The following is a 57,671-nucleotide window of genomic DNA, read 5'->3' as shown; positions in this document are numbered from 1 at the left end:
GTTCAGTTTGGTACGGTCGGAGCAGGAGTCCATCTCGTCGAAGAGGGCATAGACTTCCGGCGTGTAGAATTTTCGGGCTTTATCGAGTGAGTCGCGCCTGTCAAAAATGGGTTGCATGCGTTCATGGCCATAGGAGCGGAGCCGTTGGTACTCATCGTTGAGTTTGCCCCCTTCGACACGAAATGTGTCATCACCTTTGATAGTGAGCACGAGACGCCCCGGCTCGGCGAAGAAATCTTTGATGTATGCGCGGCCGTTTATCCACTCGTCGTTGAAACAGAGCCCGTAGGCCGTGCAGGTGTCGGTTCGTAACCGATAGGAGAACTTCCCGTTGCGCACGGGAATGACGATGTTTCCTTTTGATGCGTATCGGTTGAACACCTCTTCGGGGCTATTGAGCAAGATGGCCGTGCTTTGGGGGCGGCCGGTGACCGTCCCTTCGATGAGGCATTCGATTTTGGCCGGTTTCTTTCGAGGAGAGAGGCTGATGCCGAGGAGTTGCCACTCTTCGCTTTCGATGAAGTCGATTTGTTCTTCGTCGTCGGCCAATGGTTCGAAAAACAGGGAGACGGCGGTGAGTCCTGTCGAATCGGATTGGATTTTCTTCCCTGTCTCGACGCCTTCGGTTCGGGTGAGGGCATATTTCCGTTCCCCTTTCGAGCTTTGCAAATGCGTCTCGGGCGATAGGGAGAATCGACCTCCCGGCAGGCAGCATACGGTTAGGTCGAGGCGCGTTGCCTCGGGGGTGCACACGATGCGTTCGAGGACCAGATTATTTGTGGAGAGATTGTGGGTTATCTCGGGCTGTTCGAGGGTCAGACAGCGGTTGCAGGCTGTTGCCAGCAAACACAGTAATAGAAGCAGACAGGTCTTTTTCATGGGGTTTGTAAGTAGAGGTTTTTTCTCTCTTAGTCGCAAAAGTAAGGAAAAGGTTACAGTTTCCCCGCTTTATTTTTTGCGTTGGTTTGGAGTTTTTGTCATTTCCCGGCTTTTTGCCATGCGGGAGGATTCCCCGTCAAGCGGGGAATGACAAGGACAGCGGGAAAATGCAAAGAACAGCGGGGGAGTGGTGGAGCAGCGAGCAAAAGCAAAAGACCGTAACCTCCCCGTCGTTTCGGGTGTCGGCTCGGAATCCGGCGTGAATCGTCGCCCCTGTCTCCGGACGGGAATCCCGGAAAAAATTTTCGTGTGTTTATGCCGCGTCGAGGTTGAGAATCTCTTGGAGAATCTCCATGCCGCATTTTACCGAGTCGACCTGAGCCACGACCATCGACCGTTTTCCCTTTATCTCGCGCAGCTGGCAGCGGCGGGGATACTTTTGCAGGTAGGTCAGTATCTTGCCGAAGGCCGGCGACTGGAAATACCGTGTGTGCTCGTCCGAGACGAAATGCAGAATCATCTTGCCCTGTTTCAGCACCACCTTTTCCATGCCCAGTTGCTTGGCCATGCGGCGCAGGCTCACCACGCGTATCAGTTCTTCGCCCTCGTGCGGTATGCGGCCGAAGCGGTCGCGCAGCCGTTCGGCAAACGCCTGAATGTCGCTCTCCTTCTCCATGTTGTCGAGTTCCTGGTAGAGCGAGATGCGTTCCGAGGCGCCGGGAATGTAGTCGTTGGGGAAGAGCAGTTCGAGATCCGACTCGATTTGGCAGTCGGCCGAGTAGCTCTCCGGTTCGTCGTCGGTCGAGGCATAGAGGTCGCCAAACTCGTCTTCTTTCAGTTCCTGCACCGCTTCGCGCAGGATTTTCTGGTAGGTTTCGTAGCCGAGGTCGGCGATGAATCCGCTCTGTTCGGCGCCCAGCAGGTTGCCCGCTCCGCGTATGTCGAGGTCTTGCATGGCGATGTGTATGCCGCTGCCCAGTTCCGAGAAACTCTCGATGGCCTGCAAGCGGCGTCGCGCGTCGACCGTAAGTTCGCGCAGGGGAGGGGTGAGCAGGTAGCAGAAAGCCTTTTTGTTGCTGCGACCCACGCGGCCGCGCAACTGGTGCAGCTCGCTCAGGCCGAAGTTCTGGGCGTTGTTGATGATGATGGTGTTGGTGTTGGGCATGTCGATGCCCGACTCGATGATGGTCGTGGCGATGAGCACGTCATACTCGTAGTCGGCAAAGCCCAAGATGGCCCGTTCGAGCTCCTCGGGGTTCATCTGCCCGTGGCCGATGACGGTGCGGGCACCCGGTGCGAGTTTGTGAATGAGCCGTTCGAGGTCGTAGAGTTGCGGTATGCGGTTGTTCACGACGAAAACCTGTCCGCCGCGGCTCAACTCGAAGTTGACCGCTTCGCGTATGATGTCTTCGTTGAAGGCGTGCACCTCGGTCTGTATCGGGTAGCGGTTGGGGGGCGGCGTGGTGATGGCCGAGAGGTCTCGGGCTCCCATGAGCGAGAATTGCAGCGTGCGGGGGATAGGGGTGGCCGACATGGTGAGGGTGTCGACATTGACGCGCATCTGTTTGAGTTTCTCTTTCACGGCGACGCCGAATTTCTGTTCCTCGTCGATGATGAGCAGCCCGAGGTCTTTGAATTTCACGTCTTTCCCGATGAGGCGGTGCGTGCCGATGACGATGTTGATGCTGCCGTCGGCGATGCCTTTGATGGTCTCTTTGATTTGTGCCGAGGTGCGGGCGCGGCTCAGGTACGACACTTTCACGGGGAAATCTTTGAGCCGCTCGCTGAATGTCTTGAAATGCTGGAAGGCCAGCACCGTCGTGGGTACCAGCACTGCCACCTGCTTGTTGTCGCAGGCGGCCTTGAAGGCGGCGCGTATGGCGATTTCGGTCTTGCCGAAGCCCACGTCGCCGCAGATGAGGCGGTCCATGGGGCGGTCGCGTTCCATGTCGGCTTTCACTTCGGCCGTCGATTTCAGTTGGTCGGGCGTGTCTTCATAGATAAACGAGGCTTCGAGCTCGTGTTGCATGAAGGTGTCGGGCGAGAAAGCAAAGCCCTTTTCGTTGCATCGTTGGGCATAGAGCTTGATGAGGTCGCGGGCGATGTCTTTCATCTTGCTCTTGGTCTTCTCCTTCATGCGCTCCCAGGCGCCCGACCCCAGTTTGCTGATGCGGGGCGGTTCACCCTCCTTGGCCCGGTATTTGGCCAGTTTGTGCAGGGCGTGTATGTTGACGAAGAGAATGTCGTCGTTCTGATAGATGAGCTTGATGACCTCTTGCATGGTGCCGTTGAGCTCGGCACGGAACAGCCCGCCGAACTTGCCCACGCCGTGGTCGATGTGCACGATGTAGTCGCCTACCTCGAACTGGCGCAGCTCTTTGAGCGACAGCGCCAGTTTGCCCGAGCGGGCCTTCTCGCTGCGCAGCCGGTATTTGTGGAATCGATCGAAGAGCTGGTGGTCGGTAAAGAAGCAGAGGTGCAATTCGTTGTCGATGAATCCCTCGTGCAGGGTTTTGTTGACGGCGGTGAAGGCGATGTCTTCGCCTTTGTCCTCGAAAATGTTGGCGATGCGTTGTGTCTGTTTCTCGCTGTCGCTCAGGATATAGAGCGAGTAGCCCTCGTGCAGCAGCGAAGAGAACGATTCGCTCACGAGGTCGAAATTCTTGTGGTAGATGGGTTGCGGCGAGCAGTTCAGCGCCAGGGTCGCACCCGTCTCTCCGTGGAACGGCTTGTTGCCGTAGTCGATGCGTTTGAAGTCGAGCACGCCGCGGGCAAACTCGTCGACGTCGATAAGTTTCTCGCGGGCATGCAGGTCGCCCTCCTCGGTGATGAGCAGCTGCTGCGAGATGGTGTCGGTGGCGATGCTGTGCATGCGTTCGAGCACCCAGGCCAGGTCTTTCACCGCGAGCATCGTATGCGGGTCGATGAATTGCAGCAGCGAGATGCCCGACTCGGAACCCTTTTGCAGGTCGGGAATGATGGAAATCTCCTCGACGGGCTCTTGCGAAAGTTGCGTGTCGATGTTGAACGCCCGTATGCTCTCTATTTCATCGCCGAAAGTGTCGATGCGGAAGGGCAGGTCGGAGGAGAACGAATAGACGTCGACAATGCTGCCTCTGACGGCAAACTGCCCCGGCTCGTAGACATAGTCGACGCGTTCGAATCCGTAGCCCGAGAGAATGTCGGCCACATCGGTCAGGTTGCACTTCTCGCCCTTGGCCAGCCGCAGGGTGTTGCGGTGCAGCTCTTCGTTCGAGGCCACCTTTTCGCAAAGCGCATCGGGGTAGGTCACCACGATGAGCGGTTCGGCGGCCTGTTGCAGGCGGTTGATGGTGTCGGTGCGGAGAATGTCGGCGGCCGGGTCGACCTGCCCGTATTTCAACGCCCGCTTGTAGCCCGAGGGGAAAAACAGCACCCGCTCGTCGCCCCGTATCTGGGTGAAGTCGTTGTAGAGATAACCGGCCTCTTCGGCGTCGTTGGCGATGAAAAGCGTCGTGACGCCGCACTCGGGAAGCCCCGAAAGCAGCAACGCCGCCGCCGAGCCTTGCAGCCCCGAGACATGCAGCCGGGAGAGAGTGCCGTCCTTGACAAAACGCTTCAAGGCTTCGCCGCGAGCCGTTGTCAAGAACAGATTTTGTAACGAATGGAGTTCGACCATGATTCTGAAATGTTGTCGCAAAAATACATTTTTTACCTCAAAATGCAGGAGACTGGAATGTAAAAACAAAATTCCGACGGAAATTCCCGCGTCCGTTTTGCCGTTCCCCTATCCTCCTGCTCGCACGCCTTCGGAGCCTCCGCGGTTGGCAAAAATGAACGTTTCGTCCCCAAAACCGGGTCGCATTCCGATATTTTATACCGAGGAAGTTTTGCAATCTCCCTATTTCGTTTAACTTTGTAGCCACTTACCAACGCCTCAAATTTATGAGTGAAGTCCAGAAAAAAGCCGACGGGGTGGTTATCATTCCGACCTATAACGAAAAAGAAAATGTAGAGAATATCATACGCGCGGTGATGACGTTGCCGCATGTGTTCGATGTGTTGATTATCGACGACGGTTCGCCCGACGGTACCGCCGACATCGTCAAGCGGTTGCAGGCCGACGAGTTTGCCGGCCGTCTGCACATGATCGAGCGGCGGGGAAAACTCGGCCTCGGCACGGCCTACATCACCGGCTTCAAATGGACCATCGAGCAGAAGTATGACTACATCTTCGAGATGGACGCCGATTTCTCCCACAACCCCAACGACCTGTTGCGTCTCTACGACGCCTGTGCCAACGGGGGAGCCGACATGTCCATCGGTTCGCGTTACATTACTGGCGTCAACGTGGTCAACTGGCCCATGGGGCGCGTCATCATGTCATACTACGCCTCGAAATATGTGCGCATCGTCACCGGACTCAAAATCGCCGACACCACGGCCGGTTTTGTCTGCTACCGTCGCGAGGTGCTCGAAACGATAGAACTCGACCGTATCCACTTCAAAGGATATGCCTTCCAGATCGAGATGAAGTTTACCGCCTACAAGTGCGGATTCAAGATAACCGAAGTGCCCATCATCTTCATCAACCGCGAACTCGGCGTGAGCAAGATGAGCGGCGGCATCTTCGGCGAAGCGGTCTTCGGTGTCCTGCGGCTCAAATTTTGGAGCTGGTTCAGGAAATATCCCCAGAAAAGCAAACAATAACCCGTTGAGGCACCCATGAAAAGTCTCTTGATAAAAAATGCCCTGCTCATCAACGAGGGCAAAAGCCAGTTGGCTTCGGTGCTGGTGGTCGGTGATACCATCTCGACCGTCTATACCGACGATTCTTATGCCGACATCGAAGGCCATGTCGACCGCGTCATCGATGCCACCGGCAAGTGGCTCCTGCCGGGTGTTATCGACGACCAGGTGCATTTCAGGGAGCCCGGCCTTACCCACAAGGCCGACATCAATACCGAGTCGATGGCCGCTGTGGCCGGGGGCGTCACCTCCTTCATGGAGATGCCCAACACCAAGCCTCCGACGATTACGCGTGACGCGCTCGACTGGAAGTTCGCCCGTGCGGCACAGACTTCATTGGCCAACTATTCGTTCTACATCGGTGCGACCAACGAAAACATCGAAGAGGTGCTTCGTGCCGACTATCGCCGGGTGTGCGGCGTGAAAGTGTTTATGGGCTCGTCGACCGGGAATATGCTGGTCGATAATGCCGACGCGCTGTCCCGCATCTTCTCCGAGGCACCCGCGCTCATTGCCGTGCATTGCGAAAAAGAAGAAATCATCAAGGCCAACAAACAGAAGTACATCGAAGAGTTCGGCGAAAACCTGCCGGTGACCTTTCACCCGCTGATACGCAGTGCCGAAGCCTGTTATGCCTCCTCGTCGCAGGCCGTAGAATTGGCGCAACGTTACAATGCCCGATTGCATTTGCTCCATCTCTCCACGGCCAAGGAGTTGACCCTCCTGAGTGACGGCCCCATTGAGGAAAAACGCATCACCGGCGAGGTGTGCGTGCATCACCTCTTTTTCGACGACCGCGACTATGCCGAGTATGGGAACCTTATCAAGTGGAACCCGGCCATCAAGACGGCGGCCGACCGCGAAGCACTCATGCAGGCCACTGTCTCGGGGCGCATCGATGTCGTGGCCACCGACCACGCTCCGCACCTCTTGGCCGAGAAGGAGGGGTCGTGCCTCGAAGCCGCCTCGGGCGGCCCCCTGGTGCAACACTCCTTGCAAGTGATGCTCGAAAAATCGTTGCAGGGCGTGATTCCCGTCGAGACCGTTGTCGAACGCATGTGCCATGCTCCGGCCAAGTTGTTCGGAATCGAACGCCGCGGATTTATCCGTCCCGGATATTATGCCGATATGGTGCTGGTCGACCCGCAACAGCCTTATACCGTCACTCCCGAGAACGTGTTGACCAAGTGCTGCTGGTCGCCCTTTATGAACCATACGTTCCCGGTGACCATCGACACCACGTTTGTCAATGGCATCATAGCCTATCAGAACGGGCAGGTCGAGCCTTCCTGCCGGGGTAAAGAGTTGCGTTTCACTCCTCGTTCGTAAAAATATCGGATTCACTATACAGCCGAGGCGGTGATGGAACAACCATTACCGCCTCGGCTTGTTTGTGGCCCGGTTTATTGAAAGATGATTGAGAAATAGATGTAGTCGCTCACCCCTTCGATGTCTTTCCATTTTATCGGGTGCAATTTCATGTCTCGCAATTTACAGAATTTCTGTGCGTCGTAACTTTTACCCTCAATGACTATCGGTTCTATGATACCCGAGGTATAGGCGATAAAAGGTATCTCTTGCCAAGTGGTGTAAGGTTCTTCGCTAAGGGTCTCCATGAAGATGCCACCAGATGCGAATTCCATGCTTTTGGAGATGTCGTAGGCACTGTTGTCAGTGACTATTTTCACGCTGTCGGGAGTTACAGGATAGGAGAGGAAGTCGATGGTTATGATGGAGTCGTTTATCGACGACCAGTAGAATCGTTCGGGCAGGACATCTTTTTGTGTCGTGATGTGCCCGTCCCGGCAGACGTTTTGAAAAACCCTGTACCGTGTTTTCCCGGAGAAATCTCCCGACAGGGTCACTCGCATATAATGACAGTTTTGTGCCTTGGCGTATAGTTTCCACACAGGGTCGTCACTATCAGAGTATTGAATGTTGACCACGTTTTGAGCCGAAAGGACTGAGGTGGCAAACAGGAAAAGCAGTAAAAGCGTTTTTTTCATGGCAGCGAAGTCGGATAGGAAAACGGCACCGTTCCGAAATCATTCGGGACGGTGCCGTCGGTGAAAGATTGAAAAACTTATTTCTTCTCGATTTTCTCTTGTACGATGGCGTCGACCACGGCAACGGTGGTGAGGTTGACGATGTCGCGCGGCGAGCTCTCGATGTCGGTGAAGTGAATCGGCTTGTTCAAGCCCATCTGTATCGGGCCGATGGAGTTGCCGATGCCCATTTCGAGCAGCAGCTTGTAGGCCGAGTTGGCCGAGCTGAGGTTGGGGAAGATGAGCGTGTTGACATCTTTGCCGGCCAGTCGGCTGAACGGGAAGGTGCGGTCGCGCAACTCCTTGTTCAGGGCAAAGTGCACCTGCATCTCGCCGTCGATGGCCAAGTCGGGATATTCGCGTTGCATGGCGGCAACCGCTTCGTGCACGAGAGCCGGGCTGCCCACTTTGTCGGCACCGAAGTTGGAGTAGGAGAGCATGGCGATTTTGGGCTCTTGGGCAAAGAATTTGAGGGTTTCGTTGGCGAGCTTGGCAATATCGATGAGTGTCTCGGTATTGGGGTGACGGTTGATGAGCGTGTCGGCCAGGAAGAAGGTGCCTTTGGGGGTCGTGATGATGTGCATGGCACCGAAGTGGGTGTGGCCCTCGCGAATGCCGATGACATCTTTGGCAATCTGTATCGTTTCGGTATATTTGGTATAGGTACCGGTGATGAAGGCGTCGGCATCGCCGCATTCGACCATCATCATGCCGAAGTAGTTGCGGTCATACATCTTCTCGTTGGCTTCGTCGGGGGTGATGCCTTCACGGTGACGTTTTTCCGACAATATTTTGGCATAGTGCCGGCGGCGGTGAGCTTCGGCTTCACTACGCAGGCTGACGATTTCGATGCCGTCGAGGCTCAGTCCCAAATCCTTGGCGAGGTTCCTGATGTAGTCGGCGTTACCCAGGAGGATAGGGTGGCATACGCCTTCCTGGTATGCCGTGACGGCGGCGGTGAGCATGTTCACATGGTTGGCCTCGGCAAATACCACGCGTTTGGGGTTTTGCTTGGCCATGTCGGTGAAGTTGCGCAACATCTTGTTGTCGTAGCCCATGAGGGCTTCGAGCTTGGTTTGATAAGCCGTCCAGTTGTCGATGGTCTTGCGGGCCACGCCCGATTTGATGGCGGCTTGTGCCACAGCCGGAGCCACGGTGGTGAGCAGGCGCGGGTCGAGGGCTTTGGGTATGATGTATTCAGGGCCGAAGCTGATGCTTTCGACGCCGTATGCGGCGTTCACCACGTCGGGTACTCGTTTTTTGGCCAAGGAGGCGATGGCATAGACGGCGGCCAGTTTCATCTCTTCGTTGATGCAGGTGGCCCGCACGTCGAGTGCGCCGCGGAAGATGTAGGGGAATCCCAGCACGTTGTTGATTTGGTTGGGATAGTCCGAACGGCCGGTAGCAAAAATCAGGTCGGGACGCGAAGCCTTGGCCTTTTCATACGAGATTTCGGGATTGGGGTTGGCCAATGCGAAGACGATGGGGCGGTCGTTCATCGACTGCACCATCTCGGGGCTCAATACATCGGCACGGGAGAGTCCCAAGAACACATCGGCGCCTTTCATGGCCTCGGCCAGTGTGCTGATGTCGCGGTGGGTGACAAATTGTTTTTTCGACTCGTTGAGGTCGGTGCGTTTGTCGTTGATGACCCCTTTGCTGTCGACCATCACCACGTTTTCGGGTTTCACGCCGAGCATGATGTAGAGCTTGGTGCAGGAGATGGCCGATGCGCCGGCTCCGTTCACGACGATGCGCACGTCTTCGATTTTCTTGCCTTGGATTTCGAGGGCGTTGAGCAGTCCGGCGCCGGAGATGATGGCCGTTCCGTGCTGGTCGTCATGCATGACGGGAATGTCGAGCTCGGCTTTCAGCCGGTTTTCGATTTCGAAGCACTCGGGAGCCTTGATGTCTTCGAGGTTGATGCCGCCGAAGGTGGGGGCGATGGCCTTCACGGCCTGAATGAATTTCTCGGGGTCTTTCTCGTTGACTTCGATGTCGAACACGTCGATGCCGGCAAAAATCTTGAACAGTAGTCCTTTGCCTTCCATTACGGGTTTGCCGGCCAAGGCTCCTATGTCGCCAAGTCCCAGCACGGCCGTACCATTGGAGATGACCGCAACAAGGTTGCCTTTCGAGGTGTATTCATACGCTGTCTGGGCATCTTTTTCGATTTCGAGACACGGCTCGGCTACACCCGGAGAATAGGCGAGCGAGAGGTCCATTTGGGTACTGTAAGGTTTGGTGGGGATTACTTCTATTTTCCCCGGGCGACCTTCGCTGTGGTAGCGCAAGGCGGCTTCTTTCGTAACTTTTGCCATATATGTTTATATAAAGATTTAAACAGTAAAAACGGCCTGCTTTTGAGTCAGGCCAAATTTCAGCTCTACAAATATAGGAATTTATATGGAAAAGTAGCATCATAAAATGTGATTTTTAAACAAAATTATATTGAAACAAGGCGTATGCCGATAAATTGTCTGTTTTATGGCTTGTTTTGTGTTGCATTGTCATGGTTGGGTGCTTTGCGATTGTTGATTCGACACGGTTTGCCGGGAAAGCCCTCCACAACGGAGTTTACATGAATTAACAGTGTATATGCACAAATCCAAGAAAACTTTTCCCTTTCATTGAGTTTTCTTATATCTTTGTGCTCCAATATCTATATTTTACAATGACCAGCGATCTGAAACAACGAGTAATAGAAACCTCATTTGCCCTCTTCCTCCGCCATGGCATCAAATCCATAACGATGGATTATATCGCTTCACAGGTGGGTATTTCAAAACGAACTTTGTATGAACTCTTTAAAGACAAAGACCAACTTTTGCTCGAATGCCTTACATGGAATCGTAGGGAGATAGAAAAAATGTCGTTGGAGGTTGCCCAGAAAGTCGACAATGCCTTGGTGTTTTTGCTCGAAGTCTTTATGATACAATGGAAACGCATGCGCAATGTAAATCGCAACTATTTTTCCGACCTGAAACGTTATCACCCCCAGGTGTCGCGCATGTTCGATGATGAGCGGGCTTCCCAAACCGAAAGTATGCGCCACATTCTCGAACAAGGCCAGGCCGAAGGGGTCATTCTCAAAGAGTGCCGTTGTGACATTGTGGCACAACTCCTCTCGACAAAATTCGATATTCTTTTCAGCCTCGACGAGATATGCACCGTGGAGTTTACCTTCATGGAAGCGTTTGAGATGATTTTCAAAACCTTTATACGCGGCATTGCCACCGAGAAGGGGTTGGAAATCATCAATCGTTATTTTGCCGAAGCCGACATGAATTGATGTCATGCCACACTCTCTTGCCAAAGGGCTTTCCTTTGAGAATGACAATCGTAGAAGGTTGACCCTTGTTGGAGAATATGGTTCCCGCGATAAAAAACAGATTATACATTGAAACTGTCCTCTGAGAATATGGGTGGAAGAATCTCTTGAAAAGAGTCGCTGCGCATAATCTTGCAAAACATACATAAAGTAACCAAACCTGAATTCTGAAATGAAAAAGAAGAATTGTATGGCGTTTGCTTTTGTGTCGATGTTTTTAGGCATCGCTACGGGAGTCGCAGCCGGGCCGACCGACTCCATCACGTTGTCGCTCGACCAGTCTATCGCCATCGCCCTCAGTGAAAACCCGACGATTGTCGTCTCCGACATGGAAATAAAACGCACCGACTACGCCCGTCGTGAGACTTTGGGAGGATTGCTGCCCACGGTCGATTATTCGGGCTCTTATTCCCGTACGTTGAAAAAGCAGGTTATGTATATGGATATTCCCGGCATGGACGACGGTCTCGAAGTGGGTCTCGATAATTCCTGGTCGACCGGTTTCTCTCTTTCATTGCCGATTATAGCACCCTCTCTTTGGAAGAGCCTCAAATTGTCGGCCGTGCAGCTCGAACAATCGGTCGAGAGCGCCCGTTCGTCGCGTCTTTCGATGGTCGATCAGGTGAAGAAAGCCTATTATGCCATACTCATGGCACAAGACTCTTACGATGTCTTGCAGCAAAGCTACGCCAATGCTCGTGCCAATGCCGATACCTATCGGCACAAATTTGAGCAGGGTACGGCATCGGAATACGATGTGTTGCGAGCCGATGTGGCAGTCCGCAACCTCGAACCTTCGCTGTTGCAGGCCGAGAATGCTTTGCGTCTCGCCAAACTCAATCTCAAAGTGCTTTTGGGTATCGATGCCGAGCTGCGCATCGGTCTTGCCACCCGCCTTTCCGATTATGAAGAAGACATGTATGCCGATATGTTGCAACCCGATACGTCATTGGCGGCAAACACCAGTTTGCGCCAACTCGACTTGCAGAGCGCTTATCTGAAACAGGCTCTGAAAACCCAGCACATGTCGTGGGCACCCACACTGGCCTTTGTCGGTTCCTATACCTGGTCTTCGATGAGCAATGGCGGCATGTTCGATGATTTCCGTTGGACCCCCTATTCTTACGTCGGCCTTTCGTTGTCGATTCCCATTTTCAGTGGCGGAACCCGGTACTACAAAGGCAAGCAGGCTCGTGTCGCCTACAACGAGATGCAGTATCAACGCATCAACCTCGAACGCAATCTGCGTATGCAGCTGACAGCGGCCATGGACAATATCAAGGCGTCAATCAAGCAGGTCGCATCGAGCAAAGAGGGCGTGCGGCAAGCAGAGAAAGCCTACGAGATTATGCAAAAGAAGTTTGAAGTCGGAGCCGCCACCATCATCGAACTCGACGATGCCAACTTGGCTTTGGCCACGTCGCGGCTCTCTTATTTCCAGGCCATACACGATTATCTCACGGCACAGTCCGACCTCGAACAGATTTCAGGAAATGTCGATTTCGACCGTTATAAACTCGATGAAGAAAAATAAAAAATACCTTATATATGGAATGTTTTAGAAGAAATGCCGCGATTTGTGTCATGGCGCTTTCGGTACTCACGGCTTGTACCGAAGAAAAGAAACAGACGACGGCTGTCGAAGAAAAGCCTCAGGTGCGACTCGAAACCGTAAATGTGCAACCGGTCGAGCAAACGCAGGAATTTACCGCCACGGTCGATGCCGATGTGGTCAATAACATATCTCCGTCGGTCGTTTTACGCATCGATAAAATTCTGGTGGAGGTCGGCGACCAGGTAAAAGCCGGGCAGTTGCTGGCCGAGATGGACCGTTCGAGCCTCGTGCAGTCCAAAACGCAACTCGACAATATCCAGCTCGAATATGACCGCCAACTGGCCCTCTATGAGGTGGGAGGCACATCGAAACAGCTCCTCGATGCCCAGCAAACCCAACTCGATGTGGCACGCACCGCTTATGAGAACCTCAAAGAAAACACCCAGCTCATCAGCCCCATCGACGGTATTGTGACGGCTCGCAACTACGACAACGGCGACATGTATTCCGCGGGAACCCCCCTCCTTACCGTGCAGAACATTGTCCCCGTGAAACTGATGATACACGTTTCGGAAGGTTTCTATACCCAAGTCAAAGAAGGTATGCCGGTGACGATACGTCTCGATGTCTATAAAGACGAAAAATTTACCGGGAAAGTAAGCCTTGTATATCCCACCATCGATGCCGCTACGCGCACCTTCCCGGTAGAGATACAACTGGACAATAAAGACATGCGGGTGCGTCCCGGCATGTTTGCCCGTGTGAACATCAACTTCGGAACCGAGCGCCGTGTCGTTTTACCCGATTTGGCTGTCGTGAGGCAGACCGGCTCGGGCGACCGTTATGTCTACGTCTATAACGACGGGAAGGTCGATTTCGTCAAAGTCGAATTGGGACGTCGCACCGATTCCCGCTATGAGGTCCTTTCGGGAGTTCCCGACGGGGCCCGTGTTGTCGTCGCAGGACAATCGCGTCTCTACAACGGGGCAGAGGTCACGGTTGTAGAGTAAATAACAAGTCGTCTTACCTCTTCAAAAAAACAACAATATGAGTCTCTATTCCACCGCGGTCAAGAAACCCATTACGACGGCCCTCTGTTTTGTCGCAGTCGTGGTGATAGGTCTTTTCTCGTTGACCCGCCTCTCCATCGACTTGTTGCCGAATATCGAGACCAACACGATCATGGTGCTTACCTCATATCCCGGTGCCAGTGCCGCCGATATTGAGACCAACGTCACCAAAATCATGGAGAACACGCTCAACACCGTGAGCGACCTCAAAGACATCTCTTCGCAATCGAAAGAAAACCTCTCGATTGTCACGCTCGAATTTGAGTATGGTACCGACATCGACGTGGCTACCAACGATGTGCGTGACAAAATCGACATGATACGCTCCACGTTGCCCGACAATGCCGGTACGCCGGTGCTCTTTAAGTTCGGTACCGAGGATATTCCTATTGTCATACTCTCTGTTACCGCCGAGGAGAGCATGCCCGGTCTCTACAAGATTCTCGATGACAAGGTGGCCAATCCGCTGAAACGTATCTCGGGAGTCGGTGCCGTTTCCATCTCGGGTGCACCCGAGCGTGAAATCCAGGTCTATTGCGACCCGAATAAACTCGAAGCCTATAATCTGTCGGTCGAGACCATCTCGTCGATTATCGCCAGTGAGAACCTCAATACGCCCGGCGGTAGTTTCGACATCGGTTCCAATACCTATTCGTTGCGTGTGCAAGGAGAGTTCTCCGACCCTCACCAGCTCAACGACATCGTTGTGGGCACCTACAACGGCAGCTCGGTCTATCTGCGCGACGTGGCCCGGGTGGTCGACTCGGTCAAGGAGCGTGAGCAAGAAGCCTACAACAACGGCAAGCAGGGCGGTATGATTGTGATACAGAAGCAGTCGGGGGCCAACTCGGTAAACATTGCCAACGAGGTGCTCGAGAAATTGCCTGTCATACAGTCGACGCTTCCTTCCGACGTCAAACTCGGTATCATCATCAATACCTCTACCAACATCGAGAATACCATCAGCAGCCTTGTCGAAACGGTGCTGGTGACCTTCGTCATTGTGATGCTCGTCGTGCTGTTCTTCCTCGGCCGCTGGCGCGCCACCTTCATCATCATCATCACGATACCTATTTCGCTCATTGCCTCGTTCTGTTACCTGTTGGTGTCGGGAAATACCCTCAACATCATATCGCTCAGTTCGTTGAGTATTGCCATCGGTATGGTGGTCGATGATGCCATCGTGGTGCTCGAAAACGTGACCAACCACATCGAACGGGGAAGTGCACCCAAACAGGCCGCCGTGCATGGTACCAACGAGGTGGCCATCTCGGTTATCGCGTCGACACTCACCATGTTGGCCGTGTTCCTGCCATTGACCTTGATTACCGGTATGGCGGGTGTCCTCTTCCGTCAGTTGGGCTGGATTGTCAGCATCATCATGATTATATCCACGATAGCCGCTCTCTCGCTTACTCCCATGCTCTGCTCGCAGTGGTTGCGGCTCAATCCCAAGAAAGGTCGCATCTACAAGTTGATATTCACCCCCATCGAACGGGCACTCGATGCCCTTGACTTGGGCTATGCCCGCCTGCTCACCTGGGCGGTAGGTCACCGCACGCTGGTGGTGGTGATGGCTATCCTGGTTTTCGCGGGCAGTATGATGTTGACCAAGGTGATTCCCTCTGAGTTTTTCCCCACGCAAGATAATGCCCGTGTGGCCGTGAACATAGAGATGCCCATCGGCACGCGCACCGAGATTTCTCGCGACGTGGCGTTGCGTGTCACCAAGGAGTTCCGGGAAAAATATCCCGAGATAAAAACCATCAACTTCACCGTAGGACAGGCCGATACCGACAACACCTACGGCTCGATACAGGAAAACGGTACGCACATCGTGTCGATGAACATCGACCTTCTGAGTGTCGGTGACCGTGAACGCGGTTTGCTCGAAATCTGTGAGTCGATGCGTCACGACCTGAGCAAGTATGTCGAGATAAAAACGTTTGAGGTCCTCGCCGGTGGAGGAACCGGAGGTATGGCCTCTCAGTCTTCGGTCGATGTCGAGATTTACGGCTATGATTTTATGACCACCGACCGCATTGCCCGTGAAGTGCAACAGGTGATGAACAAGATGAGGAGCTGCTCGGGAACAAGCATCAGCCGAGAGGATTATATTCCCGAATACCATGTCGATTTCGACCGCGAGAAACTGGCCTTGCACGGCTTGAACGTGGCTACGGCGTCGGCCTATCTGCGAAGCCGCATCAATGGTACTACCGCCTCATATTACCGTGAAGACGGCGAAGAGTATGACATCACGGTGCGTTATGCTCCCGAATACCGCCAGTCGATTGAGGACATCGAGAACATCGTCGTTTACAACGCGGCGGGAAACGGCGTCCGCATACGCGAACTGGGAACCGTTGTCGAACGCCTTACTCCGCCCACCATCGAGCGCAAGAACCGCGAACGCGTTGTGACCGTTACCGGATATGTGGCTCCCGATGCCGCCCTGGGTACTTTGGCCAACGAGGTAAGGGCCGCCCTTGCCGAAATCGACCTTCCCTCTGATGTCTCTGTCACGCTGGCTGGTTCGCTCGAAGACCAGCAAGACATATTCAGCGACCTTCTGATTTTGGCCGCCATGATTGTCCTGCTCGTTTTCATCGTGTTGGCTGCCCAGTTTGAGTCGCTCACCTATCCCTTTATCATCATGCTTTCGCTGCCTTTTGCGGCGACCGGCGTATTCCTGGGATTGGCCGTGACGGGCACCCCCCTGAGCGTCATGGCACTGATAGGTCTGGTCATGCTGGCCGGTATCGTCGTAAAGAACGGTATCGTGCTTATCGACTACACCAATCTCAATCGTGAGCGAGGATATTCCATCACCTATTCGGTCATACATGCCGGCCGCTCCCGTCTGCGTCCTGTGTTGATGACAACCCTCACGACGGTATTCGGTATGATACCTATGGCCATGGGAACGGGCGAGGGTTCGGAGATGTGGCGCCCCATGGGTATGACCGTGGCATGGGGGCTCTCGGTATCGACCTTGATTACCTTGCTTATAGTCCCCGTGGTCTATGCCATCTTTGCCAAGAATGGCGTTGTGCGCACGCGCAAAAAGCTGCAAAAGAAGTATAACAACTAAACGACATTCCGATGAAAGCCTTATTTATAGTCTTTGACCAAGCCCATTACGAAGACGTCTACAATGTACTCACCCACAATAACTGCCGGGGATTTACCTATTGGCAAGATGTGCAGGGGCGCGGTTCCAAGTCGGGAGAGCCCCATTACGGGTCTCATGCCTGGCCGAGCATGAACTCGGCGATTCTCTCCATCGTCGATGAGACCCGGTTGGGCATCGTGCTCAAAGCCCTGCATACCCTCGATGAGGCCAAACCGGCTCTCGGCCTGCGCGCTTTTGTCTGGGACATCGAGAAAGCAATTTGATTTTTCACCCTCTTTTATTTGCAATCCGCCCTTCGATAAATTATTGAAGGGCGGATTCTTTTTGTCCGAAACATCGTATCTTTGTCGCGTAAAAGCAGTCGGTATGAAAATCAACAAGACCAACGCGGCCCGCCTCCTCGACAAGGCCGGAGTATCCTACGAACTGATTCCTTATGAAGTCGACCCCGAGAATCTGGCGGCCACCCATGTGGCCGAGCAGTTGGGCGAAGAGATAGAACGGGTTTTCAAGACATTGGTGTTGCGGGGCGACCGCAACGGCATATTTGTGTGCGTCATACCCGGCGACATGGAGGTCGACCTCAAAGCCGCCGCCAAGATATCGGGCAACAAGAGTGCCGAGATGATTGCCATGAAAGAACTGTTGCCTACGACCGGATACATACGGGGCGGCTGCTCGCCGATAGGCATGAAAAAGCATTTTCCCACTTATTTCCATGCGACGGCGCTCGATTATGACTTTATCTATGTGAGTGCCGGAGTGCGGGGGTTGCAGATAAAGATAGCCCCGCGGCTGCTTATCGATTTCGTGTCGGCCGAGGTGGGTGAGATAGCGACACGTTAAGAATTCTCTTTCTCTTTTTTTATGAAATAGGCGCATGCGTTTTTCAGGCCGCAGTCGTCGCATTTGGGATTGCGGGCCGTGCACACATAGCGGCCGTGCAGAATGAGCCAGTGATGGGCAATCGGCAGGAGATGGCTCGGAATGTGCTTTACCAGCGTGCGCTCGGTTTCGAGCGGCGTTTTCGAGTGGCGGGTAAGACCGATGCGGTTCGACACGCGGAAGACGTGGGTGTCTACGGCCATCGCCTCCTTGTTGAAGGCCACAGATGCCACCACGTTGGCCGTCTTGCGTCCCACGCCCGGTAATTTTTGCAACTCTTCGACCTCCTGGGGCATGATGCCCCCGAAGTCGCTGAGGAGTTTTTGGGCCATACCCACCAGGTGGCGCGCCTTGTTGTTGGGGTATGAGACGCTTTTGATGTAGGGGTAGACCTCTTCGGGAGTCGCCCCGGCAAGAGCCTCGGCGGTGGGATATTTCTCAAACAGGGCCGGGGTAACCAGATTGACCCGCTTGTCGGTGCATTGTGCCGACAGGATAACGGCAACAATCAACTGGTAGGGGTCTTGGTAATGCAATTCGGTCTCGGCCACGGGCATGTTTTTGGAGAACCATTCGATGACGGCCCGGTAGCGCTCTTCTGTTTTCATCTCTTCTTTATGATATGACATACCCCTCGCCGGGAAGGGGAGGGGTATGGCGGTGTTCTGTCTTGTGCGAAAAGAAATCAGTGTGCCGACTCAAACTCTTCGAGGAAACGTTGGTCGTTCTCGGAGAAGAGCCGCAGGTCTTTTACGCGGTATTTGAGGTTGGTGATGCGTTCGATACCCATGCCGAGGGCATAACCGGTATATACCTTGCTGTCGATGCCGCAGGCGTCGAGCACGTTGGGGTCGACCATGCCGCAACCCAGTATCTCCACCCAGCCCGTGTGTTTGCAGAACGAGCAACCTTTTCCGCCGCACAGGTCGCACGAGATGTCCATCTCGGCACTCGGCTCGGTAAACGGGAAGTAGGAGGGACGCAGACGTATCTTGGTCTCGGGACCGAACATCTCTTTGGCAAAGAACAACAGCGCCTGTTTCAGGTCGGCGAATGTCACGTTCTTGTCGATGTAGAGTGCCTCAACCTGGTGGAAGAAGCAGTGGGCGCGGGCCGAGATGGCTTCGTTGCGGTAGACGCGTCCCGGGCAGATGATGCGAATGGGGGGCTGGGCGTGTTCCATCACGCGGGTCTGTACCGACGAGGTGTGGGTGCGCAGCAGCACATCGGGCGAACGTTGAATGAAGAACGTGTCCTGCATGTCGCGGGCGGGGTGGTCTTCGGCAAAATTCAGCGCCGAGAACACATGCCAGTCGTCTTCGACTTCGGGGCCTTCGGCGATAGAAAATCCCAAACGGCCGAAGATGTCGCATATCTCGTTGCGTACCAAGGAAATGGGGTGGCGTGTACCCAATGCGACGGGGTAGGCCGTGCGGGTGAGGTCGATGGTGTTGTCGGCTTCGGTTTGCTCGTTGAGCTTTTCGCGCAACGCATTGATTTTTTCTGTTGCCATCTCTTTCAACTCATTCAGCCGTTGGCCGATTTCGCGTTTGTTCTCGGCGGCAACATTTCTGAAATCGTTGAAGAGCTGCGATATTTCCCCTTTTTTACTCAGATATTTGATGCGAAGATTTTCCAACTCTTCGGCTTTTGAGGCCGAGAGGGCTTCGATTTCTTCTTTCAGTCGGTTTATTTTTTCTATCATGACTTGATGATATTTCTGTTTCAGGTGCAAATTTAATAATATTGGTGCGGATAATGACCCGATTGCGACGAAAAACGAAAAAAAATTTATATGTTTGTGTAAAATATCCGATACCGCATGGACAATCGACAAACGCTTCTCGCCCGCGTGCGCCAGTACATCGCGCAGCACATTCCGCTCACGCCGCAACAACTCGTCTTGGTGGGGTTGAGCGGCGGGGCCGACTCCGTGGCCCTGCTCTCGATACTCACGTCGCTGGGCTATCGCTGTGAGGCTTGTCACTGCAATTTCCAGTTGCGGGGCGAAGAGTCGGTGCGCGACCAGCAGTTTGCACGGGAGGTGGCCGCCGAGATGGGGGTGCCTTTTCGCGAGATAACGTTCGACACGATGTCCTATGCCTCGGCCAACAAGGTGTCGGTCGAGATGGCTTGTCGGGAGTTGAGGTATGAGTGGTTTGAGCAGCAGCGTCGGGAGGCCGGTGCCGCTTATGTGGCGGTGGCTCACCATCGCGACGACTCCATCGAGACGATGTTGCTCAATCTCATTCGCGGAACGGGCATTACCGGTCTCACCGGCATACAGCCACTCAGCGGGAAAGTGATTCGCCCCCTATTGTCGCTCAGTCGGGCCGAAATAGAGACCTACCTCTTCGATTCCCATCTCACTTATATCGTCGATAGCACCAATCGGGAGCCCCTTTACACCCGCAACAAGATTCGGTTGCAGTTGCTGCCCCTCATGCAGTCGATCAATCCTTCGGTCTACGAATCCCTGGCCCACACGGCCGACTATCTGCGCGAAGTCGAGTCGATTTACCGCGTGGCTGTCGATGATTACAGGCAACAGCTGCTCACCTCTTGTGATGACGGGCTGCACATCGACATAGAACAGTTGCGCGCATTGCCCGGAGCCCGCACCCTGTTGTTTGAAATCATCAGGGAATATGGCTTCCACTCCTCACAACTCGATGATATATGGGCCTCGCTCGATGCGCCGTCGGGGCGATTTTTCGATGCTCCGGTCTATCGGTTGCTCAAAGACCGCACCGATTTTGTCCTTTACCCCCATCGTTCCGAGAAGATAGTCCGTCTCATCGAGTATGGCACATTGTCGGTCGATTATCCCGTGAAACTCACGCTCACCCTGCATGATGCAGAAGGTTACCAGATTCCGCGCCGTCCCGACACCGCCTGTTTCGATGCCGGGCTCCTGCCGTTCCCCCTTCTCCTGCGCACCTGGCGGGAAGGCGACAAGTTCCGCCCCTTTGGCATGAAAGGCCGTCAAAAGTTGAGTGACTATTTCAACAACAACAAGTACACCCTTTCGCAGAAACAGTCGACCTGGCTCCTTTGTGCCGGAGAAGAAATCGTGTGGATTGTCGGCGAACGCAGTTCCGACGGGTATAAAATCACGCCCGAGACCCGTCAGATTTGGGAAATCAGATGTGAAAAATAATTAACATAAAAACTTCTTGCCTATTTCGGCTGTTATGTCGAAAAAATCCAATATATTTGCATCGGAATAGGGATCGACCCAGTTTTTTCAAATTACACCTGTTCCGTCATCTTATTATTAAAATCATATTCTATTGATGCAGCATGATAGACCTTTCGGTGCGAAAGGTTGTCGTATGTTTGACTGGCTGCAATGAAAATACCCTTGAATTTTATGTATAACATTCTGGAACTGAAAGACAAAGATCTCGATGAATTGCAAAGTATTGCCCGGGAAATGAACCTCGGCGATGTAAATTTCCCCAACAAAGACGAGTTGGTATATGCCATACTCGACCAGCAAGCCATCGATATGGCCGGCAAGCGGAGCGCCGCCAGGGAGAACAAGGCAAATGCCAAACGTGCCGAAAAAGCCCCTGCCAAGGCTGCCGAGACCGCCCCGTCAGAAAATGCGCCCGAAAAACCTGCCCGTGGTCGCAAGCCGAAAAACAAACCGGCCGAAGAGTCCCAGTCCGCTCTCCCGGTAACCGAAGTCGCCGAAGCCCCGGCAACCGATTCAGCCCCCAAAACACGCCGGGTACGTTTCTCACACCCGGCCCTCACCGAGCAGGTGGAGATTGCTTATTCCGGAAATACTCCCGCAGAATCGCCGGCGACCGAAACAGAACCGAAAGAGAACCTTCAATCTCAATCTCCCGCCGAAACGGCAAACGATATTGCCCCCGAGGTGAAACCTCGTGGACGTCGTCCCAAAATACAGAAACTCAACGCAGAACCGGCCGATGCCGAATCCAAACAAGTTCCAGCCGCCGCACCCGAGCAGGCTGCCCCCGCATCGGTGGCCGAAGAGGGTGAAACGCCGCGCAGGGAAGAAGACGTTCAGGCCAGGCCCGTCGTCGAAAACAATGTGCACTTGCAGACGTTCTTCCCCCGCAGTGAACGCCAGCGTTTTGTGCCCCGTGGAAAAAACAATGCCGCACAAGGAAACACCGACAACGTCCCCGCTCCGATATATCGGCCGCAAGTCCCCGAGAAAGTATTCGATTTCGACGGCATACTCTCCGGTGTCGGTGTGTTGGAGATGATGCCCGACGGGTATGGATTCCTTCGCTCGTCCGATTATAACTATTTGGCTTCGCCCGACGACATTTATGTCTCGCCCGCCCAAGTCAAGCTTTTCGGCCTGAAAACGGGCGACGTGGTAGAAGGTCCGATACGCCCCCCGAAAGAAGGCGAGAAATATTTCCCCCTCGTGAAAGTCGACCGCATCAACGGCCGCTCGCCCGAGTATGTGCGCGACCGCGTGCCCTTCGACCATCTCACCCCCCTCTTCCCCGAGGAAAAATTCAACCTCACCGGTAAAAGTCAGGGCAACGACATCTCGTGTCGCGTCGTCGATATGTTCGCCCCCATCGGTAAAGGCCAGCGCGGACTCATTGTCGCCCAGCCCAAGACCGGTAAAACGATGCTGCTCAAAGACATTGCCAACGCCATTGCCGCCAACCACCCCGAGGTGTATATGATGATATTGCTCATCGACGAACGCCCCGAAGAGGTAACCGACATGGCCCGCAGCGTCAAGGCCGAAGTCATCTCGTCGACCTTCGATGAGCCGGCCGAGCGTCACGTCAAGGTCGCCAGCATTGTGCTCGAAAAAGCCAAACGCATGGTCGAGTGCGGTCACGATGTCGTCATACTGCTCGACTCCATAACCCGCTTGGCTCGCGCCTACAATACGGTGTCGCCGGCCTCGGGCAAGGTGCTCTCGGGCGGTGTCGATGCCAATGCCCTGCACAAGCCCAAGCGTTTCTTCGGAGCGGCCCGGAACATCGAGAACGGAGGTAGCCTCACGATTATCGCCACCGCACTCACCGATACCGGCTCGAAGATGGACGATGTCATTTTCGAAGAGTTCAAAGGTACCGGCAACATGGAGTTGCAACTCGATCGTAAATTGTCGAACAAGCGCATCTTCCCCGCCGTCGACATTACCGCGTCGAGCACCCGTCGCGATGACTTGTTGCTCAGCCAGGATACCCTCAACCGCATGTGGATTCTCCGCAAGTATCTCTCCGACATGAATTCGATCGAGGCGATGACCTTTATCAAAGACCGCATGGAGAAGACCTCTTCCAACGAAGAGCTGCTGCTTTCGATGAACGATTAGTTCGGCACATTCCCGCTATATCCACGCTCGCCCCGGCATTTCTTGTCGGGGCGACCTATTTTCAGGCGGATATTTGGCCGTTTGAGAAAAAAATAGTAATATAGCAGTTTAAAACCAAAAACATCGTCTGTCGTGGAACACAAACAGTTTTTTTCGATTTTGCAAGAGCGGCTTGCAAAAGACAAGAAGAGCGTCGATGCCCTCTATTCGGGGCTGTTGCAAATCATCAAGGAGCGCAGCATCTCGATGGATTCGGTTTCGATACAAGGATTCGGAACCTTTGAGCCGCGCAAGAAGCTCGAACGCATCACCGTCAACCCCGCGACAGGAAAACGCATGCTTATTCCCCCGCGCATTGTGCTCACCTTCAAGCCCGGAGCCGTGTTGAAAAATCGTATTAAAGAGAATTCTGCCCGATGAATGCCAAAATATCCCTTCCTGAATTGATAGACTTGCTGAGCCGTAAGTGTAATTGCACCAAGAAGGAGGCCGAGCAGTTCTTGAAAGAGTTTTTCTCGTTGGCTTCCGATACCGTGTCGCAGGGCGAAAATCTGAAAATCAACGGGCTGGGTCAGTTCCGCTCGGTGTGGGTGGAGCCTCGTGCCAGCGTCAATGTCCGCACGGGAGAGCCCATGGAAATACCCGGCCATTACAAACTCTCGTTTGCGCCCGACAAGACCATGCGCGAAGCCGTCAATGCCCCCTTCTCTTGTTTTATTCCCGAGGTGTTGCCCGATGATGCCCTCCCCGATGAAATCGCTGCGAGCGACGACAACGACTCTGCCGACGAGACGGAAGAGGAGGAGATGGTCGAGGTCGGCATCATGACCGACGAAGAGACTTCGCCGGAAGAGACGACGGCCGCCACTTGCCAAACAGTCGCGGCCGTCCCCGAGAGCGCTGCCCCCGATGCCGAAATCTCCGCAGAGACTTCGCAAGAACCCGATGGGGCAGAACCGACGCCCGAACCCGTTGCCGCTACCGATGAAGCGGGCCGGGAGGAGATTCTCTCCGAGCCCGAGGTTGAAAATATCGACGAATCCGAGGCCGGAAATGCCGGAATGACAACCGATGAGGAGGCCGGTGGCCAACCCGGTGAGGAAGAGGAAGAAGAGGTGAAAAAACTTACCGAAGAAGAGTTGGACGCTTTGGCCGATTTCGTTTTCGAAAAGATTGTCGCCGAGGCTCAGGCCGCAGCCGAAGAGGTCGCTCCAAAAAACAACAGGGAAGATGCTGCGACCTCTGCCGGAAAAACAGAAGTCGAGTTCCCCGGTGAAACTGCCTGTGAGCCCGAATCCCGGAGCGAGTCGTGTGAGCCCGAAGGCGCCGGCATGGAAACTGCCGCTGTTGCCGAAACAGCCCCCTCTGACTCATCGGAGGTATCCGCGACTCGTGTCGCAAACGGGCCCGAAGCAACCGACTACGAAGAAGATGAAGAAGACGACGATGCGCCCTCGATGTGGGACAAGATGCAATGTCGCCCCATACTCACGACCCTCTGCGCCATCTTGTTTTTGCTTCTGATTTTGGCCGGCGGTACACTCTGGAACCTGAACCGTCGCGGCATCACCCTGAGCGATGCGTGGAACTATTATTTCCCCACGGAACAACCGTCGGTGGCAGAGACGGCACGCGAAGCGACGCCCCATTCGACCGAAGAAGAAACCCTCCCGGCCGAGAACAATCCGGCACCGACAGTTGTTTCTGAAAAAGAAACGACCCCTGTTGCCGACCCCGTCGACGTGCAGGCTTTACCCCCGATTGCCGTGCACCGTCTTGGCCGTGGCGACCGCCTCACGCTGTTGGCACTCGAATTTTATGGCAGCAAAGATTTCTGGGTTTACATCTATGAAGAAAACAAAGATGTAATGCCCAATCCCAACCGTCTCTCGATAGGTCTCGAAGTGAAGATTCCCGACCCGCGTAAATACGCTATCGACGCGGACAGCCCCTCTTCGTTGGCCAAAGCCAAAGCCTTTGCCGATGTGCTGAACGAGAAATTCGATTAGCCCCTCCAACAGGTCGCCGTTTCGTACCGAAGCGGCGACTTAGTTTTTTTTAATAGATAGTTGTTATTGATTTAACACTCTAATTGTTAAATGTGAAATAATCATTTCTATTTTTGCATCAGAAAAAAAGAAAATTGTCTAATCCATAGAAAACTCGATAAATTATGAGCCAGACAGTAGATATCAGGGAGCTTAATGAGCTGATTGCCAGTAAAAGCTCATTCGTAAACATGATTACCATGGGCATGGACCGCGTCATCGTGGGACAGAAACATCTCGTCGATTCGTTGATGATAGGTCTCCTGTCCAACGGACATATCTTGCTCGAAGGTGTGCCGGGATTGGCCAAGACCCTTGCCATCAAGACGTTGGCGTCGCTCATCGATGCCAAGTACAGCCGCATACAGTTCACGCCCGACTTGCTCCCGGCCGATGTGGTGGGAACCATGGTATATAGCCAGGCCAAAGAGCAGTTTTTGGTAAAAAAAGGCCCGGTTTTTGCCAACTTCGTCCTGGCCGATGAAATAAACCGTGCCCCGGCCAAAGTGCAAAGTGCGCTGCTCGAAGCCATGCAGGAGCGTCAGGTCACCATCGGGGAGAATACCTACAAGCTCGATGACCCGTTCCTCGTCATGGCCACCCAGAACCCCATCGAGCAAGAGGGTACCTATCCGCTTCCCGAAGCTCAGGTCGACCGTTTCCTGCTCAAAGTCATCATCAACTATCCCAAGAAAGAAGAAGAAAAACTCATCATACGCCAGAATATCGCCGGAGAAAAAGCCGAGGTGAAACCCGTGCTGAAAACCGAAGACATCATCGAAGCCCGCAAGGTGGTGCAACAAGTGTATATCGATGAGAAAATAGAACGCTACATCGTCGACATCGTCTTTGCCTCGCGTTTCCCCCAAGACCACGGTATGGCCGACCTCAAAAATATGATCGCCTTCGGGGCCTCCCCCCGTGCCTCCATCAATTTGGCTTTGGCCGCCCGTTCCTATGCCTTCCTCAAACAACGCGGATATGTCGTTCCCGAAGATGTGCGTGCCGTATGCCACGACGTCATGCGTCACCGCATCGGCCTTACCTATGAAGCCGAGGCCAACAACATCACCACCGAAGAAATCGTCAGCGAAATCCTCAACAAGGTCGAAGTGCCTTAATCGCCGCGTTACCCGCAAAGGAGTATTATTATGGACACAACCGAGTTGCTGAAAAAGGTCCGTCGCATCGAGATAAAGACGCGCGGACTTTCTCGAAACATTTTTGCCGGGCAATACCATTCGGCCTTCAAAGGGCGGGGTATGGCCTTCTCGGAGGTGCGCGAATACCAGTATGGCGACGATGTGAGAGACATCGATTGGAATGTGACCGCCCGGCAGCAGCGTCCTTATGTCAAGGTTTTTGAAGAGGAACGCGAAATGACCGTTATGTTGCTGGTCGATGTCTCGGCCAGTCGCAATTTCGGCGCCGTGGGTGAAATGAAAAAAGAGATGATGACCGAGATTGCCGCCACGTTGGCCTTCTCTACCATACAGAACAACGACAAGATAGGTGTCATCTTTTTCTCCGACCGCATCGAGAAATTTATACCCCCCAAGAAGGGAAAGAAACACGTCCTCTACATCATACGCGAGCTCATCGATTTCACCCCCGAGCACACCGGTACCGACCTCTCCCAAGTCTTGCGTTACCTTACCAATGCCATCAAGAAGCGTTGCACGGTATTCCTCATTTCCGATTTCATCACCCCCGAAGATTTTTCCGGGGCCATGACCATCGCCAACCGCAAGCACGATGTCGTTGCCATACAGGTCTATGACAAGCGTGAGGCCGAGTTGCCTCGCGTGGGGCTGGTCAAGTTGCACGATGCCGAGCGGGGAGGCGATGTATGGGTCGATACCTCTTCGCGGCGGGTGCGCGAAAACTATGCCGCTTGGTGGAACGAACGGCAGGCGCAGATGGACGAATCGCTGAAAAAAAGTCGCGTCGACATCACCTCGGTAGCTACCGACGAAGATTTCGTCGTGGCGTTGATGAACCTTTTTAAACGCCGTTTATAGAATAGAAAGAAGGAAAAGAATATGCGACTAAGAAATAAAATCACACGACGCATCGCACTCAGCCTCCTGGCTCTTGTCGCCATCATGGCGACCGGAACGCCGGCTCGGGCGGTTGCTGCCGATGTGTCGGTGCATGCGTCGATTGACTCGCTGACCCTGTGGATGGGAGAGCAGACCCGCATACGCCTCGAAGTGGCCCAAGATGCCGGCGACCAGGTGTGGCTTTTACCCACTTTTGCCGACACCCTTGTCCGGGGAATAGAGATACTCGAAGTGTCGCGTCCCGACACGACCGACTTGGGGCAGGGCCGCATACAAATCGACCGCAGCCTGTTGGTTACCTCGTTCGACTCGGGCTTTTTCTATATTCCGCCCTTCCGCTACCTGTCGGGAGTCGATACCCTCACGACCGAAGCCCTCAGTCTTAAAATTCTTCCCATGGACGTCGATACCACGCAGTCCATTGTCGACATCAAGGGGGTGCGGGCTCCTTCGTCGGCTTGGTGGCTTCTCCTGTGGGACAACATGCCGTTGTGGGGTTGGATAGTGTTGTTGGTTATCCTTCTGGCAGCCTTGGCCTACATCGCTTACCGAATCTATGTGAAGCGGTTTGCCCGCAAGCGCGAAGACGTGTCGCCCGAGGAACTCCTTCCCCCGCACGAAAAAGCCCTCATGGCTCTCTCCCAATTACGCGACGAGAAGTTGTGGCAGGGGGGGCGTGAAAAAGAGTATTATACCCATCTTACCGATATTTTGCGGGAGTATCTCTCGGGTCGTTTTGGCATTCAGGCCATGGAGATGACTTCGGCTCAAATCGTCGAAGCACTGCGTTCGAACCAGGAAACCCGCCTTTTCAACAAGCAGATGAAGGAGATTCTCGAAATGGCCGACTTCGTGAAGTTTGCCAAGCTCAAACCGGCTCCCGACGACAATGAGTCGGCCATGCGCAATGCCGTTTCCTTCGTCGAGGAGACGCGACCGCAGGAGGTTCCCGCCGGTGACCCGGCCACGCCTGCCGACGGTTCGCCTGCCGACTCGGCGGTTCAGGGTGCCCCTGCTGCCAAAGAAACAACCCCGGAAGTCTCCGACACCCAATCGGAAAGCGACTGGGAAAAATATGGACCCTCAAATAAGCCTCGATTATGAATTTCGCACACCCGTCATACCTGTGGCTTTTCTTGCTCTTTATCCCGGCCGTGGTGTGGTATGTCTACAAGTACAAGAAAGCCGAAGCCTCGTTGCAGATTTCTTCGACCTTTGCATTCGACCGCATGGGCAACAGCTATAAGAAATATCTGCGGCATCTGCTCTTTGTCCTGCGTCTTGCCACGGTAGCCTGCCTTATTGTCGCCTTGGCACGTCCGCAATCGACCGACTATTGGAGCAACCAGTCGACCGAGGGTATCGACATTGTCGTCACGCTCGACATTTCGAGCAGTATGTTGGCCCGTGACTTTCAGCCCGACCGCATCGAAGCGGCCAAGGACGTGGCCGCACAATTCATCTCCGGCCGCACTACCGACAACATCGGTATGGTCATCTTTGCCGGGGAGAGTTTTACCCTCTGTCCCATGACCACCGATCGGGCTGTCCTGCTCAACATGCTTAAAGAGGTGCGTTGCGGAATGATTGACGACCCCACCGCCATCGGCGATGCTCTGGCTACGGCCGTCAGCCGCATCAAGGAGGGCCCGGCCAAGTCGAAGACCATCATTCTCCTCACCGATGGTACCAACAATGCCGGCGATATAACCCCCGAGACCGCGGCACAGATTGCCGCGACGTTTGGCATCAGGGTCTATACCATAGGCGTGGGCACCAAGGGAGAAGCTCCCTATCCCGTACAGACGCCTTATGGCATAACCTACCAGAACGCACCGGTCGAAATCGATGAGGTCACGTTGCAGAAAATCGCCGATACCACCGGCGGCGAATATTTCAGGGCGACCAGCAAGGACGTCTTGAAACAGATTTTCTCCGAAATCGACAAGCTCGAAAAAACCAAACTTGTCGTCAAGGAGTTCAGTAAAAAAGAAGAACTGTTCCTCCCCTGGGGTATGGCGGCTCTGCTGCTGTTGCTGGCCGAGATGCTTTTGCGGCACACCCTGCTGCGCAATATCCCATAAAAAACGATTGCCATGTTCCGATTTGCCAACCCCGAATATCTTTATCTGCTGTTGCTCCTGCCGGCTGTGTGGATTCTTTATTTCTATGCCCGGTGGCGCAACCGTCGCAATATGGCCCGCATGGGACGTGCCGATGTGCTGCAAGAACTCATGCCCGACGTCTCGCACTATAAGCCCGGCCTGAAATTTTTCCTCCAACAACTGGCGTTGTTGATACTGGTCTTTCTCGTAGCCCGTCCGCAGATGGGAGCCAAGGTCGAAATCGTCAAGCGCCAGGGGGTCGAAATCATGATAGCCCTCGATGTCTCCAACTCGATGATGGCGCAAGACATTTCCCCGTCGCGTCTCGACCGTTCCAAGATGCTGTTGTCGCGTTTGCTCGACGACCTCGACGACGATAAGGTGGGGCTTATTGTCTTTGCCGGAGATGCCTACATACAACTTCCCATCACGACCGATTTTGTCTCGGCCAAGATGTTCCTTTCCAATATCTCGCCCACGATGGTCCCCACGCAGGGTACCGCCATCGGGCAGGCCATACGCTTGGCCATGAACTCTTTCTCGCCCGACGAGAGTGCCGACAAGGCCATTATCGTCATTACCGATGGCGAAAACCATGAAGGCGATGCCGTTGCCATGGCCGCCGAAGCGGCGAAGCGCGGCATAAAGGTCGATGTCATTGGTATCGGTTCGCCCAAGGGCGCTCCCATACCCATGGGCAATCAGGAAGGCGATTTCCGCAAAGACCGTGACGGGAATGTGGTGATTACCAAGCTCAATGAGCAGATGGGACAAGAAATCGCCCGGGCCGGCGAGGGCCTCTATGTGACGGCCGATAACACCAACGGTGCGTTGCGCGCGTTGCTGGGAGAAGTGAAGAAAATGAAAAAGTCCGATGTCGAAAGCAAAGTATATTCAGAGTATGACGAGCAATTCCCGTTGCTGGCATGGATAGCGCTGGCGTTGCTCCTCTTCGATATTTTTGTCCTCGACACCAAAAACAAACTCATGAAGAAGGTCAATTTCTTTGATAAGTAAAACGTCGTTGTCATGAAGCGGAAAATCTGTTACCTCATTGTCGGAGCGGCCGTTGCCCTGATGTCCTCGTCCGGGGTGGCGGCACAAGACGTCGATGCCAAGACGGCGCGGCAGAAATTGCGTGCCGGCAATGATGATTATAAAAACGAAAAATATACCGAGGCCGAAATCAATTATCGCCGTTCGCTCGATGCCGACCCCTCCTCGTCGATGGCGGTTTATAATATAGGCAACGCCCTCTTTCGTCAAGGCAAGTATGACGAGGCCGCCCGGCAGTATGAGAACCTCACCGGCCGGGAACGTCCCGCCGATGAGAAGACCGTGTCATCGGCCAACTGGTACAACCTGGGCAATTCGCTCTACATGCAGGAGAAGTATGCCGAGAGTATCGAGGCTTATAAGAACGCCTTGCGTCGTAATCCCGACGATCACGAGGCACGCTACAATTTGCGCATGGCCCAGTTGAAGTTGCAACAACAACAGCAACAGCAGCAGGACAATCAACAGCAGCAACAGAACCAAAACCAGCAGCAGAACAACCAGCAGAACCAGAAGAACAACGAGCAAAACCGCGACAAGGACAAGGAGAATCAGCAAAATTCTTCCCAACAGCAGCCCAATCCGAATCAGCAGAATCAAGACCGGCAGGAAGAACGTCCGGCCGACAGTGGGCAGCCGCAGGGAACCATGTCGCCCGAGAATGCCCAGCAGATTCTCGATGCCATGCAGCAAGACGAGAAAGCCACCCAGGAAAAAGTGCAGAAAGCCTTGCTCGAACAGCGGCAGAAACGTAAAACCGATAAAGAATGGTAATCGCGGCGGGCAGTGGAACGCAAGTTGCGCTTTCTGCTGTCGGTCGACCTGTATATAAAGTAAAAAGATGAAGATACGACGAATAGTTCTTACACTAACGGCCTGTCTGGCAATTCTCTCGCCCGTAGTGGCCGAAGAGGTGCGTTTTTCGGCCGCAGCCCCCAAGCAGGTGATACAAGGTCAGCAATTCCAAGTCGTTTATACCTTGCAGAATGCCGACGGGAACGAATTCAGGGCTCCCGATTTCTCCGGCTTTTCGGTCTTGTTCGGCCCCGCCACCTCGCAAAGCACGCAGGTGTCGATTGTCGGGGGCAAGATGACAAAGACCAATGAGTATTCCTATACCTATACGCTCCGTGCCGACAAAGAGGGAAATTACACCTTTGCCGCGGCAACCATTCTCGTCGATGGGAAACAGCTCACGTCGAACTCTTTGAACATTCAGGTGCTTCCTCCCGACAAGAATGCGCCGGCCGCTTCGCCGGGAAGCGCCTTCGGGCGTTCCTCGACACCATCGTCGCAGGTGGTCGAGCCCGAGTTCTTTGCCCGTCTCATTCTCTCCAAGACCAGCGTGTATGAGCAAGAACCCATATTGGCCACGGTCAAGGTCTACCTCCGTGGCGGGAACCTGCTGGGAATACAGAATGTGGTCCTGCCCAGCTTCGACGGTTTTGTCTCGCAAGAAATCGACTTGGGCAATCTACAAGTCGAGCTCGAAAATTATAACGGCAACAACTATCAGACCGTAGCTCTGAGGCAGGTGTTGCTCTATCCGCAACATGCCGGTGATTTGGAGATTTCTTCGGGTAAGTACGATGTGTCGATTCTTGTCGAACGGGCCATGCCGGGCATATTCCGCATGATGGGCGGGACGCAGGAGCTGGTGCGTTCGGCCACGACGGCCCCGGTTACCGTGAAAGTGAAACCCCTGCCCACACCCAGGCCCGCTTCTTTTATGAATGCCGTGGGCTCGAATCTCAAACTCACGTCGTCGTTGAGCAGCGAAACGCTTACCGCCAACGAAGCCGCCACCCTGAAACTGACCCTCTCGGGAACGGCCAATCTCAAATATGTGAAGAATCCCGAGGTGAAATTCCCCGTCGATTTCGATGTCTATGACCCCAAAATATCGACCGACCTTAAAAATACCCCCTCGGGTGTGAGCGGTACCCGCACGGTTGAATATACCGTCATACCCCGCAGCGCGGGAGAATTTACCATTCCTCCGGTCGAGTTTACCTATTTCGACTTGACGACCCGCCGATACAAGACTCTGCGCACCGAAGAGTATCATGTGAACGTTTCTCGCGGCGATGGCAACGAAAATTCGGTTGTCCTGGCCAATTTCTCCGACAAGGAAGCAGTAAAACATCTCAATCAGGATATACGCTATATCAAATTGGGTGATTTGCAGCAGGAAAAAGTGCAGACATTCTTCTATGGCTCGTGGGGCTATCGCCTCTGCTATTTGGTGCCCCTGCTTTTGTTGGCAGCTTTCCTGTTGCTCAATTACCGAAAGGCCCGTGAAAATGCCAATGCTGCCCGGCTTAAAACCAAGAAGGCCAACAAGGTGGCCATACGCCGTTTGAAGATTGCCGGCAAATATCTCAAAGAACGTAACAGCGAACGCTTCTACGATGAGACGCTCAAAGCCCTGTGGGGATATATCGGCGATAAGCTTTTGTTGCCTGTTTCAGAACTTTCCCGCGACAATGTCGCCGCCAAACTCTCGGCCTATGGCGCCGATGCCTCGCTCATCGAACGCGTGATGCAGGTGGTCGATACCTGTGAGTTTGCCCGTTACGCCCCGTCGCAGAGCGATGAGGCGATGGACCGCCTCTACGACGAGACCCTCGATGTGATAGGGAAAATGGAGAATGTCAAACGATAAACGACTACGACTATGATGTGCATAAGAAAATATATGGCAATGATGTTTCTCGCCCTGCTCTGCACGGTAACGCCGGCCGGAGCCCAGTCTCTTGTCTCACAAGCCAACGAGGCTTATCGCAATGGCGATTATGCCCGGGCTGTCGAGCTCTATGAGCAGTCGGGCGAGCAGGACGGCACTTCGGCGGCCTATTTCTACAATTTGGGAAATGCATATTACAAGAGCGGGCTCTATCCGCGAGCCATACTCAATTACGAGCGGGCCCTGTTGCTCGACCCCGGAAACGATGACGTCCGTTTCAACCTCGAAATGGCGCAGGCCCGCATTGCCGATAAAATCGAACCCTTGGGCACCTTTTTCCTCGACCAGTGGTTCACGACGCTGCGCAACCTCTTTTCGTCGAATGTGTGGGCGGTCATTGCCGTGGTGGCCTTCCTCATTTTCCTGGCCGGCGGGGTCGTCTATTTCTTCGTCGATCGTGTCGTGTGGCGCAAGATAGGTTTTTTTGCCGGCCTTCTGGCTTTGCTTATTACGATTGGAGCCAACCGGTTTGCCTCGGTGCAGAAGCAGCAGCTTACCCGGCGTGAGAGCGCCATCGTCTTCGCCCCGACCATTATTGCCAAGAGTTCCCCATCGGAGAGCGGTACCGACCTGTTTGTCCTCCATGAGGGGACCAAGGTCTACATCGTCGACCGTGTGGGAGAGTGGAGCGAGATTCGTCTCGAAGACGGAAATCGCGGCTGGATTCCCACCGACCGCCTCGAAGTGATATAGGAGGGCACAAAAGTTGTCCACGGCTTGCCCGGGCACGGTAAATAAGCTATCTTTGTCTCCGTTATGCTCGATGTGTTACAGGAACTCGACCGCTCCCTGCTGCTTTTCTTCAATCAGGGACACTCTCTCTACTGGGACCAGGTGATGTGGATTTACACCGGGAAAGTGGTGTGGATTCCGTTGGTGCTTTCGATGGCGTTTGTTGCTTTCCGCGCCGGCGGGTGGAAAAACGGCTTGTGGCTCATCGCGGTAGCGGCTTTGGTGGTGCTCTTGTGCGACCAGTTCTCCTCTTCGGTATGCAAGCCGCTTTTTGCCCGTTTCCGTCCGGCGCGGGACCCCGATTTCTCGGCATTGGTGACGATTGTCAATGGGTACCGCGGCGGCTTGTACGGATTTTTTTCGAGCCATGCGGCCAATGCGGCCGGTATCGTCGTTTTCACGACGATGCTTTTCCGCAATCGCACCTACACCGTAACGGCCGTGATATGGGCTTTGCTCACCTGCTATTCGCGGCTCTATTTGGGCGTGCATTATCCCGGCGACATATTGGTGGGTTTGTTGTGGGGCTCGCTCGTGGGGTGGGGCGGAGCTCGTCTCTTCCTTTTCGTGCGTTCCCGTTTTGCCCCGGGAACCCCTTCGCCTTATGCCGGCAGTCGTTGGGTGAACCTCATTACGGCGGTGGTGTATGCGACATTCCTTTTTATTCTGCTGGCGGCTCCCTCACTCAATTTTACCCTTCATTGATTCTTTGCCGGCTTATTTGCGATACCCCTATATAATAAATACTTATGGCGCCGGCCATGAAAATGTGTGTAAAAAAACGCCGATTTATTTGCTTTTCCCGAATATTAAAATTATATTTATTGCCGGAAAACAACCAAAAGAAGAGTTTAACCCATTAAAATTTTAAGACCATGCCAAAGACAATCACTTTCAACGAACTTCGTCGTATCAAAGATAGTTTACCCGACGGTTCCATGCACCGTATCGCCGATGAATTGAATGTAACCGTCCAAACCGTACGCAACTATTTCGGCGGCAACAACTATGAATTCGGTAAAAACTGCGGTCTCCACATCGAGCCGGGTCCCGACGGCGGTATCGTAGTCCTCGACAACACGACCATCTACGATATGGCCATGAAGATTCTCGAAGAAGAGAACGCATAGCGCTCCGTGGGCGGAGGGCACCCTCTGCACCCCTCTCTATTTATTGAACAGAAATCACGTCGGGTTGATTCTGTTTGCACCACAAAGGTTTCATATTTAAATCCTTACAATTATGAGTGAAGACAGATTAATAACCGTTGCGATATATACCTATGAGAAAGCTCAGATTATCAAAGGTATATTGGAGAATGAAGGCATACCGGTAGCTATCCAGAATGTCAATCTGATTCAACCGGTGGTTTCTTCTGGGGTGCGTATCCGTATTCGCGAGAATGATTTGCCGCGTGCCCTCAAAATACTCGAAGACAGCCCTATCTTCGAAGATTTGTTGCAAAATAAAAAATCGGAGAATCGAGAGAACCAGATTTTGGTTCCCGTCGACTTCTCCGATTATTCTATCAAGGCATGCCGCACGGCTTTTACCATAGCCGGTTCGCTCAAAGCCAAAGTCGTCTTGCTGCACACCTACCTCATTCCCGATTTCATGAGCATGCTCTCGGCTACCAGTGTATTCTCCATCGAGGCTGTCAATGACAGCGATATGGAAATGTACAAGGAGATACGCCGCCAGGCCGAGCAGGACATGAAGAAATTGCTCGAAGCCCTCAACAAGGAGGTAAAACTGGGACGCCTGCCCGACGTCGAGGTAGAACCGGTGTGGAAAGACGGCATACCCGAAGACGAAATTTACCGTTATGCCAAGGTCAATCGTCCGTTGCTCATCGTTATGGGTACCCGAGGAAAGGGGCGCAAAGAGAGTGACCTCATAGGTAGTGTGACGGCCGAAGTTTTCGAGTCGGCTTGTGTCCCGGTATTGGCCATTCCCGAGAACGTACCTTTCGTCGGTTTCGAAAGTGTGAAAAGCATCGCCTTCTTCACCAATTTCGACCAACAGGATTTGTTGGCCGTAGATACTTTCATGCGGCTCTTCTCGGCATTCCGTTTCAGCGTCCATTTCGTGCATATCCAGTCACAGCGTGATGTGTGGGACGATGTACGGCTGGCGGGAATGAAAGACTATCTCGAAAAACATTACGAAGGGTATGAAGTCAGCTGCTCGCTCATCAAGAAGGAGGAGAATCTCCTCGATGAGCTCCAAGCCTTTGTCGAGAGAGAGAAAATCGACCTTTTGGCCATGTCCACACGCCGGCGCAACGTTTTCGCCCGTCTCTTCAATCCCGGGCTGGCCCACAAGATGATTTTCCACGCCGACACGCCATTGCTTGTCATACCGGCAGCCGGCAATGTCTAAAACCTCAAAAGAAAGCGGGTGCTTGCACCCGCTTTTTTCTTCACAAAATCGGTCATCATGTTCACAACAGCCATTCCCGTCCACCGTGTCACGCCCGAGAAAATCGAGCAACTTGGCGAGAAAGATATTTTTGTATTCGGTTCGACCCTCATGGGAACCCATTTCGGCGATGCCGCGCAAGTCGCCTACGAGAAGTTCGGCGCCGGAGGCGTTGCCGAGGGGCTGAAAGGCTCGGCTTATGCCATTCCCGTGGTAAGAGCCGGTGTCGATATGGTGAAACCCCACATCGATACCTTTCTGTCGTTTGCCCGTTCTCACCCCGAATATCACTATTTGGTGACCCGCATCGGTTGCGGAATTGCCGGCTTTTCCGACGAGGAGATAGCCCCGCTTTTTGCCCCGGCCGTAGAGATGGAACAGGTCTCCCTGCCGGCCTCATTTTGGAAAATCTTGTTGCGGCGGGGACTCTTTATGCCCCGCCTGCCCCAAGAGCGCATCGCGTCGGACCACATCGACCACCTTGCCGAGAACGAAATCTTTGTCTTTGGCAGTAACTTGGCTGGAAAACATTATGGCGGAGCCGCTTTTGTGGCCAATAAGAAATTCGGCGCCGAGTGGGGCGTGGGGAGCGGCCTTACCGGGCAGACCTATGCCATACCCACCATGCGGGCCGGCGTGGAGATGATAAAACCTTATGTCGACGAGTTCTTGGCCTTTGCCCGCAACCACCCCGAATATCGTTTTCTGGTGACCCGCGTCGGTTGCGGGATTGCCGGCTTTTCCGACCGTGAGATTGCTCCGCTCTTCCGCGAGGCGGCTGACATCGCCAATATAGCTTTGCCGCTTTCGTTCTGGCGAGTTATTTTTTCTATCGATTGATGCCGAAACTCTACCTTTTCAATCCCGAAAACGATTTGGCTTTGGCCGACGGGGGAAAATCTTATACACCGCCGCCTTTGGCACGGGCCATTGCGCACGATTTGTCGACACTCCCCGTGTGGTATGCCGGCGACGGCGATGCCGTGTGCCTGCCCGCGTTGCAGTTTGCCCGGCCGTTGGAGCCGTTCCTGGATAAACTGGAAATAGGGCGGCGGTTTTGCGTACCACATGCATTGCCGTCGGATATTTCGGCGTGTTTGCCGTGGGGGTGGAGTCCCGAAGCGGCACAGCGCCTCCTGCGTTATGGTGCGCCCGCTCACGCATTGCCCACGGGCGAGATGCTCGCCCGTCAACGATGGTGGGCCCATCGCATACGCACCCGTGAGTTGTTGACGTATTTGCGTGACCGGTCGGTCGATGTCCCCGACGAATTGCCGACACTCTTTTCCCGGGAGGAGGAGGTGGCCCGTTTTGTCACCCGACACGAGCGGGCCATGCTCAAAGCCCCCTGGTCGGGTAGCGGCAAGGGGTTGTGCTTCACGCGGGGCGACTATGACTTGGTAACCCGTCGCTGGGTACAGGGAGTGCTTCGCCGGCAAGGCGAGGTGGTGGGCGAACCCTTCTTCGACAGGGCGGTGGATATGGCGATGGAGTTTTACTCCGACGGGAATGCCGTCACGTTTGCCGGATATTCTTGGTTCGTGACCGATGCGCGGGGCGCATACAAAGGAAATTATCTGCTCCCCGACGCGGAGATAGAACGGCGCTTGTCGGCCTACCTTCCTCTTGGTGATGTGCGGCGGCTGAGAGAACAACTCGAAACTTTCTTCACCCGTCACGTCGCGACGGTTTATCGCGGGTATTTCGGGGTCGACATGATGATATACCGCCGGGTCGGGGCATGGGCGTTGCACCCTTGCGTGGAGATAAACCTGCGCATGAGCATGGGCATGGTGTCGCGACTTTTCCATGACCGCTATGTGGCTGAGGGGAGCGAGGGCGTCTATCGGGTGGAGTATTTTACCGACCCCGAACGACTTCTGTCCGACCATTGTCACTGGCAGGCCGTTGCCCCTTTGCAGTATGCCGGCACGCGCATCGAGAGCGGGTACCTGTCGCTCAATCCCATATATCCCGATACCCGTTACCGGGCATCGGTCGAGATACATCGCGCATCGGCCGGTGAGACGGGGCTGTAAGGGACGTCTCCCCTAAAATTTTTTCAGCTCTTGGTAGAGGCGTTGTATGGGCAGTCCCATGACGTTGTAATAGGAGCCTTGTATGCCGGTGACCCCCACATAACCTATCCATTCCTGTATGCCATAGGCGCCGGCCTTGTCGAGCGGCGCGTATTTCTCGACATAATAATCGATTTCCTCGTCGGTGAGTCGGGCAAACGAGACCTCGGTCGACGTGGCAAACGATACCTCTTTGTCGCAGGTGGCGATGGTTACGCCGGTGATGACCGTGTGGGTGTTGCCCGAGAGGGCGCGCAGCATGGCGCGGGCATCGTCCTTGTCGTGCGGCTTGCCGTAGACTTTTCCGTTGAGCCACACGATGGTGTCGGCCGTGATGAGCAGGGTGCGCCCCGTGAGGAGGCTTTTGTAGGCTTGCGCCTTCTCCCGGGAGATGAAGACGGGAATCTCTTCACCTTGCAGCGAGTCGGGATAACTTTCGTCGATGTCGGGCAGCACGCACACCCGGTAGGGAATGTCGAGCCCGGCCAGCAGTTCTTTGCGCCGGGGCGAATTGCTCGCCAGTATGATGTCGTAATTTTTCAGAAAATCCATATCCGTTGTTTTTTACCACCCGAAGGCTTCTTCGCCAAACCATTTTCCTTGTGCTTTCATCACCTGCTCTATCACGTCGCGGCCGCAGCCATGACCGCCGTTGCGGGGTGAGATGTAGGTGGCCACCGATTTTATCTCGGGTGCCGCGTCGGCGGGGCAGCAGGGCAGCCCGACGGCTTGCATCACTTCGTAGTCGGGAATGTCGTCGCCCATGTAGAGGATTTCGTCGCGTTGCAAGCCGGTTGCTCGCACCCAATCCTCGAACGATTTGGTTTTGATGCTGGCTCCCAGGTAGATGTGTTGTACGCCCAGCGATTCAAAACGTTTGCGCACGGCTTCGGTGCGGCCTCCGGTGATGATGGCAATTTCGAAACCTTTGCGCACGGCCAGCTGTATGGCGTAACCGTCCTTGATGTTGACCGTGCGGCAGGGTTCGCCGTTGGGGTGCAGGGGAATGGTCTCGGCCGACAGTACACCGTCGACGTCGAAAGCAAAGCCTTTGATGAGGCCGAGGTCATAAGCTATTTTACTCATGTGGTGATGGTATTTGCGAGGTGGCAAACTGGTGAATGTGCTTGCTCAATATACGGTAGATTTCTTTCTCTTCTGCATCGTCGAGAAGGTCGATATGCTTCTGCATGACGTTGCGGTCGTACCTCATGGCCGGCCCAGTTTGCGCGGCGGCCGGAGCGAGTGTCTCGATTTTTGCGGCGGTTTCCCGGATCAAGGGACGCAGGGCGTCGAACGGCAACCCTTGACGTTCGAGCAGCTTGGCGGCTATGGCATAGAGATGGTTGGTGAAGTTGCAGGCAAAGACCGCCGCCAAGTGGAGGTGGCGCCGCTGTTCCGATGACGCCTCGATGACTTGCCGCGATATTTCCTGCCCCATCTCCCGCAGGGTGGCGGTCACTTCGGGGGTAGAGCCTTCGATGAAGAGGGGAATCTCTTCAAATTTTACGGGTCGGTCCTTGCTGAATGTCTGCAACGGGTAAAAGACGCCGTAGCGTTGGCATCGCGGGGCGAATACCGACATGGGTATGCTTCCCGCCGTGTGCAGGCATAGCGCTCCGTCGGGCAACGGGGTGCGGGCAAAGAGTTCGCCGAGTACGGCGTCGCTGACGGAGTAGATATAAATGTCGGCGTCGGGACGCACCGCTTCGATGCTGGTGGTCATGGCGCACCCCAGTTTCCCGGCCAGTTGTTGTGCCGAGGAGGCTGTGCGACTGAATACCTGCACGATGTCGTGGCCGGCTTCCTGCAAGGCTTTCGACAGGTGTGTTGCCAGGTTGCCTGCACCGATGAAGACGACCCGTTGTTTTTTCTCTTTTACCATTGGCCGATGTGGACTTTTTCCCAAGCGGCTTTCTCGGGGTCGAACGGTGCTTTTGTTTCGGCTTTATGCCCCAGTGCAATGATAGCCAGCACTTGCATGGGAAGAGGTATGTTCAGGAGTTCGCGCACAAAATCTTCGGCCGATTCGCCGTTCTCTCCATAACGGCCGCGCACCTGCACCCAACAGCTGCCTATTCCCAGCTCTTCGGCTTGCAGTTGAATGAGCGTGGAGGCGATGGAGGCGTCTTCGATCCACACGTCACTCTTCATCGGGTCGCCCAGCACGACGACGGCCAGTTTGGCACCGGCTATCAGTTTGGCGCCGCTGTCTTTGCACACCGAAAGGCGTTCGAGCTTTTCGGGGTCTTCGACCAGGACAAATTCCCACGACAACGAACGTTTCGACGACGGAGCCATGAGGGCGGCTTCCATGATGGTTTTTACATCTTCCGATGAAATCTCTTCGGGGGTAAATTTGCGGGTGCTTCGGCGCACTCTCAGTAATTCGTGAAAATCTTTCATGCTTATCTGTTTGATGTTTATGCTATTAAAAGAATGTCCCCTTTGACGGGCTGACCTTACAAAAATACGAATAATTGGTCGAAAACGAAGAACCCGCCCGAAATATTTGTGTACCTTTGTAGGAAGATGGGAGGTGGTGCGGTCGAGCCGACGTTCCGAAACCTTGTTTCATTGTCCCGGCCTTCGACCTTCGCAATCTTTGTGGAAGCCGGTATGATTGTTGCGCGGTTTGATTCCCGGTTTGGGTAAGACTATCCCTTGCCGGCAACGGTCATTCCCCGTTTGTCGGGGAATCCCACGAGAGATGCGGTTGCCTCCGTTTTTTAAGAATCCCGTGCGACGGGGAATCTCCATTATTTAGAACCTTGCCATGAAAAATTTTGCAGCCATCGATTTTGAAACGGCCAACAACCGGCGCACCAGTGTATGCAGCGTGGGTGTCGTCGTGGTGCGTAACGGGGTGGTGACCGGGACGTATTATCATCTCATACACCCGACCCCCAATTATTATTTGCCGTTCACGACGGCCATTCACGGCCTTCGGGCGTCCGATACCGATGAAGCGCCCCTGTTCCCCGACGTGTGGCGGGAGGTCGTTCCGCTCATCGAAGGCTTGCCGCTGGTGGCGCACAACAGCCCGTTCGACGAAGGGTGCCTGCGAGCCGTGCATGAATATTACGGCCTGACCTATCCCGATTATCGTTTTTTCTGCACCTGCCGGGCTTCGCGGCGGGTTTTCGGACGAGAGTTGCCCGATCACCGCTTGCCGACCGTCGCTGCCCGTTGCGGTTATGACTTGTCGCGACACCATCATGCCTTGGCCGATGCCGAAGCCTGTGCCGTCATCGCCATGCAGATTCTCGATGAGGAGTGACCCGCTTTGCCATGCGACCTCTACCCGGAGAAAAATTTCACACGCCCAATATACTGAAACGCCCGAAACCCCGTTTACATACAAGATACCTCTATTCTCGAACCGAAACTACGGTATGACATTGCGACAACTTCTGTTATCGTTTTTTCTTTTCTTGTGCCTGGTGGCACAAGCGCAACGTCGTGTCGAGATTTCGGGACGGGTCATCGATTCCGAAGGAGCCCCGATGGACCTTGTCACGGTTGCCGTCCCGGCCGCATCGGCAGGTACGTTTACCAATGACAAGGGCGAGTTCAAGTTGCATGTTGTCCCCTCCGATACGGTGGAGGTGATATTCTCGTACCTCGGGTACCGCCGCGAGCACCGGAAACTGGTAACCCCCTCGGAAAAAGTGTCGCTCACCGTGCGCATGTATAACAACGACCGCACACTGAGCGAAGTGCAGATACGCGAGTACCGCCGCCAAATGACCACGTTGCAGAAACTCGACCCCAAAGACTGGAAACTGATGCCCGATGCTTCGGGCGGTTCCATCGAAGCCTTGCTGGCGACGATGCCCGGGGTGCACTCCAACAACGAGCTGAGTTCGCAATATTCGGTGCGGGGCGGGAATTTCGATGAGAACATCGTCTATGTCAATGGCATCGAAATCTACCGTCCGCAACTTATTCGCACCGGCCAGCAGGAGGGGCTGAGCTTTATCAATCCCGATATGGTCGGTGCCGTGGGATTTTCTTCGGGCGGTTATCCCGTGGAGTATGGCGACAAGATGTCGTCGGTACTCGACATCACCTACAAGAAACCCGAAGCCTTTGAAGGGTCGGTCTCGGGCAGTTTCCTGGGAGCCAGCGCTTCGGTGGGGCAGAGCACCCGACGCTTCTCGCAGTTGCACGGCTTCCGTTTCAAGACCAATTCGACCCTCCTCAGCACGCTCGACACCGAGGGGGAGTATAAGCCGCGTTTCTTCGATTACCAGACCTATCTCACCTATAAGATAAATTCCCGTTGGGACGTGGCCTTGTTGGGAAACATATCGAGCAACAACTATCAATTTATTCCCCAGTCGCGCACCACGCGCTATGGCAGCGTTTCGTCGGCCGCACAGTTTACGGTCTATTTCGACGGGAAGGAGCAAGATATTTTTCAGACCTATTTCGGGGCCCTCACGCTCAATTACCGCCCCACGGCATTCACCTCGCTTTCGTTACTGGCCTCGGCTTTCACGACCCGGGAGCAGGTAACCTATGACATCACGGGCGAATATTGGCTCGACGAGCTCGACCTGGCCAATGGTGCCGATGCTCCCGAAACGGCCGGTACACTGGGCTATGGCTCTTATCACGAGCATGCCCGTAACCGTCTGAATGCCAATGTTTATGCTCTGACCCTCAAAGGCGAGACGCGATGGGGTCGCCACACCCTGCGTTATGGCACGACCTACCAGCGGGAACGCATACACGACCGCATGCGGGAGTGGGAGTCGCGCGACTCTTCGGGTTACACGCTGCCTCATACCGGTGCCGGCATTTCGCTCATATCGAGCCTGCGGTCGACGCAAGACATCGAGAGCAACCGTTTCTCGGCCTATGTGCAGGAGACCTATACCCTCGAACATGCTTCGGGCATATACAACTTTACCGGGGGAGTGCGTCTCTCATACTGGGATTATAATCGGGAGTGCATTGTCTCGCCCCGGGCGTCGGTCGGATTCAATCCCGCCTTCAACTCGCGCCTTACTTTCCGTTTCGCCACGGGCATATATTACCAAGCGCCTTTTTACAAGGAATTTCGCGATACGGTGCAGGACAGCCGGGGAAACTGGACGGTGAGTCTCAACAAGAACATCAAGTCGCAACGCTCGATACATGTGATATTGGGAAGCGATTTCACCTTCCGGGCTCTCGACCGGCCTTTCAAGCTCACCGGCGAGGTCTATTATAAAAAACTCGACCACCTCATCTCTTATGAGGTCGACAACGTGCGGGTGTGGTACAGTGGTGAAAACAATTCCGAGGGATACATCGCCGGTCTCGATTTGAAACTTTTCGGGGAGTTTGTCCCGGGAGTGGACTCGTGGCTCACCTTTTCCCTCATGACCGCTCAGGAGAAAACCGCCTCGGGCCATGTGCCCCTGCCCACCGAGCAGCGGTATAGCGTGGGGCTCTTTTTCCAGGACTATGTGCCCCGCTTCCCGAAATATCGTTTTTCGCTCAAAGCCATTTGGTCCGACGGCCTTCCCATGGCCGCCCCGCGCAAGGGACGTGCCGAGGGGTATTTCCGCACGCCGCCCTATCGTCGTGTCGACATCGGACTTTCGCGCCGTTTGGCCGGAGGGGAAGACCGCATCATGCAACGGCCGTTTTTCCGGGCCTTCAAGAGTATTTGGATAGGGCTCGATGTCTTCAATCTTCTCGACTTTGCCAACGTCAATTCCTATTATTGGGTGACCGATATTTACAACAACCAGAATGCCGTGCCCAACTATCTCACCGGGCGGCAATTCAATCTGAGACTCTCTTTCGATTTTTAGAGCCTTGTCGTCGAGGGTGCGACAAAAGCTCCGTCGGTGCGCACGCAGTGGCAGCGTATGCGCAGCCGCCTGCACTCTTCCTGCAAAGCCTTGCGCTGGAAGTAGGGCAGGTTGTGGGCAAGTATGATTTCGCGAATGTCGAATATCTGTCTGATGGGGTCGATTTTCCCATGGAACCCCGGCGCTATGACGGCATAGTCGATGCTCATGCGCTGGGGTGAGGCGACGCCTTTCCACCGTTCGTCGTCGAGCACGATGATGCGTGTCGCTCCGAATGCGATGTAGGGCAGGGCTATCGAGAGACGGCCGTGCGAGGTCGAGTCGGAGAGATAGATGGCCGGGCCGGCATCGTTCCGCAACCAAAAACGGCGGGCTTCACGTTCGACGGCGCGGTCGGGCAGGGTGTCGAGAGCCAAGAGCATATTGCGGCCGTTGTCGATGAAGTTGAGGGTTGTCGTGCCACCGCTTTCCTGGTACACGACCCAGGTGTCGCGCAACGGCGTGCGGTAGTTGAGGGTGTCGACCAGAAGGAATACAAGGAGCGTGGCCAGCAGGAGAATGACCCCTTTGGCCTGTCGCGACAAGAGAACGGCGCCTCCGCCGAAGATGAGGATAAACCAAAAGACCAGTTCTCCGGGTTCTACCCAAATGTTTTCGATGGCGCTCCACGGGCGGCCTTCGACGAGGCGGGAAAAATGGTCGAGGCCATCGGCCAGTGCGTTCACCCCTTTACCCAGGAGAGTAGGCGTTGCTCCCATGCCGGCCATGAACAGCCACAGGAATCCTCCGCCGAGCAGGAGAGGCAGCAAGGGCACGACGATGAGGTTGGTCAGCAACCCGGCCAAAGGAAGGGTATGAAAATAGTAGATGACCAGCGGCAACGTGCCCAGTTGTGCGGCCGCCGAGACGGCCAGGAGCGAGGCGGCCTGCCGGGCAATGCGGTGTTTGTGGGGAAGCAGATTGTAGAGGGGGCGATAAAAAAGCAGAATGGAAAATACCGACAGGAAACTCAGTTGGAATCCCACCTGAAAGAGGTAGTGCGGGTTATAGAGCAGCATGGCAAACGCCGCGACAAAAAGGCTGTTCATGGGATATGCCTTTCGTCCGATGATGATGCCCGCCAGTACGACCGACGCCATGACACAGGCCCGAATGACCGACGGCGACAGGCCCGTGATGAAGGCGTACCCCCAAAGCAGGAGCCATATTATGGCGGCCTGCAACCGGCGCAGGTGCAACCACGCCAAGGGAGCGAGCAGGGCGGCCGCCACGCTCCAAATGATACCCAAGTGCAGTCCGCTTACGGCAAGGACATGCGAGAGCCCGGCTACGGAAAATGCCTCTCGCTGGGCGGTGTCGAGTTCGCCGGTGTAGCCCAGCAGCAAGGCTTTCAATATGCTGCGGGCTTGCGACGAAAATCCTCCGTTGTCGATGAGACCCAGGCATGAGTCGCGCAGTGAAAGCGCATGACGTTTGAGAGCCGGGAGTTCGCTTTCACCGACGTATGCCCACCGGTCGTGTGGCAGGTATTGGGTGTAGACATAGCCCCGGTGCCGCATCAGGGAGGCGTAGTCGAAGGCTTCGGGATTTTTGCGGTTGGCTATCGGGGCGATGCGCGGGACAAAAAGAATGAGGCTGCCCGCGTGCAACCCTTTCGGGCTGGTATCTTGCTCTATGCGCAGCAGAACGGGTATTTGGGTGGCGAGGTTTTGTTTCTTCTCGTCGACCACGGCGATGAGCGTGGCCTGGCAACCGACGCTCCGTCCGGTGTCGGGGTCGACGGCATCGATGCGTGCCAGCGCATAGGCGTATGTGTTGGGATTCACCTCGGGCATCTCGGCTTGTCGGTCGATTGCCAAGGTTGCCCCTCCCGCCGTAAAAAACAGGGCGCAGCAAGCGATGGCGAAGTATTCACGATGGCGGAACCGTAGCTCGGCGTGCCGCAGCGAAAGGATGTGTAAAAGCAAAAATATGAGGCCGATGATAAGGGGTATCCACAAGAAGATGTCCGGCATGACCGATTCTATGGCCATACCGGCGGCAAAAGGAACTGCCAGCCGGGCGAAAGGGGCTTCTTCGAGCAGTCGGCGTTTCATGGTGGTGGAAAACGGCAATTTGTCGGAGCCACCCGGTGGTGACGGGTTTTCTCCGTGGTTGTGAGGGGTCTCCTCGAAGATATTTACAATTCCCGTGACGGGATAGAGATCTTGGTTACAAGGCTTTCAGTTTGGCAATGGTCTCTTCGGGATTTTCGGCCGAGAAGATGCTGTTTCCGCAGACCAGAATGTCGGCTCCGGCGTCGAGGGTGAGCCGGGCTGTTTCGAGATTGATGCCGCCGTCGACTTCGATGAGCGTGGAAAGGTTCTTGCGTAAAATCATCTCTTTGAGCCGTGCGATTTTTTCGGTCGATTGGGGAATGAATTTCTGCCCGCCGAATCCCGGGTTCACCGACATGAGCAGTACCATGTCGACGTCGGGGAGTATGTCTTCGAGCATCGAGACCGGAGTGTGGGGGTTGAGCGTGACACCGGCTTTCATGCCGGCCTTTTTGATTTCTTGCACGGTACGGTGCAGATGGAGGCAGGCTTCGTAATGCACATTCATCATGAATGTACCGAGGGCTTGCAGCCGGGAGATGAATTTCTCGGGTTGCGTAATCATGAGATGCACGTCGAGGGGCTTGCGGGCCAGCGGGGCTATTGCTTCGATGACCGGGAACCCGAACGAGATGTTCGGCACAAACACGCCGTCCATAATGTCGAGATGCAACCAGTCGGCCTGACTGCGGTTGATCATTTCAATATCCTGTTGCAGGTTGGCAAAGTTGGCCGACAGGAGCGAGGGGGCGATAAGCGGTTTCATGACAGATACATCTTCGTTACATACAACAAAGATACACGATACACTCGAAACGGCGAAAAGATTCTGCGAAAAATTAATTCAAGGCATAGTGTGCTGTCGAGTAGGTCGATGCCGGCTCAGGCGAGTAGGTGCGGGCCACCATGCGCAGCAGCATCAAGGTGCTTTTGCTCGGCCCGGGCATCGGGGCTTTTTTACGCGAATCAGAAGATGAAGGAGTAGTTGTTTTTTTCATAGGCGATACGTTTCCTGTTCCTATTATGGAAACGTATGCCTGGGTGTGTTTAGTATGTCCCTTCCCTCTTTTTTTAGAAAGAAAGTTGTATTTGGTGCTCTTCGGCCATTTTGCGCATGTTGAGCAGGGCATAGCGCATGCGGCCCAAGGCGGTGTTGATGCTCACCTGCGTGGCATCGGCAATCTCTTTGAAGCTCATGTCCTTGTAATATCGCATGATGAGCACTTCGCGCTGGTTCTCGGGCAGGGCGGCCACCAGCCGGCGTATGTCGGCGTGTATTTGGCGGGTGATGATGGAGTCTTCGATGGTGCCTTCGCTCAGCTCTTTGCGGTTGAAAATATCTTTTTCGTCATTCTCGTCGTTCGACACCAGATTCTCATTCCGTTCCTGGCGGTAATGGTCGATGATGAGGTTGTGAGCGATGCGTGTTACCCACGAGGAGAACTTGCCCGCTTCGACATAGCGACCCTGCTTGATGGTCGTAATGACTTTCACGAATGTTTCTTGGAAAATATCTTCACACAGGTCATTGTCTTTGACCGTGTAGAATATATAGGAGTAAACGCGGTTTTTGTGACGCGTAAGCAAAATGTCGAATGCCTGATTGTTACCCTCTGAATACAAGGCTACCAACTCTTCGTCGGACAGCTTGGACAAATGTTTCATTTCGTTGTGTAATTGGTTTCAGAGTAGTCTTTTTTCGATAGGCATTTCGGTTTTAATGAGACATATTTTTATTTTCAGCACCGCAAACATAGAAAATCGTTTCCAAAAAAACAAATTTTTGTGTTGTTTTTTGTTTTGAGGCGTTACGCACGAGAAAGGAAAATCATGGCTGCCAAGCCGAAAAGTGGAGCATGAGAGGACGCTTTGGTCACGCTACTCCCGACGGTTGGTAAAAACCTGCCGGGAAATAGCCGATGTTGAAGAAATATTATCTACCTTTGTTTATCACAAAACCAACCGAATAAAAAATACCGATATGAAACCTACACTTTTTGTCTTGGCCGCCGGAATGGGTAGCCGTTATGGGGGCCTCAAACAGCTCGACGGTCTCGGCCCGAATGGAGAAACCATCATGGATTATTCCATTTACGATGCCATTCGAGGGGGATTTGGAAAAGTCGTTTTTGTCATACGCCACCTGTTCGAGGAAGATTTCAGGGAAAAGATTCTCAAAAAATATGCCCATGTCATTCCCGTGGAACTGGTCTTCCAGGAACTCGATTACCTTCCCGAGGGTTTTACCGTTCCCGAAGGCCGTGTAAAACCGTGGGGAACCAACCACGCCGTGCTCATGGGCAAAGACGTGATAAAGGAACCCTTTGCCGTAATCAATGCCGATGACTTTTATGGCCGCGACAGTTTTGCCGTGATTGCCGATTATCTCAAAAACCTCGACGGCAAGCACGACGATTATTGCATGGTGGGTTACCGCGTGGGCAATACCCTGTCGGAGAGCGGTTCTGTTTCTCGCGGTATTTGTGAGACCGATTCCAACGGTTACCTGACCACGGTGGTCGAGCGCACCCAAATCGAGCGGCGCGACGGCCGGGTCATGTATAAGGACGGCGACGACTGGGTGGCCGTGGAGGAGAATACCCCCGTGTCGATGAACATGTGGGGATTCACGCCCGATTATTTCCGCCACTCCGAAGAGTACTTCATCAACTTCCTGCGTGAGAATGCCGGCAACATCAAGGCCGAATATTTTATCCCGCTCATGGTCAACCATCTCATCACGCACAAAATATCGACCGTGAAAGTGCTCGACACGACGGCCAAGTGGTTTGGCGTGACCTATGCCGAAGACCGTCCCTCGGTTGTGGCTCAGATCAGGGCGCTTATCGACGCCGGAGAATACCCCGAGAAACTCTTTTAGCATCGGCTTTTATCCCTTCCGACATAAAACTCCGCCTTTCGAGGTGGAGTTTTCTTTATATTAAAATAAACATTTAAAGACTTTATTTTCGATAAAAATTATATATTTGCAACTTGGAATTTTGCGATTGATTATGTCGAAAAAAAGAATAGTTTGTCTGCTTTTTATAGGGTGTGCCGTAGCTCTTTCTTCGGCACAAAGCATTTCGGAAATCAAAGGAAACAAGGACTATATTTGGGGCGAAGGGAAAGGTGTGACTTTGACCGAAGCCGATAAGGAGGCCCTGAACGACCTGATTACGCAAATATCGGTGACTGTCGAAAGCAAATACAGTAAAATCGACGAAAACGTCGTGGCCGAAGAAGGCGTCAGCACGCAAAGCTCTTTCAAGGCCGTGCTGCAAACCTATTCCAATGCCACGTTGCAGAATACCGAACGTTTTGTGCTCAGCAACGAGCCCGATGCCCATGTGTTCCGTTTTGTGAAGAAATCCGATGTCGACCGCATCTTCGCTTCGCGCAAAGCCAAGGTGAACGATATGGTGGCATTTGCATTGCGGGCGCAAAAGGAGCGGAAAATCGATGAGGCGTTGCGCAATTTCTATTGGGCATATTGTCTGTTGCAAAGTCTCCCTTCATCGCATGAAATAACCTACGACAACAACGGGGAGGCTTGTCTGCTCATGACGTGGATACCCGAGCAGATTCGCAAGATTTTTTCTTCGATAAAAATTATGCGCCAACCCGCCTCCGATGACGGCTACGACGATATGATCGTGTTGAATATCACCTATGCCGGTGAGCCGATAAGCAGTTTCGACTATACCTATTTCGATGGCCGTAATTGGAGCAACATTTACAGCGCCAAGGACGGATTGGGCGTGATAGAACTTTTGCCCGGCATGGCCACCGACAACATTCAGGTCCGTTGCGAATATGAATTTTCGGGCGAAGCCCACACCGACAAGGAGATAGAAAGTGTCGTGAAGGTCATGAAAGGAACCGCGTTTCGCGATGCCTATATCTGGGTGCGCGCCACGGCCGACCCGGCGGTACCTGTTGCCTCGTCGGTTACATCGTTGCTGGCTTCGACCGAGAATGCGGTAAACAATCTGACGGCATCTGCTGCGACTGCCGCCGAGCCTGTACCTGTCGTTACGGTTGTCGAAGGCGATGAGGCAGCTCCTTATGAGACGGTAATCGGCCGGGTTCTCGATGCCGTCCGCACCCGGGAGTATTATGCCGTGCAACCGCTTTTTACCGAGCAAGGGTGGACCATGTTTGAGAAACTGCTCGCCTACGGACAGGCGCGGCTTCTCGATACACCGCATCTGAATTTCATCGAAGCCGACGACAAGGTCATCTGTCGCAGCATTCCGATGAGCTTTTCGTTCAAGAACAACACCCGCAAGTTTGTCGAAGATGTTGTCTTCACCTTCGATGCCGACAAAAAGATTGAAAGTCTGGCTTTCGGGCTGGGAAAAGAGGCCATGGAAGATATCCTTTACCATTCGGCTTGGGAAGAGAAGTCGCGGATATTCCTCATGAGTTTTCTCGAAAACTACAAAACCGCCTATGCCTTGAAGCGTCTCGATTACATTCGCGATATTTTCGATGACAATGCCGTCATCATTACCGGTACCGTCACGCAGCGTGTGACGGGTGATGTCGAGATGAACAGTTATCGCAACAATCATTATGTGCGCTACAACCGGCAGACCAAAAACCAGTACCTGCGCAACCTCGACCGCTGTTTCCGCAGCAACGAGTTCATCAACATTCGTTTCGGAAACAACGATGTGGTGAAAGCCGGTGCCGGAGGCGAGCTTTATGGCATACAGATAAAACAGGATTATTACAGTACCAACTACGGCGACCAGGGCTACCTCTTCCTGATGGTCGATCTCAACGACCCCGACAAACCCATTATCAAGGTGCGTACCTGGCAACCCGAGAAAGACCCCGACTTCGGTCTTTACGATATAGGAATGTTTTAATTGAAAAACCTTACCAATTTATTATTTATTAAAAGTTGTGCCCGACACAATCCAGGGCAGGGAGTTATGAAGAAAATGTTTATGGCGGCATTCGTTGCCGTGGCACTGGTTGCCGTTACGAGTTGCGGAAGTTCCAAATCGGCTTCCGAAGTGTATGAAACCCCTTGCTCGGGTCCCGGCTATCGCACCGAGGCATCTCATTTCAGAGCATCGGCATCGGCTATTGCCGGTAACGAAGATGTGGCCCGCAAACAAGCCACTGCATCGGCTCGTCAGGAGTTGGCTACAATTATCAACACGACCGTCAAGGCTGTGGCCGACAATTATGCCAAAAATTATGTGAAAGGTGAAGATGCCGAGAGCACCCAACGTTATGAAGACCTGGGCCGCACGGTAGTGAACCAACGCCTCACCGGTTCGCACTCGATTTGCGAGAAATACCGTAAGAATGCCAATGGCACTTACACCTGCTATGTGTGTGTCGAACTGGCTTCCGAAGATGTGCTTGCAGCCTTGAATAGCTCGATAAGTGAAGACTCGAAACTTCGCATCGACTACGACTATGAAAAGTTCAAAAAAGTTTTCGAAGAAGAAATGGCCAAAATGCAATAATTGCAGGCTGCCCTTACAAGAAGAAGTATCCCGCCGAAGAGGGATACTTCTTCTTTCAAAAAGAATATGAAAAAAATACTGTTCTCCATTTGTTTCATACTTTCTCTTGTGACGCGGCTATCGTCGCAAGATTTGGCAGCCGACATGCAGTGGCGTGTGCAAGGAACGGATACTTTGCCGGCTTGGGTCATGTCGCCGATGAACCCTTATGTCGAACTGGGCGTCTCCGAACCGGGACTGAGCCTCACACGGGCACGAAGTCAATCGGTCGCTCATGCCGTATTCTGCCACATGTTGCATGACGGGCTCGATGCCCGTTGTGTCGAAGAGATATTTTCCGATGTGACGGCCGGGATCGAAGGACGTACCGAGATACGCCGGCTGGTAAGGGCCGAAATCGATTATCCCTTCCGTTATCAAGTGCTCGATGAGCATGTCTCCGTTTTCGGAGAGATATTCCGCCGGGTCGAGATCATTCCCGACACGACGAGTGCTTGCCGCATACAAGGCAACGTGGAACTTTTCTTTACCTATAAATTCAACGGCTCGACCAGCTGGTCGAGTTATTATGACCTCGATTTGAATGTGACCGGCCTCGACAGCGTGAGCCACATTGCCCTGAAAACGCACCGCGTGCAGGACCAAATCGAGTATCACTCTTGGCTCGATGGCATTCCCTTCGACCGGGATTCCCATTATTGCACCTACGCCGATTGCGGCGATACCTTGGCTTTTGAACACACTCCCATGCGGAGGTTGGTCAAAGGTTTCTTCCCGGCCTACATTATCCCTTGCCTCGATGGGTTCTTTTATAGTGAATCGGGCGTGTCGACGATAAAGTCGCTGACCGAGAATTATCGAGGTGACATGAAAAATATCAACAGAAACATCTCCGAAAAATTACGAATCAAAATCGATACCGAAATTCGGAGCATTGCCGATAATTATCTGAACGTACATAGCCGTCTGTGGCGACAACCTACCGCCGACGGTACGACATATCTGCACGATACACACGATACTTATCCTGAAAACGAATAAAAAACATTGCTCTATGAAAGCCCTTGTGAGATATTTTCGGAGCCTTTCTCTCCTTTCCCTCTTTTTTGTCTTTGCCATAGATTCTTTGTCGGCGCAGGAAATCTCGGTCAAGAGTTTCCGCCTGTTGGAGACCGACCTCACGGCCAACACGGCAGGTACGATGAAGCGTGACCAAAACAACGAAACGGCGGCATTGATAAAAGTCGTGACCAAAGAGACCGGCTTTGTCTTCGATGGCGGAATGTTGGGCATCGTTGCCACGATGCAGAAAACAGGAGAGATATGGGTCTATGTGCCGCAGAAAGCCCGAAAGATTACCATCTCGCACCAACAACTGGGCGTGTTGCGCGACTATCCCTATCCATGTTCTATCGAGGCGGGGCGCACCTACGAGATGGTGCTGACCACGGGCCGCGTGACAACGGTCGTGCACGAAGATGCCGGCGGACAATATGTGGCGATGACGGTGACACCGGCCAATGCCGAGGTCTATATCGACGATATGCTGGTCGAGTCGAGCGGAGGTTCCGTCTCGCAACTCCTCAAATACGGTAAGCACACCTATCGCGTTGTCGCCCCCCTCTATGAGACCGATATGGGGCAGTTTACCATTTCCTCGCAGGGACGCACCGACTTGCAAGTTTCCCTGCGTCCGGCCTATGGGCAGTTGCAGATAACCTCCGAACCCGTCGGAGCCGAAGTCTATATCGATGGCGATTACAAACCGGCCGGCACGACACCTTTTACCACCGAAAGATTACCGAAAGGAAGTCATAAGTTGCAGTTCAAATTGGCGTCGTACAAGCCTTATACCGAAAATGTCGTAATTGCCGGTGACGGTTCGATTCAAAGCAAATCGGTCACTTTGGCGCCCAACTTTGCGGTGGTGTCGATTGCCGTACCCGAAAATGCCGAAATATTTGTCAATGAAGAGTTGAAAGGGGTCGGGTCGTGGCAAGGACGTCTCAATGCCGGGCTTTACACCGTCGAAGCCCGCAAGACTTCGCACTATTCGTCGAAGCAGAGCATCGAGGTACGGGCAGGAGAGAACCAGCACATCACCTTGTCGGCTCCCGTGCCCCGCTATGGCTCCATCAATATCAACACCCGACCCATGGGGGCGACTGTCTCCATCGATGGACAGCTTCTGGGGGAGTCGCCCAACATTTTCAAAAACGTGCTTATCGGGCAACACACCCTGACCGTGTCGAAGGAGGGGTATGCGACACATTCCCAAACCATCGACGTGGAGGAGGGGAAGGTCTTGCCCGTCGATTTGTCGTTGCAGAGTGGCGGGACGGTTGTCCTCACCAGTAATATACCCGATACAAGAATCTATATCGATGGCATCTACGCCGGAGTGGCACCTTATACCCATAATGCCGGAGCGGGCCGCTATTCTGTCACGGCCAAGGCATACGGATATGACGATGTGACCCGTTCGGTTGTGGTCGTAGCCGGTGAGCGCAATACCGAGATGATAAATCCGAAACCGCAGACAGGTACGGTGCAAATCACTACATTACCCTCGTCATCGAAAATCTATATCGACGGTTCATACGTTGGCACGTCGCCCTATTTCTTCGAAGCCCGTTCGGGAAGTTATTCGGTGATGGCCACTTCATACGGTTACAAACCCAAGTCGCAGGAGATAACCGTCCAGGCTGGTCAGACAACCTCCGAGACCCTCTATCTCAAAGCCAAACGCAAACGTCTCATGGACTATTACGATGCCGGCGACCTTTTCTCGTTGGGTGGTGCCTGGGATATTTTGTGGACCGATAAATGCAGCATGGGCGGATATGTTTCATTCAAGATGGGACAGGAGCAGTTCACCTGGCTGACGGCTGTCCTGAACATCGGTGGCTATAAGATGGGCAAAAACCGCGGCGGGAAATTGTTGAAGGAAGAAGGTGACCCCGAAATAGACGAAATCGATACCGAGAATGCCAAGACCACTTATACGCAGATTCCTGTTTCATTGGCTTTGCGTTTGCGCCTTGGCGGCGGAGACTGGGGGGCGACCTATATAGGAGCACATGCCAGTTATAACTTCAACAAAGGCGATAATGTCGATGCCAATATTGTAAATAGCAGCAACTATTCAGTCGGTGCACAATTCGGCTTTTGCATAAGACGCATCATCGATATTACATTCTTTTATACCCATGATTTGCGGCCGGCCTACAACCAGCAGTATATCTATGAGAACATGCCCGATTTTTATAACACTTTCGAGAGTCATATCAACAAACGTTGGCGCATTGGTACTTCCTTCGTGCTTTACATACCCTTCTCCGGTGAATGGTGATGGGGTAGAGCATCGTAAAGGACGAGGTCGAGTCGTCGGTGTGATGAAATATTGAAAAACGAACAAGAATGACAACAATAAAAAAACTGCTTCTTTTCCTGCCCCTCCTTATGCTGGTGGGGTGTGAGAAAAATTTCGACCCGGCCGCGTGGAACGGTGTGCGTCTTGCCGGATATTATGAAGGACAGATGGTAATCCTTATCGACGGGTACAATCTGGTCACGGACCAAGCCGAGACTTCGTCATCGCTTCCCATCGGTTTTACGGTGACCCAAGATGAGACGTTGAAATTCTCCATTCAATATGATTCCTATTATTCCTATAATGGCGATGATTATGTCGTGAATATGCAATCGACGATAAATGACATAGAGGTTGCGGCCGATGCGACAAATACCGACCGGGTGATTCTCTCGGCAACGTCACCCAGTGCCAGTTGTGTCATAACCGAGGAGGTGTGTGTCATTTCTTCGGTGACGGGTTACATCAATGATGCCGGATATTTGCGGGTTGAAATATCGGCGGTTACCAACAGCGGTGTGCCGCCCGAGAATGAGGTGACGATTATTTTGTCGGCTTCGAGGAGTTAGGAGCGTATAAAGAACCGTGCGTGCGGAGCATGAGCATGACGAGTATCCCTCTTTGTCGGGCTACTTTCTTGCAGGGAAGACATGGAACGGATTTCCCGTCAGGCCGCACACCGCAAGGATTCCCGGTTAAGACGTGCCACCACCGCAACGATTCCCCGCCAATCGAGGCAATGGCGATAATCGACGGGAGAAGGGCGCAAAAATATTTTGAACAAGAACGATAGGGGTTCTGCTCATGGCTCCGTGAAGGGATATTTCTCGATAATGCCCGTTTTTTTGTAATAGATAGAAATAGACTGTTTTATCCACCAGGGGAACACCATGCAAGCCAGTTTACCCCCGAAAAAAAAGTCCATATATGAATCGCACAAGAATATTGCATGCGGGAGTCGTTTGGGTTTTCTTGACAATTTCCTGTCTCTCCGCCAACGGATTGCCGGCACAGAGCCAAGCCATAAAGAGTTCCTCTCCACAAGAGGAGGGCTTTGTCTCTTCCCATGAAACGTGTCTCGTTGAGCCCTCTCTCTCGGTCGACATGGGCGAGAGGCTGGTGCCCGATGTCGCCACTTCCTTGGTAACCGATACTCTGCCCAACACCGGAATCACCGCCGAACCAACGCCTTCTGATGTTGTGGCCCGATACCGCGAAGCTGCCGAGCAAGGTGATGCCGAGGCGCAATACAATATCGGGAGATGTTACTATACCGGGGAAGGCATCAAACAGAATTACAAGGAGGCGGTCAAATGGTTGCGCCAAGCGGCTGCACAAGGACATGCCGCGGCCCAATACGATTTGGGTTGCTGCTATGAACAAGGACTGGGGCTGATGCCCGACTACGACAAGGCGGCCGATTGGTATCGGCGGTCAGCCCAGCAAGGACTGGCCGTGGCGCAATATCAGTTGGGAACCTGTTATCGCGACGGTCGGGGTGTGGCGCAAGACTTTACCCAAGCCGTCCATTGGTATCGCCAAGCGGCCGAGCAGGGACATGTTGCCGCACAATGCGACTTGGGTGATTGTTTCTATGCGGGGCAAGGGGTTGCACAAGACCTCGCCGGGGCGGTCTACTGGTATCGTCGGTCAGCCGAACAGGGACTGGCAGCGGCTCAAAACAGCCTCGGCTTCTGTTGCCAGTATGGACAAGGTGTCGAGCCGAACATCGACGAAGCCGTGAAGTGGTACCGCCGGGCGGCCGGACAAGAATATGCCGCGGCACAATATAACCTCGGAAATTGCTATTACTACGGACAGGGTGTCGTCCAGAATTTTGACGAAGCGGCCGACTGGTACCGGAAGGCTGCCGAGCAGGAGTATGCTGCGGCTCAATATCGAATCGGTTATTGTTATGATTACGGACAAGGAGTACCCCGAGACCATATAGAGGCCGTTGTGTGGTATCGTAAAGCCGCCGAACAGGGCCTTGCCGCCGCCCAATACAGCCTCGGATACTGTTACTCGACCGGACGGGGCGTGGGTCGGAGTTACAACGAAGCGGTCAGTTGGTTCCGCATGGCGGCCAAACAAGGGCATACCGAGGCTCAGAAGGCATTGCAACTTTTCGGCGTGGAATAGATTTGTGCCGACCTACTCGGTGCACCCCTCAATATTGTCCCTTGTCACGACAAAACACCACCACCGTCACCCCGCTCTTCGGGGAGAAAAATACCAACGCCGAATATCGAATCGAGGATTTCCCGTCAAAGCGGGGAGTGACAGTACCCTCACCCTTCAAGCGAAAAGGGAGAAGGAGGAAAAAAGGGAAACAAGCAAAGACTCACAAATAGGGAAAAGGGGAAACCGCCCTTATCGGGCTGGGAGGGCGGCAGCCGAGAGCGGAAAGAGGGCGAGGACTGTGTGAGCGCAGCGAGTTCCGCAGCCCCCGCGCGAGGCGTCGGCGTCCGAGCGAAAAAGCCCGATACCGGGCGGCGGTTCTTCTTGGTTCGTTCTTCTCACCGAAGAGAAGAATGAACAAGAAACGCCCCTTGGATTCCCCTTCAAGCGGGGAATGACAGAACCCTCACCCTTCAAGTGAAAAGGGAGAAGGGGGACAAAAGGGAAACAAGCAAAGACACGCAAATAGGAAAAAGGGGAAACCACCCTTATCGGGCCGGGAGGGCGACAGCCGAGAG

The 57,671-nt window shown here is 53.9% G+C and carries 48 protein-coding genes and 1 pseudogene (1 of these 49 running past the window's edge); 35 read left to right on the top strand and 14 right to left on the bottom strand.

The window, feature by feature from the left end; genetic code table 11:
* Positions 1–879, bottom strand: partial view of an AhpC/TSA family protein gene (locus tag IAD09_05835; protein HIT81741.1) — the 5' portion only. 729 nt of this gene lie to the left of the window's left edge; 879 of the gene's 1,608 nt are visible here — the first part of the coding sequence; it begins with the start codon at positions 877–879; its stop codon lies off the left edge, out of view.
* A 313-nt stretch (positions 880–1,192) separates the two neighbouring features.
* Positions 1,193–4,537: a transcription-repair coupling factor gene (mfd, locus tag IAD09_05830; GenBank protein ID HIT81740.1), complete on the bottom strand. Its 3,345-nt coding sequence runs from the start codon at positions 4,535–4,537 to the stop codon at positions 1,193–1,195.
* A gap of 266 nt (positions 4,538–4,803) precedes the next feature.
* Here mfd and IAD09_05825 point away from each other — a divergent pair, with 266 nt between their 5' ends.
* Positions 4,804–5,568 carry a polyprenol monophosphomannose synthase gene (locus IAD09_05825; protein ID HIT81739.1) on the top strand — a complete coding sequence of 255 codons (765 nt, stop codon included), beginning with the start codon at positions 4,804–4,806 and terminating at the stop codon, positions 5,566–5,568.
* A 15-nt stretch (positions 5,569–5,583) separates the two neighbouring features.
* Positions 5,584–6,936, top strand: a complete 1,353-nt coding sequence (locus IAD09_05820; protein ID HIT81738.1) for a dihydroorotase — start codon at positions 5,584–5,586, stop codon at positions 6,934–6,936.
* A gap of 74 nt (positions 6,937–7,010) precedes the next feature.
* Here IAD09_05820 and IAD09_05815 read toward each other — a convergent pair whose 3' ends face one another.
* Together IAD09_05815 and IAD09_05810 are read right to left on the bottom strand one after the other, a co-directional pair.
* Complete coding sequence (locus IAD09_05815; GenBank protein HIT81737.1) at positions 7,011–7,613, bottom strand: hypothetical protein; 603 nt, start codon at positions 7,611–7,613, stop codon at positions 7,011–7,013.
* Between the two features lie 77 nt (positions 7,614–7,690).
* On the bottom strand, positions 7,691–9,973 hold the full coding sequence (locus IAD09_05810) for an NADP-dependent malic enzyme (protein ID HIT81736.1): 2,283 nt from the start codon (positions 9,971–9,973) through the stop codon (positions 7,691–7,693).
* Between the two features lie 353 nt (positions 9,974–10,326).
* Between IAD09_05810 and IAD09_05805 the strand changes: the two genes are divergently transcribed.
* The 6 genes from IAD09_05805 to ybaK all read left to right on the top strand — a co-directional run bounded on the left by IAD09_05805 (position 10,327) and on the right by ybaK (position 17,590).
* Entirely contained in the window at positions 10,327–10,944 is a 618-nt protein-coding gene (locus IAD09_05805) for a TetR/AcrR family transcriptional regulator (GenBank protein HIT81735.1), read from the top strand.
* Between the two features lie 229 nt (positions 10,945–11,173).
* Entirely contained in the window at positions 11,174–12,517 is a 1,344-nt protein-coding gene (locus tag IAD09_05800) for a TolC family protein (protein ID HIT81734.1), read from the top strand.
* 14 nt (positions 12,518–12,531) lie between these two features.
* The gene (locus IAD09_05795) at positions 12,532–13,548 is read left to right on the top strand and encodes an efflux RND transporter periplasmic adaptor subunit (protein ID HIT81733.1); all 1,017 of its coding nucleotides are present in this window, start codon (positions 12,532–12,534) and stop codon (positions 13,546–13,548) included.
* A 37-nt stretch (positions 13,549–13,585) separates the two neighbouring features.
* Positions 13,586–16,702 carry an efflux RND transporter permease subunit gene (locus IAD09_05790; protein ID HIT81732.1) on the top strand — a complete coding sequence of 1,039 codons (3,117 nt, stop codon included), beginning with the start codon at positions 13,586–13,588 and terminating at the stop codon, positions 16,700–16,702.
* Positions 16,703–16,713: 11 nt separating this feature from the next.
* Positions 16,714–17,007 (top strand): hypothetical protein, encoded by a 294-nt coding sequence (locus IAD09_05785; protein HIT81731.1) that lies wholly within the window; start codon positions 16,714–16,716, stop codon positions 17,005–17,007.
* A 103-nt stretch (positions 17,008–17,110) separates the two neighbouring features.
* Positions 17,111–17,590, top strand: coding sequence for a Cys-tRNA(Pro) deacylase (gene ybaK, locus IAD09_05780; protein ID HIT81730.1), 480 nt, complete (start codon positions 17,111–17,113; stop codon positions 17,588–17,590).
* Here ybaK and nth read toward each other — a convergent pair.
* Both nth and pheS read right to left on the bottom strand, forming a co-directional pair.
* Positions 17,587–18,237 carry an endonuclease III gene (gene nth / locus IAD09_05775; protein HIT81729.1) on the bottom strand — a complete coding sequence of 217 codons (651 nt, stop codon included), beginning with the start codon at positions 18,235–18,237 and terminating at the stop codon, positions 17,587–17,589. The two genes, ybaK and nth, sit on opposite strands and share 4 nt — an antisense overlap.
* Before the next feature lie 77 nt (positions 18,238–18,314).
* On the bottom strand, positions 18,315–19,334 hold the full coding sequence (gene pheS / locus IAD09_05770) for a phenylalanine--tRNA ligase subunit alpha (GenBank protein HIT81728.1): 1,020 nt from the start codon (positions 19,332–19,334) through the stop codon (positions 18,315–18,317).
* Between the two features lie 117 nt (positions 19,335–19,451).
* Between pheS and tilS the strand changes: the two genes are divergently transcribed.
* From tilS to IAD09_05680, 18 genes and pseudogenes are all read left to right on the top strand, one after another.
* Entirely contained in the window at positions 19,452–20,789 is a 1,338-nt protein-coding gene (tilS, locus tag IAD09_05765; protein HIT81727.1) for a tRNA lysidine(34) synthetase TilS, read from the top strand.
* 213 nt (positions 20,790–21,002) lie between these two features.
* Positions 21,003–22,955 (top strand): transcription termination factor Rho, encoded by a 1,953-nt coding sequence (gene rho, locus IAD09_05760; protein HIT81726.1) that lies wholly within the window; start codon positions 21,003–21,005, stop codon positions 22,953–22,955.
* Positions 22,956–23,087: 132 nt separating this feature from the next.
* On the top strand, positions 23,088–23,375 hold the full coding sequence (locus IAD09_05755) for an HU family DNA-binding protein (protein ID HIT81725.1): 288 nt from the start codon (positions 23,088–23,090) through the stop codon (positions 23,373–23,375).
* Positions 23,372–24,964, top strand: a complete 1,593-nt coding sequence (locus IAD09_05750) for an HU family DNA-binding protein (protein ID HIT81724.1) — start codon at positions 23,372–23,374, stop codon at positions 24,962–24,964. Before IAD09_05755 ends, IAD09_05750 begins: the two co-directional genes overlap by 4 nt.
* A gap of 164 nt (positions 24,965–25,128) precedes the next feature.
* Complete coding sequence (locus IAD09_05745) at positions 25,129–26,124, top strand: MoxR family ATPase (GenBank protein ID HIT81723.1); 996 nt, start codon at positions 25,129–25,131, stop codon at positions 26,122–26,124.
* 30 nt (positions 26,125–26,154) lie between these two features.
* Positions 26,155–27,024 (top strand): DUF58 domain-containing protein, encoded by an 870-nt coding sequence (locus IAD09_05740; protein HIT81722.1) that lies wholly within the window; start codon positions 26,155–26,157, stop codon positions 27,022–27,024.
* Positions 27,025–27,063: 39 nt separating this feature from the next.
* Complete coding sequence (locus tag IAD09_05735) at positions 27,064–28,170, top strand: DUF4381 family protein (protein HIT81721.1); 1,107 nt, start codon at positions 27,064–27,066, stop codon at positions 28,168–28,170.
* Positions 28,167–29,150, top strand: coding sequence for a VWA domain-containing protein (locus IAD09_05730; GenBank protein HIT81720.1), 984 nt, complete (start codon positions 28,167–28,169; stop codon positions 29,148–29,150). Before IAD09_05735 ends, IAD09_05730 begins: the two co-directional genes overlap by 4 nt.
* A 12-nt stretch (positions 29,151–29,162) precedes the next feature.
* Positions 29,163–30,188 carry a VWA domain-containing protein gene (locus IAD09_05725; protein HIT81719.1) on the top strand — a complete coding sequence of 342 codons (1,026 nt, stop codon included), beginning with the start codon at positions 29,163–29,165 and terminating at the stop codon, positions 30,186–30,188.
* A 12-nt stretch (positions 30,189–30,200) separates the two neighbouring features.
* A complete protein-coding gene (locus IAD09_05720) occupies positions 30,201–31,001 on the top strand; it encodes a tetratricopeptide repeat protein (protein ID HIT81718.1) in 801 nt (266 codons plus the stop codon).
* Positions 31,002–31,068: 67 nt separating this feature from the next.
* Positions 31,069–32,892, top strand: coding sequence for a protein BatD (locus IAD09_05715; protein ID HIT81717.1), 1,824 nt, complete (start codon positions 31,069–31,071; stop codon positions 32,890–32,892).
* A 15-nt stretch (positions 32,893–32,907) separates the two neighbouring features.
* Positions 32,908–33,666, top strand: a complete 759-nt coding sequence (locus tag IAD09_05710; protein ID HIT81716.1) for a tetratricopeptide repeat protein — start codon at positions 32,908–32,910, stop codon at positions 33,664–33,666.
* Positions 33,667–33,729: 63 nt separating this feature from the next.
* Positions 33,730–34,410, top strand: coding sequence for a phosphatase PAP2 family protein (locus IAD09_05705; protein ID HIT81715.1), 681 nt, complete (start codon positions 33,730–33,732; stop codon positions 34,408–34,410).
* Positions 34,411–34,580: 170 nt separating this feature from the next.
* Entirely contained in the window at positions 34,581–34,835 is a 255-nt protein-coding gene (locus tag IAD09_05700) for a DNA-binding protein (protein HIT81714.1), read from the top strand.
* Between the two features lie 112 nt (positions 34,836–34,947).
* A complete protein-coding gene (locus IAD09_05695; protein ID HIT81713.1) occupies positions 34,948–36,087 on the top strand; it encodes a universal stress protein in 1,140 nt (379 codons plus the stop codon).
* A 57-nt stretch (positions 36,088–36,144) separates the two neighbouring features.
* Positions 36,145–36,540: pseudogene (locus IAD09_05690) on the top strand (hypothetical protein).
* Between the two features lie 18 nt (positions 36,541–36,558).
* Positions 36,559–36,966, top strand: coding sequence for a hypothetical protein (locus tag IAD09_05685; GenBank protein ID HIT81712.1), 408 nt, complete (start codon positions 36,559–36,561; stop codon positions 36,964–36,966).
* Complete coding sequence (locus IAD09_05680; GenBank protein ID HIT81711.1) at positions 36,966–38,165, top strand: hypothetical protein; 1,200 nt, start codon at positions 36,966–36,968, stop codon at positions 38,163–38,165. Before IAD09_05685 ends, IAD09_05680 begins: the two co-directional genes overlap by 1 nt.
* A 12-nt stretch (positions 38,166–38,177) precedes the next feature.
* Here the strand turns inward: IAD09_05680 and maf are convergent, their stop codons facing one another.
* From maf to IAD09_05660, 4 genes are read right to left on the bottom strand one after another with little or no spacing between them, the layout of a single operon-like run.
* Positions 38,178–38,756: a septum formation protein Maf gene (gene maf / locus IAD09_05675; GenBank protein HIT81710.1), complete on the bottom strand. Its 579-nt coding sequence runs from the start codon at positions 38,754–38,756 to the stop codon at positions 38,178–38,180.
* Positions 38,757–38,768: 12 nt separating this feature from the next.
* Complete coding sequence (locus IAD09_05670; protein HIT81709.1) at positions 38,769–39,290, bottom strand: HAD-IIIA family hydrolase; 522 nt, start codon at positions 39,288–39,290, stop codon at positions 38,769–38,771.
* The gene (locus IAD09_05665) at positions 39,283–40,089 is read right to left on the bottom strand and encodes a DUF2520 domain-containing protein (protein HIT81708.1); all 807 of its coding nucleotides are present in this window, start codon (positions 40,087–40,089) and stop codon (positions 39,283–39,285) included. Before IAD09_05665 ends, IAD09_05670 begins: the two co-directional genes overlap by 8 nt.
* Entirely contained in the window at positions 40,083–40,610 is a 528-nt protein-coding gene (locus IAD09_05660; protein ID HIT81707.1) for a nitroreductase family protein, read from the bottom strand. Before IAD09_05660 ends, IAD09_05665 begins: the two co-directional genes overlap by 7 nt.
* Before the next feature lie 370 nt (positions 40,611–40,980).
* Between IAD09_05660 and IAD09_05655 the strand changes: the two genes are divergently transcribed.
* The gene (locus IAD09_05655) at positions 40,981–41,484 is read left to right on the top strand and encodes a 3'-5' exoribonuclease (GenBank protein ID HIT81706.1); all 504 of its coding nucleotides are present in this window, start codon (positions 40,981–40,983) and stop codon (positions 41,482–41,484) included.
* A gap of 115 nt (positions 41,485–41,599) precedes the next feature.
* Positions 41,600–44,014, top strand: a complete 2,415-nt coding sequence (locus IAD09_05650) for a TonB-dependent receptor (GenBank protein HIT81705.1) — start codon at positions 41,600–41,602, stop codon at positions 44,012–44,014.
* Here the strand turns inward: IAD09_05650 and IAD09_05645 are convergent.
* The 4 genes from IAD09_05645 to IAD09_05630 all read right to left on the bottom strand — a co-directional run bounded on the left by IAD09_05645 (position 44,011) and on the right by IAD09_05630 (position 47,775).
* Positions 44,011–46,110 (bottom strand): ComEC/Rec2 family competence protein, encoded by a 2,100-nt coding sequence (locus tag IAD09_05645; GenBank protein HIT81704.1) that lies wholly within the window; start codon positions 46,108–46,110, stop codon positions 44,011–44,013. The two genes, IAD09_05650 and IAD09_05645, sit on opposite strands and share 4 nt — an antisense overlap.
* A 115-nt stretch (positions 46,111–46,225) precedes the next feature.
* On the bottom strand, positions 46,226–46,876 hold the full coding sequence (locus IAD09_05640) for a ribulose-phosphate 3-epimerase (GenBank protein HIT81703.1): 651 nt from the start codon (positions 46,874–46,876) through the stop codon (positions 46,226–46,228).
* Between the two features lie 73 nt (positions 46,877–46,949).
* Positions 46,950–47,108, bottom strand: a complete 159-nt coding sequence (locus IAD09_05635; GenBank protein HIT81702.1) for a hypothetical protein — start codon at positions 47,106–47,108, stop codon at positions 46,950–46,952.
* Positions 47,109–47,181: 73 nt separating this feature from the next.
* Positions 47,182–47,775 carry a sigma-70 family RNA polymerase sigma factor gene (locus tag IAD09_05630; GenBank protein HIT81701.1) on the bottom strand — a complete coding sequence of 198 codons (594 nt, stop codon included), beginning with the start codon at positions 47,773–47,775 and terminating at the stop codon, positions 47,182–47,184.
* A gap of 316 nt (positions 47,776–48,091) precedes the next feature.
* Between IAD09_05630 and IAD09_05625 the strand changes: the two genes are divergently transcribed.
* From IAD09_05625 to IAD09_05595, 7 genes are all read left to right on the top strand, one after another.
* Complete coding sequence (locus IAD09_05625; GenBank protein HIT81700.1) at positions 48,092–48,991, top strand: nucleotidyltransferase; 900 nt, start codon at positions 48,092–48,094, stop codon at positions 48,989–48,991.
* A 133-nt stretch (positions 48,992–49,124) separates the two neighbouring features.
* Entirely contained in the window at positions 49,125–50,987 is a 1,863-nt protein-coding gene (locus IAD09_05620) for an LPP20 family lipoprotein (GenBank protein ID HIT81699.1), read from the top strand.
* A gap of 150 nt (positions 50,988–51,137) precedes the next feature.
* On the top strand, positions 51,138–51,599 hold the full coding sequence (locus tag IAD09_05615) for a hypothetical protein (protein HIT81698.1): 462 nt from the start codon (positions 51,138–51,140) through the stop codon (positions 51,597–51,599).
* A gap of 66 nt (positions 51,600–51,665) precedes the next feature.
* Entirely contained in the window at positions 51,666–52,640 is a 975-nt protein-coding gene (locus tag IAD09_05610; GenBank protein ID HIT81697.1) for a hypothetical protein, read from the top strand.
* 13 nt (positions 52,641–52,653) lie between these two features.
* On the top strand, positions 52,654–54,951 hold the full coding sequence (locus IAD09_05605; GenBank protein ID HIT81696.1) for a PEGA domain-containing protein: 2,298 nt from the start codon (positions 52,654–52,656) through the stop codon (positions 54,949–54,951).
* 68 nt (positions 54,952–55,019) lie between these two features.
* A complete protein-coding gene (locus IAD09_05600; GenBank protein ID HIT81695.1) occupies positions 55,020–55,541 on the top strand; it encodes a hypothetical protein in 522 nt (173 codons plus the stop codon).
* A gap of 358 nt (positions 55,542–55,899) precedes the next feature.
* Positions 55,900–57,114 (top strand): sel1 repeat family protein, encoded by a 1,215-nt coding sequence (locus tag IAD09_05595; protein ID HIT81694.1) that lies wholly within the window; start codon positions 55,900–55,902, stop codon positions 57,112–57,114.
* Positions 57,115–57,671 lie beyond the last annotated feature (557 nt).

Origin of the sequence: Candidatus Caccoplasma merdavium (assembly GCA_018715595.1) — a bacterium.
Taxonomy (GTDB): domain Bacteria; phylum Bacteroidota; class Bacteroidia; order Bacteroidales; family UBA11471; genus Caccoplasma; species Caccoplasma merdavium.
Note: the sequence above shows the minus strand (reverse complement) of the source record. Positions and strands in the feature narration are given on the sequence as shown.

Coding starts and splice junctions, on each gene's coding strand:
- mfd (HIT81740.1), bottom strand. CDS start 4,537: ATGGTCGAACTCCATTCGTTACAAAATCTGTTCTTGACAACGGCTCGC.
- IAD09_05695 (HIT81713.1), top strand. CDS start 34,948: ATGAGTGAAGACAGATTAATAACCGTTGCGATATATACCTATGAGAAA.
- IAD09_05805 (HIT81735.1), top strand. CDS start 10,327: ATGACCAGCGATCTGAAACAACGAGTAATAGAAACCTCATTTGCCCTC.
- IAD09_05745 (HIT81723.1), top strand. CDS start 25,129: ATGAGCCAGACAGTAGATATCAGGGAGCTTAATGAGCTGATTGCCAGT.
- IAD09_05820 (HIT81738.1), top strand. CDS start 5,584: ATGAAAAGTCTCTTGATAAAAAATGCCCTGCTCATCAACGAGGGCAAA.
- IAD09_05685 (HIT81712.1), top strand. CDS start 36,559: ATGCCCCGCCTGCCCCAAGAGCGCATCGCGTCGGACCACATCGACCAC.
- IAD09_05700 (HIT81714.1), top strand. CDS start 34,581: ATGCCAAAGACAATCACTTTCAACGAACTTCGTCGTATCAAAGATAGT.
- nth (HIT81729.1), bottom strand. CDS start 18,237: ATGAAAACAGAAGAGCGCTACCGGGCCGTCATCGAATGGTTCTCCAAA.
- IAD09_05715 (HIT81717.1), top strand. CDS start 31,069: ATGAAGATACGACGAATAGTTCTTACACTAACGGCCTGTCTGGCAATT.
- IAD09_05595 (HIT81694.1), top strand. CDS start 55,900: ATGAATCGCACAAGAATATTGCATGCGGGAGTCGTTTGGGTTTTCTTG.
- IAD09_05800 (HIT81734.1), top strand. CDS start 11,174: ATGGCGTTTGCTTTTGTGTCGATGTTTTTAGGCATCGCTACGGGAGTC.
- IAD09_05720 (HIT81718.1), top strand. CDS start 30,201: ATGAAGCGGAAAATCTGTTACCTCATTGTCGGAGCGGCCGTTGCCCTG.
- IAD09_05650 (HIT81705.1), top strand. CDS start 41,600: ATGACATTGCGACAACTTCTGTTATCGTTTTTTCTTTTCTTGTGCCTG.
- IAD09_05645 (HIT81704.1), bottom strand. CDS start 46,110: ATGAAACGCCGACTGCTCGAAGAAGCCCCTTTCGCCCGGCTGGCAGTT.
- IAD09_05710 (HIT81716.1), top strand. CDS start 32,908: ATGTGCATAAGAAAATATATGGCAATGATGTTTCTCGCCCTGCTCTGC.
- IAD09_05750 (HIT81724.1), top strand. CDS start 23,372: ATGAATGCCAAAATATCCCTTCCTGAATTGATAGACTTGCTGAGCCGT.
- IAD09_05600 (HIT81695.1), top strand. CDS start 55,020: ATGACAACAATAAAAAAACTGCTTCTTTTCCTGCCCCTCCTTATGCTG.
- IAD09_05730 (HIT81720.1), top strand. CDS start 28,167: ATGAATTTCGCACACCCGTCATACCTGTGGCTTTTCTTGCTCTTTATC.
- IAD09_05605 (HIT81696.1), top strand. CDS start 52,654: ATGAAAGCCCTTGTGAGATATTTTCGGAGCCTTTCTCTCCTTTCCCTC.
- IAD09_05620 (HIT81699.1), top strand. CDS start 49,125: ATGTCGAAAAAAAGAATAGTTTGTCTGCTTTTTATAGGGTGTGCCGTA.
- IAD09_05610 (HIT81697.1), top strand. CDS start 51,666: ATGAAAAAAATACTGTTCTCCATTTGTTTCATACTTTCTCTTGTGACG.
- IAD09_05625 (HIT81700.1), top strand. CDS start 48,092: ATGAAACCTACACTTTTTGTCTTGGCCGCCGGAATGGGTAGCCGTTAT.
- IAD09_05665 (HIT81708.1), bottom strand. CDS start 40,089: ATGGTAAAAGAGAAAAAACAACGGGTCGTCTTCATCGGTGCAGGCAAC.
- IAD09_05630 (HIT81701.1), bottom strand. CDS start 47,775: ATGAAACATTTGTCCAAGCTGTCCGACGAAGAGTTGGTAGCCTTGTAT.
- IAD09_05640 (HIT81703.1), bottom strand. CDS start 46,876: ATGAAACCGCTTATCGCCCCCTCGCTCCTGTCGGCCAACTTTGCCAAC.
- IAD09_05655 (HIT81706.1), top strand. CDS start 40,981: ATGAAAAATTTTGCAGCCATCGATTTTGAAACGGCCAACAACCGGCGC.
- pheS (HIT81728.1), bottom strand. CDS start 19,334: ATGATAGAAAAAATAAACCGACTGAAAGAAGAAATCGAAGCCCTCTCG.
- IAD09_05815 (HIT81737.1), bottom strand. CDS start 7,613: ATGAAAAAAACGCTTTTACTGCTTTTCCTGTTTGCCACCTCAGTCCTT.
- IAD09_05785 (HIT81731.1), top strand. CDS start 16,714: ATGAAAGCCTTATTTATAGTCTTTGACCAAGCCCATTACGAAGACGTC.
- IAD09_05740 (HIT81722.1), top strand. CDS start 26,155: ATGGACACAACCGAGTTGCTGAAAAAGGTCCGTCGCATCGAGATAAAG.
- IAD09_05635 (HIT81702.1), bottom strand. CDS start 47,108: ATGAAAAAAACAACTACTCCTTCATCTTCTGATTCGCGTAAAAAAGCC.
- rho (HIT81726.1), top strand. CDS start 21,003: ATGTATAACATTCTGGAACTGAAAGACAAAGATCTCGATGAATTGCAA.
- IAD09_05680 (HIT81711.1), top strand. CDS start 36,966: ATGCCGAAACTCTACCTTTTCAATCCCGAAAACGATTTGGCTTTGGCC.
- IAD09_05660 (HIT81707.1), bottom strand. CDS start 40,610: ATGAAAGATTTTCACGAATTACTGAGAGTGCGCCGAAGCACCCGCAAA.
- IAD09_05790 (HIT81732.1), top strand. CDS start 13,586: ATGAGTCTCTATTCCACCGCGGTCAAGAAACCCATTACGACGGCCCTC.
- IAD09_05725 (HIT81719.1), top strand. CDS start 29,163: ATGTTCCGATTTGCCAACCCCGAATATCTTTATCTGCTGTTGCTCCTG.
- IAD09_05795 (HIT81733.1), top strand. CDS start 12,532: ATGGAATGTTTTAGAAGAAATGCCGCGATTTGTGTCATGGCGCTTTCG.
- tilS (HIT81727.1), top strand. CDS start 19,452: ATGGACAATCGACAAACGCTTCTCGCCCGCGTGCGCCAGTACATCGCG.
- maf (HIT81710.1), bottom strand. CDS start 38,756: ATGGATTTTCTGAAAAATTACGACATCATACTGGCGAGCAATTCGCCC.
- IAD09_05705 (HIT81715.1), top strand. CDS start 33,730: ATGCTCGATGTGTTACAGGAACTCGACCGCTCCCTGCTGCTTTTCTTC.
- IAD09_05810 (HIT81736.1), bottom strand. CDS start 9,973: ATGGCAAAAGTTACGAAAGAAGCCGCCTTGCGCTACCACAGCGAAGGT.
- IAD09_05670 (HIT81709.1), bottom strand. CDS start 39,290: ATGAGTAAAATAGCTTATGACCTCGGCCTCATCAAAGGCTTTGCTTTC.
- IAD09_05825 (HIT81739.1), top strand. CDS start 4,804: ATGAGTGAAGTCCAGAAAAAAGCCGACGGGGTGGTTATCATTCCGACC.
- ybaK (HIT81730.1), top strand. CDS start 17,111: ATGAAAATCAACAAGACCAACGCGGCCCGCCTCCTCGACAAGGCCGGA.